At 60.6% G+C, this 56,649-nt stretch carries 52 protein-coding genes; 33 read left to right on the top strand and 19 right to left on the bottom strand.

What is annotated here, in order from left to right; all coding sequences use genetic code 11:
* Positions 1–236: transposase (locus ACTD9P_RS13110; protein ID WP_438868014.1), on the top strand; the 236-nt coding region annotated here is incomplete at its 5' end.
* A gap of 67 nt (positions 237–303) precedes the next feature.
* On the opposite strand, the gene ccoM is transcribed toward ACTD9P_RS13110, so the two are convergent.
* From ccoM to ACTD9P_RS13095, 3 genes are all read right to left on the bottom strand, one after another.
* Positions 304–420 carry a cytochrome c oxidase subunit CcoM gene (gene ccoM, locus ACTD9P_RS13105; protein WP_017137226.1) on the bottom strand — a complete coding sequence of 39 codons (117 nt, stop codon included), beginning with the start codon at positions 418–420 and terminating at the stop codon, positions 304–306.
* 143 nt (positions 421–563) lie between these two features.
* Positions 564–725, bottom strand: a complete 162-nt coding sequence (locus tag ACTD9P_RS13100) for a hypothetical protein (RefSeq protein WP_099485822.1) — start codon at positions 723–725, stop codon at positions 564–566.
* A gap of 101 nt (positions 726–826) precedes the next feature.
* Entirely contained in the window at positions 827–1,300 is a 474-nt protein-coding gene (locus tag ACTD9P_RS13095; protein WP_438868013.1) for a lipocalin-like domain-containing protein, read from the bottom strand.
* 166 nt (positions 1,301–1,466) lie between these two features.
* Here ACTD9P_RS13095 and ACTD9P_RS13090 point away from each other — a divergent pair, with 166 nt between their 5' ends.
* The 3 genes from ACTD9P_RS13090 (at position 1,467) to ACTD9P_RS13080 (ending at position 4,078) form a co-directional block, all read left to right on the top strand.
* Positions 1,467–2,339 carry a LysR substrate-binding domain-containing protein gene (locus ACTD9P_RS13090; protein ID WP_438868012.1) on the top strand — a complete coding sequence of 291 codons (873 nt, stop codon included), beginning with the start codon at positions 1,467–1,469 and terminating at the stop codon, positions 2,337–2,339.
* Between the two features lie 90 nt (positions 2,340–2,429).
* Complete coding sequence (locus ACTD9P_RS13085; protein ID WP_438868011.1) at positions 2,430–2,900, top strand: RidA family protein; 471 nt, start codon at positions 2,430–2,432, stop codon at positions 2,898–2,900.
* Positions 2,897–4,078, top strand: a complete 1,182-nt coding sequence (locus tag ACTD9P_RS13080; RefSeq protein ID WP_438868010.1) for an aminotransferase class V-fold PLP-dependent enzyme — start codon at positions 2,897–2,899, stop codon at positions 4,076–4,078. Before ACTD9P_RS13085 ends, ACTD9P_RS13080 begins: the two co-directional genes overlap by 4 nt.
* Here ACTD9P_RS13080 and ACTD9P_RS13075 read toward each other — a convergent pair.
* The gene (locus ACTD9P_RS13075; RefSeq protein WP_200433463.1) at positions 4,075–4,416 is read right to left on the bottom strand and encodes an aspartate-semialdehyde dehydrogenase; all 342 of its coding nucleotides are present in this window, start codon (positions 4,414–4,416) and stop codon (positions 4,075–4,077) included. The two genes, ACTD9P_RS13080 and ACTD9P_RS13075, sit on opposite strands and share 4 nt — an antisense overlap.
* A gap of 217 nt (positions 4,417–4,633) precedes the next feature.
* Here ACTD9P_RS13075 and rapA point away from each other — a divergent pair, with 217 nt between their 5' ends.
* The gene (rapA, locus tag ACTD9P_RS13070) at positions 4,634–7,480 is read left to right on the top strand and encodes an RNA polymerase-associated protein RapA (RefSeq protein WP_438868009.1); all 2,847 of its coding nucleotides are present in this window, start codon (positions 4,634–4,636) and stop codon (positions 7,478–7,480) included.
* A 140-nt stretch (positions 7,481–7,620) separates the two neighbouring features.
* On the opposite strand, the gene ACTD9P_RS13065 is transcribed toward rapA, so the two are convergent.
* On the bottom strand, positions 7,621–8,967 hold the full coding sequence (locus tag ACTD9P_RS13065) for a spinster family MFS transporter (RefSeq protein WP_438868008.1): 1,347 nt from the start codon (positions 8,965–8,967) through the stop codon (positions 7,621–7,623).
* 251 nt (positions 8,968–9,218) lie between these two features.
* Between ACTD9P_RS13065 and ACTD9P_RS13060 the strand changes: the two genes are divergently transcribed.
* The 3 genes from ACTD9P_RS13060 to ACTD9P_RS13050 all read left to right on the top strand — a co-directional run bounded on the left by ACTD9P_RS13060 (position 9,219) and on the right by ACTD9P_RS13050 (position 14,368).
* Complete coding sequence (locus ACTD9P_RS13060) at positions 9,219–9,584, top strand: YkgJ family cysteine cluster protein (RefSeq protein ID WP_138816404.1); 366 nt, start codon at positions 9,219–9,221, stop codon at positions 9,582–9,584.
* A 138-nt stretch (positions 9,585–9,722) separates the two neighbouring features.
* Positions 9,723–11,987 carry a putative bifunctional diguanylate cyclase/phosphodiesterase gene (locus ACTD9P_RS13055; protein WP_438868007.1) on the top strand — a complete coding sequence of 755 codons (2,265 nt, stop codon included), beginning with the start codon at positions 9,723–9,725 and terminating at the stop codon, positions 11,985–11,987.
* Between the two features lie 203 nt (positions 11,988–12,190).
* Positions 12,191–14,368 (top strand): hypothetical protein, encoded by a 2,178-nt coding sequence (locus tag ACTD9P_RS13050; RefSeq protein WP_438868006.1) that lies wholly within the window; start codon positions 12,191–12,193, stop codon positions 14,366–14,368.
* A 309-nt stretch (positions 14,369–14,677) separates the two neighbouring features.
* Here ACTD9P_RS13050 and ACTD9P_RS13045 read toward each other — a convergent pair whose 3' ends face one another.
* Positions 14,678–14,980 carry a DUF2288 domain-containing protein gene (locus ACTD9P_RS13045; protein WP_438868005.1) on the bottom strand — a complete coding sequence of 101 codons (303 nt, stop codon included), beginning with the start codon at positions 14,978–14,980 and terminating at the stop codon, positions 14,678–14,680.
* A gap of 341 nt (positions 14,981–15,321) precedes the next feature.
* On the opposite strand from ACTD9P_RS13045, the gene ACTD9P_RS13040 reads away from it, so the two are divergent.
* From ACTD9P_RS13040 to ACTD9P_RS13000, 9 genes are all read left to right on the top strand, one after another.
* Complete coding sequence (locus tag ACTD9P_RS13040) at positions 15,322–16,449, top strand: branched-chain amino acid ABC transporter substrate-binding protein (protein ID WP_017137213.1); 1,128 nt, start codon at positions 15,322–15,324, stop codon at positions 16,447–16,449.
* A 227-nt stretch (positions 16,450–16,676) separates the two neighbouring features.
* Entirely contained in the window at positions 16,677–17,600 is a 924-nt protein-coding gene (gene livH / locus ACTD9P_RS13035; protein ID WP_017479358.1) for a high-affinity branched-chain amino acid ABC transporter permease LivH, read from the top strand.
* Positions 17,597–18,850: a high-affinity branched-chain amino acid ABC transporter permease LivM gene (locus ACTD9P_RS13030; RefSeq protein WP_017137211.1), complete on the top strand. Its 1,254-nt coding sequence runs from the start codon at positions 17,597–17,599 to the stop codon at positions 18,848–18,850. Before livH ends, ACTD9P_RS13030 begins: the two co-directional genes overlap by 4 nt.
* Entirely contained in the window at positions 18,847–19,614 is a 768-nt protein-coding gene (gene livG / locus ACTD9P_RS13025) for a high-affinity branched-chain amino acid ABC transporter ATP-binding protein LivG (protein WP_438868004.1), read from the top strand. Before ACTD9P_RS13030 ends, livG begins: the two co-directional genes overlap by 4 nt.
* A 1-nt stretch (position 19,615) precedes the next feature.
* The gene (locus ACTD9P_RS13020; RefSeq protein WP_017137209.1) at positions 19,616–20,317 is read left to right on the top strand and encodes an ABC transporter ATP-binding protein; all 702 of its coding nucleotides are present in this window, start codon (positions 19,616–19,618) and stop codon (positions 20,315–20,317) included.
* A gap of 163 nt (positions 20,318–20,480) precedes the next feature.
* Positions 20,481–20,789, top strand: a complete 309-nt coding sequence (gene bufA1, locus ACTD9P_RS13015; protein ID WP_438868003.1) for a BufA1 family periplasmic bufferin-type metallophore — start codon at positions 20,481–20,483, stop codon at positions 20,787–20,789.
* Between the two features lie 23 nt (positions 20,790–20,812).
* On the top strand, positions 20,813–21,700 hold the full coding sequence (gene bufB, locus ACTD9P_RS13010) for an MNIO family bufferin maturase (protein ID WP_438868002.1): 888 nt from the start codon (positions 20,813–20,815) through the stop codon (positions 21,698–21,700).
* Positions 21,697–22,473 carry an HvfC/BufC family peptide modification chaperone gene (locus ACTD9P_RS13005; RefSeq protein WP_438868001.1) on the top strand — a complete coding sequence of 259 codons (777 nt, stop codon included), beginning with the start codon at positions 21,697–21,699 and terminating at the stop codon, positions 22,471–22,473. Before bufB ends, ACTD9P_RS13005 begins: the two co-directional genes overlap by 4 nt.
* A complete protein-coding gene (locus tag ACTD9P_RS13000; RefSeq protein ID WP_438868000.1) occupies positions 22,470–22,955 on the top strand; it encodes a DoxX family protein in 486 nt (161 codons plus the stop codon). Before ACTD9P_RS13005 ends, ACTD9P_RS13000 begins: the two co-directional genes overlap by 4 nt.
* On the opposite strand, the gene ACTD9P_RS12995 is transcribed toward ACTD9P_RS13000, so the two are convergent.
* Positions 22,946–23,860 (bottom strand): LysR family transcriptional regulator, encoded by a 915-nt coding sequence (locus ACTD9P_RS12995; protein ID WP_056857487.1) that lies wholly within the window; start codon positions 23,858–23,860, stop codon positions 22,946–22,948. The genes ACTD9P_RS13000 and ACTD9P_RS12995 overlap by 10 nt on opposite strands.
* Before the next feature lie 105 nt (positions 23,861–23,965).
* Between ACTD9P_RS12995 and ACTD9P_RS12990 the strand changes: the two genes are divergently transcribed.
* The 3 genes from ACTD9P_RS12990 (at position 23,966) to ACTD9P_RS12980 (ending at position 27,054) form a co-directional block, all read left to right on the top strand.
* Entirely contained in the window at positions 23,966–24,565 is a 600-nt protein-coding gene (locus tag ACTD9P_RS12990; protein ID WP_438867999.1) for a short chain dehydrogenase, read from the top strand.
* 97 nt (positions 24,566–24,662) lie between these two features.
* Positions 24,663–25,334 (top strand): COG3650 family protein, encoded by a 672-nt coding sequence (locus tag ACTD9P_RS12985; RefSeq protein WP_438867998.1) that lies wholly within the window; start codon positions 24,663–24,665, stop codon positions 25,332–25,334.
* Between the two features lie 106 nt (positions 25,335–25,440).
* Complete coding sequence (locus ACTD9P_RS12980; protein ID WP_438867997.1) at positions 25,441–27,054, top strand: NAD(P)/FAD-dependent oxidoreductase; 1,614 nt, start codon at positions 25,441–25,443, stop codon at positions 27,052–27,054.
* 173 nt (positions 27,055–27,227) lie between these two features.
* On the opposite strand, the gene ACTD9P_RS12975 is transcribed toward ACTD9P_RS12980, so the two are convergent.
* A complete protein-coding gene (locus ACTD9P_RS12975; protein WP_438867996.1) occupies positions 27,228–28,322 on the bottom strand; it encodes a PLP-dependent cysteine synthase family protein in 1,095 nt (364 codons plus the stop codon).
* A gap of 216 nt (positions 28,323–28,538) precedes the next feature.
* On the opposite strand from ACTD9P_RS12975, the gene nhaA reads away from it, so the two are divergent.
* Together nhaA and ACTD9P_RS12965 are read left to right on the top strand one after the other, a co-directional pair.
* A complete protein-coding gene (gene nhaA, locus ACTD9P_RS12970) occupies positions 28,539–29,714 on the top strand; it encodes a Na+/H+ antiporter NhaA (RefSeq protein ID WP_438867995.1) in 1,176 nt (391 codons plus the stop codon).
* Between the two features lie 195 nt (positions 29,715–29,909).
* Positions 29,910–31,532: a methyl-accepting chemotaxis protein gene (locus ACTD9P_RS12965; protein WP_438867994.1), complete on the top strand. Its 1,623-nt coding sequence runs from the start codon at positions 29,910–29,912 to the stop codon at positions 31,530–31,532.
* A gap of 715 nt (positions 31,533–32,247) precedes the next feature.
* On the opposite strand, the gene ACTD9P_RS12960 is transcribed toward ACTD9P_RS12965, so the two are convergent.
* The 6 genes from ACTD9P_RS12960 to dinG form a co-directional block, all read right to left on the bottom strand.
* Positions 32,248–32,712, bottom strand: a complete 465-nt coding sequence (locus ACTD9P_RS12960; RefSeq protein WP_010176704.1) for an outer membrane lipoprotein — start codon at positions 32,710–32,712, stop codon at positions 32,248–32,250.
* 262 nt (positions 32,713–32,974) lie between these two features.
* A complete protein-coding gene (pdxH, locus tag ACTD9P_RS12955) occupies positions 32,975–33,622 on the bottom strand; it encodes a pyridoxamine 5'-phosphate oxidase (protein WP_094950011.1) in 648 nt (215 codons plus the stop codon).
* 27 nt (positions 33,623–33,649) lie between these two features.
* A complete protein-coding gene (locus ACTD9P_RS12950) occupies positions 33,650–34,810 on the bottom strand; it encodes an OmpA family protein (RefSeq protein ID WP_438867993.1) in 1,161 nt (386 codons plus the stop codon).
* A gap of 143 nt (positions 34,811–34,953) precedes the next feature.
* Positions 34,954–36,099, bottom strand: coding sequence for a serine hydrolase domain-containing protein (locus tag ACTD9P_RS12945; RefSeq protein WP_438867992.1), 1,146 nt, complete (start codon positions 36,097–36,099; stop codon positions 34,954–34,956).
* A gap of 82 nt (positions 36,100–36,181) precedes the next feature.
* The gene (locus ACTD9P_RS12940) at positions 36,182–38,479 is read right to left on the bottom strand and encodes a beta-galactosidase (protein WP_438867991.1); all 2,298 of its coding nucleotides are present in this window, start codon (positions 38,477–38,479) and stop codon (positions 36,182–36,184) included.
* Positions 38,480–38,594: 115 nt separating this feature from the next.
* On the bottom strand, positions 38,595–40,739 hold the full coding sequence (gene dinG / locus ACTD9P_RS12935; RefSeq protein ID WP_138816424.1) for an ATP-dependent DNA helicase DinG: 2,145 nt from the start codon (positions 40,737–40,739) through the stop codon (positions 38,595–38,597).
* A gap of 99 nt (positions 40,740–40,838) precedes the next feature.
* Between dinG and ACTD9P_RS12930 the strand changes: the two genes are divergently transcribed.
* Positions 40,839–41,303 carry a CopD family protein gene (locus tag ACTD9P_RS12930; RefSeq protein ID WP_017137191.1) on the top strand — a complete coding sequence of 155 codons (465 nt, stop codon included), beginning with the start codon at positions 40,839–40,841 and terminating at the stop codon, positions 41,301–41,303.
* A 172-nt stretch (positions 41,304–41,475) separates the two neighbouring features.
* Here ACTD9P_RS12930 and ACTD9P_RS12925 read toward each other — a convergent pair whose 3' ends face one another.
* From ACTD9P_RS12925 to ACTD9P_RS12915, 3 genes are all read right to left on the bottom strand, one after another.
* Positions 41,476–42,234, bottom strand: coding sequence for a collagen-like protein (locus ACTD9P_RS12925; protein WP_438867990.1), 759 nt, complete (start codon positions 42,232–42,234; stop codon positions 41,476–41,478).
* Positions 42,227–42,520, bottom strand: a complete 294-nt coding sequence (locus tag ACTD9P_RS12920; protein WP_438867989.1) for a DUF1145 domain-containing protein — start codon at positions 42,518–42,520, stop codon at positions 42,227–42,229. The genes ACTD9P_RS12925 and ACTD9P_RS12920 overlap by 8 nt, the downstream gene beginning before the upstream one ends.
* 132 nt (positions 42,521–42,652) lie before the next feature.
* A complete protein-coding gene (locus tag ACTD9P_RS12915) occupies positions 42,653–43,348 on the bottom strand; it encodes a PA1041 family peptidoglycan-binding anchor lipoprotein (RefSeq protein ID WP_200434585.1) in 696 nt (231 codons plus the stop codon).
* A gap of 190 nt (positions 43,349–43,538) precedes the next feature.
* Here ACTD9P_RS12915 and ACTD9P_RS12910 point away from each other — a divergent pair, with 190 nt between their 5' ends.
* From ACTD9P_RS12910 to ACTD9P_RS12895, 4 genes are read left to right on the top strand one after another with little or no spacing between them, the layout of a single operon-like run.
* Positions 43,539–44,036 (top strand): DUF6231 family protein, encoded by a 498-nt coding sequence (locus ACTD9P_RS12910; protein WP_285682912.1) that lies wholly within the window; start codon positions 43,539–43,541, stop codon positions 44,034–44,036.
* Positions 44,037–44,040: 4 nt separating this feature from the next.
* Entirely contained in the window at positions 44,041–44,511 is a 471-nt protein-coding gene (locus ACTD9P_RS12905; protein WP_438867988.1) for a YchJ family protein, read from the top strand.
* A 20-nt stretch (positions 44,512–44,531) separates the two neighbouring features.
* Positions 44,532–45,014: an LEA/WHy family protein gene (locus ACTD9P_RS12900; RefSeq protein ID WP_438867987.1), complete on the top strand. Its 483-nt coding sequence runs from the start codon at positions 44,532–44,534 to the stop codon at positions 45,012–45,014.
* Entirely contained in the window at positions 45,011–45,223 is a 213-nt protein-coding gene (locus ACTD9P_RS12895; protein WP_082463548.1) for an SEC-C metal-binding domain-containing protein, read from the top strand. Before ACTD9P_RS12900 ends, ACTD9P_RS12895 begins: the two co-directional genes overlap by 4 nt.
* Positions 45,224–45,347: 124 nt before the next feature.
* On the opposite strand, the gene ACTD9P_RS12890 is transcribed toward ACTD9P_RS12895, so the two are convergent.
* Both ACTD9P_RS12890 and ACTD9P_RS12885 read right to left on the bottom strand, forming a co-directional pair.
* Positions 45,348–46,733 (bottom strand): ATP-binding protein, encoded by a 1,386-nt coding sequence (locus ACTD9P_RS12890; protein ID WP_438867986.1) that lies wholly within the window; start codon positions 46,731–46,733, stop codon positions 45,348–45,350.
* Positions 46,730–47,440 carry a response regulator gene (locus ACTD9P_RS12885; RefSeq protein WP_056857506.1) on the bottom strand — a complete coding sequence of 237 codons (711 nt, stop codon included), beginning with the start codon at positions 47,438–47,440 and terminating at the stop codon, positions 46,730–46,732. The genes ACTD9P_RS12890 and ACTD9P_RS12885 overlap by 4 nt, the downstream gene beginning before the upstream one ends.
* A 197-nt stretch (positions 47,441–47,637) precedes the next feature.
* Between ACTD9P_RS12885 and ACTD9P_RS12880 the strand changes: the two genes are divergently transcribed.
* From ACTD9P_RS12880 to ACTD9P_RS12855, 6 genes are all read left to right on the top strand, one after another.
* Complete coding sequence (locus tag ACTD9P_RS12880) at positions 47,638–50,022, top strand: TonB-dependent receptor (RefSeq protein WP_438867985.1); 2,385 nt, start codon at positions 47,638–47,640, stop codon at positions 50,020–50,022.
* Positions 50,023–50,047: 25 nt separating this feature from the next.
* Positions 50,048–51,163, top strand: a complete 1,116-nt coding sequence (locus ACTD9P_RS12875) for an ABC transporter substrate-binding protein (RefSeq protein WP_438867984.1) — start codon at positions 50,048–50,050, stop codon at positions 51,161–51,163.
* 170 nt (positions 51,164–51,333) lie between these two features.
* On the top strand, positions 51,334–52,392 hold the full coding sequence (locus tag ACTD9P_RS12870) for a FecCD family ABC transporter permease (protein WP_017137179.1): 1,059 nt from the start codon (positions 51,334–51,336) through the stop codon (positions 52,390–52,392).
* Positions 52,389–53,174 carry an ABC transporter ATP-binding protein gene (locus ACTD9P_RS12865; protein WP_438867983.1) on the top strand — a complete coding sequence of 262 codons (786 nt, stop codon included), beginning with the start codon at positions 52,389–52,391 and terminating at the stop codon, positions 53,172–53,174. Before ACTD9P_RS12870 ends, ACTD9P_RS12865 begins: the two co-directional genes overlap by 4 nt.
* 93 nt (positions 53,175–53,267) lie before the next feature.
* Positions 53,268–53,912: a glutathione S-transferase N-terminal domain-containing protein gene (locus ACTD9P_RS12860; protein WP_438867982.1), complete on the top strand. Its 645-nt coding sequence runs from the start codon at positions 53,268–53,270 to the stop codon at positions 53,910–53,912.
* A 194-nt stretch (positions 53,913–54,106) separates the two neighbouring features.
* A complete protein-coding gene (locus ACTD9P_RS12855) occupies positions 54,107–56,548 on the top strand; it encodes a penicillin acylase family protein (RefSeq protein WP_438867981.1) in 2,442 nt (813 codons plus the stop codon).
* Positions 56,549–56,649: the final 101 nt, after the last annotated feature.

Genomic DNA, 56,649 nt, shown 5'->3' with positions numbered 1-56,649 from the left:
GGCAACAATGGCTGCGCCTTGCGCATGAAAGCGAAATACCGCCTCTGATCCTGTTTGCCAAACGACTGAAGGGTTACTGGCGAGGCATCGTCAGCCGTGTTCGCTGGCCCATGCATACGGGCCAACTGGAAGGGATAAACAATCGAATAAAGGTCATTAAGCGGATGGCGTACGGTTACCGGGATAGCGAGTTCTTTTTCATGAAGATCAAGAGCGTCTTTCCCGGTAATCCGTGAAGAACCAAAAAAAAGGGCGACCGAAGTCGCCCAAAATGCCTTGCGTGCTCATGTAACCCAGAAGAACTTACGGTTCTTTACGCTTATTAGCGTCCTTCCAGATAAAAATCCCAAACCCTACAAAAAACAGCACCATGAGGCTGACAGTCAGCACCCCGGCAAATACCACATTATCGAAAAACATGACCGGCCTCCTGCTCATGCCCTGTTGCGATGGGGCTAAGTTAATCGAGAAGGCGGATTGGAAAATTGACGGGGATCAATGTCGCCCGCAACGGGGCGTAAAGAAGGGCAATAACTGACCTGCATCAACAGATGCAGGTTGTTTCAACGCTTTTTCGGTTTGTTCTTCGACTTCTTCCTGGTTTTGCCTAAAGGCATCGCCTGTTCAAACGCCTGGCGCACTTCGTTCAGGCGCTTGTCATTCAGGTCATGCACACGCTTGGCGCGTTCGGCATTCAGGTCAATCAGCTTGTCGTCATCACTCATGGCTGGGCATACGTCGTGGCGGGAATAGGCTAATAATGCGGCCTGTCCCGTCCGACGGCAAACGCGGAGATAGAAAACCTCCGCCTCACTCACCCATTTGTTTACTTATCACGCTCAAACGTGATGATCGAGCGCGTGGTTCCCGGCCAGTTCGGCATTTTCCGCCAGGGCGTGAGCACTTCGAGCGTATCGCCATTGATATGAAAGTCGCGGCACTGCACAGTGCCAACCCACTCCGGGTTCCAGGCCGCATCCACCTGCGTGCACCATTGGTTGCCCTCGACCTGCTCGATACCGGTATAGGCAACCAGCGTACTCAGCAACGCTGATTTTTCCGCATCCGTGGAACCCGCCTGCCTTCCCTCACCGGTCAACACGAACGCCACGCGATGATCGGCGGTGAATATAACCCGCCCGGAAGGGCGGCTGCCCATCGCGGGGATCTTCTTACGCGTGTCCTGGGACTCGACCTGATAGCCGACCAGTTTCCAGGCCCCAACCAGCGGTGACTCACTCGCGCCTGCGGCAGTACAGAGCCCCATTGCAACGGCCAACCCGATCACACTTGCTTTCATGTACGTTCCCATCGCTCTACCCGTCTCTAAAAGCAGAGCTTTTCGTACAATTGCCCAGGTTGATGTAGGCCATATCCCAATCGGCGTCAGTAGAATCAGCGGGCGACAAAAGGCCGGCCATCACTCAAAATCGACACTTCACATTCAACCCCGGAGACGCACTCAGGTGGCACTGCACACAGACCTTCCACCCCTGCTGGCCCTGCGCGCCTTCGAGGCCGTGGCGCGTAACTTGAGTTTTATCAAGGCGGCAAAGGAGTTGTCAGTGACCCAGAGCGCTGTGAGCCATCAGGTCCATAAACTCGAAGAACACCTTGGCAAACCGCTGTTTATCCGACGCACCCGCGCGATTGATCTGACCGCCGACGGCCAACACTACTACGACGAAATCCGCCCGGCGCTCGACATGATCGCCGCCGCCACCCGCGCGCAAAAAGTCGCCCCCACGACCACGGTACTGCGCGTGGGCCTGTTGGCCTCGTTTGCCACGCTGTGGCTGGCCCCACGCCTGGCCGGGTTTCTCAATCGTTATCCGCAAATCCAGGTGGAACTGCTGCCGGCGATTCAATTGGCAGACGTCGCCGCCGCCGAGGTCGACCTGGCCATCCGCTATGGCAAGGGCGATTGGCCCGATGTGCAGGCCACGCGCTTGATGGCGGAAGTCATTTCACCGGTGTGCAGCCCGGCCTTCAAGGCCAGCCAACTGCACAACGCGCCCTTGTTGATGGCCACCTCGCACCGCCCTTTCGAGTGGACGGATTGGTCGGCGCACTATCAGGTCAACCTCGACCACCACCCCCGCGTGCTGCTGCACGATTACAACATCGTGGTCGAGGCCGCCGTGGCCGGCCAGGGCATCGCCATGGGCCGCCATCGCCTGATAGAACGCAAGCTCAAGGACGGCAGCCTGGTGGAAGCCTTTGACTGGCCGCCCTATCACAGTGAAATCGGTTACTGGCTGATCGCCGCCCAAGGCCCGGCCAGCGAAGCCGTCGAATGTTTCACCGCCTGGCTAAAGGAAGCTTGCTGCGACACTTGAGTTATTTCGATACGTCGCGTGAGATCTATCCGTTTGTCGCCCCTCACTGCGTCCAACATGCTCACCCCTCTTCACCCAAGAGGATTCAACATGAGCGACTCCATCCGCCAACGCGTACAAGCCCTTGGCCTGACGCTGCCAACTCCCAGCCAACCCGCAGCCAATTACATCAACCACGTCATCAGCCAGAACCAGCTGTTTATCTCTGGGCAAATTCCCATGGTCGACGGTAAACCTGCCTACATCGGCCGACTGGGCGAATCCCTCAGCGATGAAGAAGGTGCCCAGGCGGCGGAGCTGGCGGCGTTGGGCTTGCTCGGCCAGTTAAGTGCTGCCGTCGGTGATGACCTGTCGCGTGTAGTGCGCATTCTCCGTTTGGGTGTGTTCATCGCCAGCAGCGGCGATTTCACGCGCCAGAGCGTGGTTGCCAACGGCGCCTCCAATCTGCTGGTCAATGCCCTGGGCGACAAAGGCCGGCACGTGCGCACCGCCGTCGGCGTTTCGAGCCTGCCCGCCGGCGTCGCCGTGGAGGTGGACGCCATTTTCGAGCTGCAGCCGTGAGCCCGCTGCAAGTCCAGCACCTGCGTGAAGAAACGCCCGGCTGCCAATCGGGCATCGTGCATTTCAACCACGCCGGTGCCTCGCTGCCGTGCCAAGCCACCCTCGACGCGATCATTGACCAGTTGCAGCGCGAAGCCCGCGATGGCCCCATGGAGGCCGGCGAGCATGGCGCGATCCTGGTGGAAAAAGCCCGGCGCGCAGCCGCGCAATTGCTCAATGCGCCCGTCTCCTCGATTGCCTTTGCCAGCAGCGGCTCAACCGCCTGGAGCCTGGCGTTCCAGGCCTTGGGGCCTTGGGCACCCGGCGATCGCATCCTGGTCGGCCGCCATGAATGGGGCGGCAACCTGGCGAGTATGCAGTTGGCGGTGCAAGCGGGTGCACGCGTGGAGGTCATTCCCTGCGATGCCACCGGCGCAGTGTGCCCATTGGCGCTGGAGGCGATGATTGATGCCAACGTCAAGCTGATCGACCTGACCTGGCTGCCGGCCAACGGCGGCCTGATCAACCCTGCCCAGGCCATCGGCGAAGTGGCCAGGCGCCATGCAATCCCCTACTTCATCGACGCCGGCCAAGCCGTCGGCCAGTTGCCGGTGGACGTGCAGGCGTTGCACTGCGATGTGCTCAAGTCAGCCGGGCGCAAACACCTGCGCGGGCCGCGTGGCACGGCGCTGCTGTATGTACGACCGGACTTTCTGCAACGCCTGAACCCGGCCCAGCGCGATGTTTTCTCGGCGCCCTGGACTGCTGAAGGGTTCGACCTGCGTAACGATGCCCGCCGCTTTGAAACCAGCGAAGTGTCCTACGCCTTATTGGCGGGCCTGGGCAATGCGTTGCAGGAAATCAACCGACTGGGCGTGGAGCAGACATGGGAAAGGGTCCAGCAGCTCAGTGGACGAATCCGCGACGCGCTGCGTCAGATTCCGGGCATCTCACTGCACGATTTGGGCACGGCCCCCTCAGGACTGATCGCCTTTAACCTCGCCGGCTGGGAGGCGTTTGAACTCAAGCGCAGGCTGGGATTGAAGCGCATCAACATCGGCGCCAATGGCGTGGCCTACACGCCGCTGGACATGCAGGCGCGGGGCCTTACAAGCATCGCGCGGGTGTCTGTCAGCCCGCTCAACTCCGAACACGACATCGAGTTGCTGATCGCCGCGCTGCGCGAATTGCGCGATTAAACCTCGACGTCCACCCACAAACCCTGGCGCGGCGCGTCTTCGATCAGCGGCGCCACCGGTACCGTGTTGTCGGCGTTGAGTTCATCCCCGGGGATCGCCAGGTGCGCCTCGGGGTCTTCATCCGCTTCGCGCCGGCGTTTGTGCTGCTCTTGCTGACGGCGTTGTTCTTCGCGCAGTAAAAAAGTCGACTGCTCGGCATCGCCCTTTTTCAGGTCGATGGTGCTTTCGTTGGAACCGGCCTGCACGGGCACCACGGGCGGGATATCCGGCTTCTGGCGCACCGGATCAAGCTGTGACGTAACCGGCACAACACTCAGGGGCAGTATGGGTGGCAGCATGGTTTTTAGTCTCCTATTCAGCAGACTGTCGGCTGCGGGAGGGGCGACTTGAGTGCCAAGCCCCCAACTTGTGAACCAATCGTCATCTATCCGACGAACATATCGCCCTTTTTCTTGCCGCTTGTAGCTTAAAGCTTGAAGCTGCACCTATTCCTTTTGGTCTGGAAGCCGTGTTCCGTTAGAATAGTCGGCTTTTTCACGGCGGGAGTCAGGCAGCATGGCGCAGCAGTATCAACCGGGGCAACGCTGGATTAGTGACAGCGAAGCAGAGCTGGGGTTAGGCACCGTTCTGGCACAGGACGGGCGCTTGTTGACCGTGCTCTATCCGGCCACTGGCGACACTCGTCAGTATGCGCTACGGAATGCGCCCCTCACTCGTGTGAGGTTTTCGCCGGGTGACAGCATCACCCATTTCGAAGGCTGGAAAATGACCGTACAGGAAGTCGACGACGTCGATGGCCTGCTGGTCTACCACGGCCTCAATGGGCAGAACGAGCAGGTCACCCTGCCGGAAACCCAACTGTCGAACTTCATCCAGTTCCGTCTGGCCAGCGACCGTCTGTTCGCCGGGCAGATCGACCCGCTGGCCTGGTTCTCGCTGCGCTATCACACGCTGGAACACACCAGCCGTCAGTTGCAATCCTCGCTATGGGGCCTGGGCGGCGTGCGTGCGCAACCTATTGCTCACCAACTGCACATCGCCCGTGAAGTCGCTGACCGTATCGCGCCACGGGTATTGCTGGCCGACGAAGTGGGCCTGGGCAAGACCATCGAAGCGGGCCTGGTGATCCATCGCCAACTGCTGTCGGGTCGCGCCAACCGCGTGCTGATCCTGGTGCCGGAAAACCTCCAGCACCAGTGGCTGGTGGAAATGCGCCGCCGTTTCAACCTGCAGGTTGCGCTGTTCGACGAAGAACGTTTTATCGAAAGCGATGCCACCAACCCATTCGAAGATACCCAGCTGGCGTTGGTAGCCCTGGAATGGCTGGTGGACGACGAGAAGGCCCAGGACGCGCTGTTCGCCGCCGGCTGGGACCTGCTGGTAGTCGACGAAGCCCACCACCTGGTGTGGCATGAAGAAAAAGCCAGCCCGGAATACGCGCTGGTCGAGCAACTGGCCGAAGTGATCCCTGGCGTGTTGCTGCTCACTGCCACCCCGGAACAACTGGGCCAGGACAGCCACTTCGCGCGTCTGCGCCTGTTGGACCCGAACCGCTTCCACGACCTGCACGCCTTCCGCGCCGAAAGCGAGAACTATCGCCCGGTGGCCGAAGCGGTGCAGGAGCTGCTGGACAAGGGCCGCCTGTCGCCAAAAGCGCACAAAACCATTCAGGGCTTCCTCGGCAACGAAGGCGAAGCGCTGCTTGCCGCCGTCAACGATGGCGACACCGAAGCCAGCGCACGCCTGGTGCGTGAGCTGCTCGACCGCCACGGCACCGGCCGCGTCCTGTTCCGTAACACCCGCGCCGCCGTGCAGGGTTTTCCGGAGCGCAAGCTGCACGCTTACCCGCTGCCGAACCCGGACGAATACCTCGAACTGCCGCTGGGCGAACACGCCGAGCTGTACCCGGAAGTCAGCTTCCAGTCGCAGCCGGATGTTGAAGAAGAAAACCGCTGGTGGCGTTTCGACCCGCGCGTCGAGTGGCTGATCGACCAACTGAAAATGCTCAAGCGCACCAAAGTGTTGGTGATCTGCGCCCACGCCGAAACCGCCATGGACCTGGAAGACGCCCTGCGCGTGCGCTCCGGCATCCCGGCCACGGTGTTCCACGAGGGCATGAATATCCTCGAGCGTGACCGCGCTGCTGCCTACTTCGCAGACGAAGAGTTCGGCGCCCAAGTGCTGATCTGCTCGGAAATTGGCAGTGAAGGCCGCAACTTCCAGTTCTCCCACCACTTGGTGCTGTTCGACCTGCCGTCCCACCCCGACCTGCTGGAACAGCGGATCGGACGTCTGGACCGGATCGGCCAGAAGCATGTGATCGAACTGCACGTGCCGTACCTGGAAACCAGCCCGCAAGAGCGCCTGTTCCAGTGGTACCACGAAGCGCTGAACGCGTTCCTCAACACCTGCCCGACCGGCAACGCCTTGCAGCATCAGTTCGGCCCGCGCCTGCTGCCGCTGCTGGAAAACGCCGACGACGGCGAGTGGCAAGCCCTGATCGACGAGGCGCGTGCCGAGCGCGAGCGTCTGGAACAGGAACTGCACACCGGTCGCGACCGTTTGCTGGAGCTCAACTCCGGCGGCGCAGGTGAAGGCGATGCGCTGGTGGAAGACATTCTTGAGCAAGACGACCAGTTCGCCCTGCCGATCTACATGGAAACCCTGTTCGACGCCTTCGGCATCGACAGCGAAGACCATTCGGAAAACGCCCTGATCCTCAAGCCCAGCGAAAAAATGCTCGACGCCAGCTTCCCCCTGGGCGACGACGAAGGTGTGACTATCACTTACGACCGTAACCAGGCGCTGTCGCGCGAAGACATGCAGTTCATCACCTGGGAACACCCGATGGTGCAAGGCGGCATGGACCTGGTGCTGTCCGGCTCGATGGGCAACACCGCCGTGGCGCTGATCAAGAACAAGGCGCTCAAGCCGGGCACCGTGTTGCTGGAACTGCTCTACGTCAGCGAAGTGGTTGCCCCGCGCTCGCTGCAACTGGGCCGTTACCTGCCGCCGGCGGCGCTGCGCTGCCTGCTGGATGCCAATGGCAATGACCTGTCCGGTCGTGTGTCGTTTGAAACCCTCAACGACCAACTGGAAAGCGTGCCACGCGCCAGTGCCAACAAGTTCGTGCAGGCCCAGCGCGATCAACTCACGCCGCGCATCAACGCCGGCGAAGAGAAGATCACCCCGCGTCACGTCGAACGCGTGACCGAGGCCAAACGTCGCCTGGCGGCGGACACCGACGAAGAACTGGCGCGCCTGACCGCGTTGCAAGCGGTCAACCCGACCGTGCGCGACAGCGAGCTGGTGGCCCTGCGCCAACAGCGCGAGCAAGGTCTGGCCATGCTCGACAAGGCGGCGCTGCGGTTGGAAGCGATTCGGGTGTTGGTGGCGGGTTGATCAACATGCGGGCCTTTGATCGTTCCCACGCTCTGCGTGGGAACGCCGCCCTGGACGCTCTGCGTCCGCTCCTGGAAGCATGACGCAGAGCGTCACAGGATGCATTCCCACGCGGAGCATGGTAACGATCAAGCTAACGATCAAGCTACAGCGGCAGCAGCCGGCACCTCCACCGCCCCCAACCCATCCTTCATCTTCTTGGCATCGCGCACAAAACTGCGCGAGGCCTGGAACAGAAACAGCATGGTCAGGAACAGCGCCACCGGAATCAGGTACATGGCGTCGTGCAACCCCACCGCTTTATACGCCTCGGTCATCTGCGCAGCCCCATCGGCGTACATCGCCGAATGGGCAAAATGATCGGACAGGCCGCCCACCACCACTGGCCCCATGCCACCGCCGAGCAAGTACAAGCCGGCAAAAAACAGCGCCATCGCCGTGGCGCGCAGGCGTGGCTCAACCACGTCCTGAATCGCCGTGTACACGCAGGTGTAGAAGTTATAGGCGAACAACCAGCCCACACTGAACAGCGCTACAAACACGCCAATCTCAATGCGCCCGGCATGCAAGGCCCAGGCAGTGGTGATGGTCGAGATAATCAAGCTGCACGCGGCAAACAGCAGCCGGCCGTTGGCGACCCGCTGATGAATCTTGTCGGCAATCCAGCCGCCCAGGGTCAGGCCCACCAGCCCGGTGATGCCGACGATCACGCCGGTGGCCACCGCCGCGTCCTGCAACGGCATCAGGAAGTAGCGCTGCAACATCGGCACCAGGAATGAATTGCACGCATAAGTGGCGAAGTTAAAGCACAACCCGGCCAGCACCAGCCACAGGAAGGTCGGCACCGCCAGAACGCGACGAATCGGGCGATCGACGCGCTCCTGGGAGACCTGCACGGTTTCCGCTGCGCCGCGCTTGGGTTCCTTGATATAAAACATGAAGATCGCGAGGATCAGCCCCGGCACGGCGGCGATAAAGAACGGTGCGCGCCAGCTGTCAAACGCCTTGACCATCGCGCCAATGGTGAAAAACGCCAGCAGCAGGCCCAACGGCAGGCCCAGCATGAAGATGCCCATGGCTCGCGCGCGTCGGTGGGCGGGAAACAGGTCGCCGATCAGCGAATTGGCGGCCGGCGCATAGCTGGCTTCACCGATGCCGATGCCCATGCGCACCAGCAAAAAGGTCCAGAAGCTGCCGACCATGCCGTTGACCGCCGTCAGCCCGCTCCAGGCGAACAGGCCCCAGCCCATGAGTTTGCTGCGTGAACCGGTGTCGGCCAGGCGCCCGAGCGGCAGGCCGGCGATGGCGTAGACAATGGTAAAGGCGGTGCCGATGATGCCGAGCTGAAAGTCGCTCAAATGCCATTCCATGCGGATTGGCTCGATGATGATGGCGGGAATGGTGCGATCGAAGAAGTTGAACAGGTTGGCGAGGAACAGCAGGAACAGAATGCGCCAGGCATTCGCCGCTTGGGTCGAGTTCTGCATGGGTCCGTCTCTTTTATTGTTATGAGAGCTGCGATGCCCGATGCATCCTGCCCGGTACTTGCAACATAATCAGGCCAGGCACGCTTGTCTGTAATGATTCGTAAAGCTGATAGGGCATGATTTCACCCGCAACCACGGGACTTTCCCTACGAAAATATAAGTTCTCGCCCCCCTTCCCAACCGCCATGGCACGGATAGAATGGCGAGCCTTCCGTAACACCCACATCCTACTTTTCTTATCGATGACGCCCATGTCCGAAGCCAGTCCGTGTCTGAGTTGCGGTGCCTGCTGTTCACACTTTCGTGTGTCTTTCTTCTGGGGCGAGTGCGCCTCATCGGGCGGCACGGTGCCCGATGACCTGGTGGTGCAGATCAACCCCACCCGCGTGGCGATGATCGGCACCGACCAGAAACCCGCCAGGTGTTGCAGCCTTGAGGGTGAGGTCGGCAAAGGCACCCGTTGCACCATCTATGAGCAACGCTCAAGCCCCTGCCGTGAGTTCGACGCGTCGTGGAGCCAGGGCGAGCAGAACGTCGACTGCGACAAGGCGCGCGCGGCCTTCGGCCTGCCGCCGTTAGAGGCACCTTTCGAATTGGACCTGCCGATCAGCGCTTAGCATCAAACGCTATGGCGGGCATGCCAAAATGGTTGAGAGCAAAGTGCCATTATCCCTGGCAAATCCCGCGAGGCTTCTATACTCGACTTCATAGGTCATCGCCGTAGGCTGTGACGTGACTCTATGATGGGGCTTGCTATGGAATGGCTGGGTCTGCATTTTTTTACCGACCTGCCAGAGAACGGGCATTTATTACTCAATTGCAGTCATAACCCGTTCCTGGTGCTACTGGCGTATCTGGTTGCTTGCGCAGCCGGCTTCGGCACGCTGGACATGGCTGAACGCGTCGGCCATGTCGAAGACCCTACCGCCCGCCGTCATTGGCGCTGGCTGGGAGCGGGTTGCCTGGCAGGTGGCATCTGGTCGACGCACTTCATCAGCATGCTGGCCTTCCAGGCGCCTATCGCCATTCATTATGAATTGCTCATGACGTTCGCCTCGCTGGTGATCGCCTTGATCGCTTCGCTGTTCGCCATGCAAACCCTCAGTCATACCCATCTGCGGTTCCATCAATACCTGCTGGCATCGGTGTGGATGGGTATCGGTATCGCGTTGATGCATTACGTCGGCATGTCGGCCATGCGCTCCCAGGCCAATGTGTACTTCGGGACCGACCTGTTCCTGGCCTCCGTGGCCATTGCCATCGGCGCCAGCCTGGCCGCGCTGTTGCTGTCGAGCTACCTGCGCACCGGCTCCGGCGTGTTCCATCAGTTGCTCAAATACGCCGCCAGCCTGGTGCTGGGCGCCGGCATCCTGAGCATGCACTTCACCGGCATGGCCGCCATGCAAATGCTGGTACCGACCGGCGCTGACCTGTCGTTGCCGCTGGACAACAACCCGATTCAACTGGGCCTGTCGGTGGCCGTGATCACCCTGCTGGTGATCGGCAGCAGCGTCAGCGCTGCCCTCGCCGACAAAAAACTGCAGCACAAGGAGCGCGACCTGCGCCGGGTCAATGCCCTGCTTAGCGAGCTGGACCAAGCCCGCGCCTCGCTGCAGCAAGTGGCGCACTTCGACGCGCTGACCAGCCTGCTCAACCGCCGTGGGTTCAACCAGATCTTTGCAGAAAAAGTCGCGGAAAAAACCGCCAGTCAGGGCATGATGGCGGTGATCTTCCTTGATATCGACCACTTCAAGCGCATCAATGACAGCCTCGGCCACGATGCCGGCGACCAACTGCTCACCGTGCTGGCCGGGCATATCAAGGGGTCGGTACGCAGCCATGAAGATGTGGTCGCGCGGTTTGGCGGCGATGAGTTCTGCATCCTGATCAATATTCACCATCGCGACGAAGCGCGGCATCTGGCGCAGCGCATCATGCAAAAAATGAAAGAACCGATCGAACTGGCCGGGCGGCGCATGGTGATGACCACCAGCATTGGCATCAGCCTGTTCCCCGATGACGGGCTGACGTGCGAAGAGTTGCTTAAAACCGCTGACCTGGCGCTGTACCAGTCCAAGGATGCCGGGCGCAACAGCCTGAACTTCTTCAGCTCCAACCTTAAAACCCGCGCCTTCCTTGAGCTGCAACTGGAAGAGGAGTTGCGCGCCGCGCTGCGCGGCCGCAATGAATTGGTGCTGTTCTACCAGCCGATCTTCGACATGAAACTGGGCAAGGTCACCCGCCTGGAAGCGCTGGTGCGCTGGCAGCATCCGCAACACGGGCTGCTGGCTCCCGACCGGTTTATCGGCATCGCTGAAAACAACGGGTTGATTGCCGAACTCGACCACTGGGTATTGCGTCAGGCCTGCCACGATTTGAGCCTGCTGTCTGACCGAGGTTACACCGAGCTGACCATGGCCGTGAACTGCTCGGCCTTGAACCTGGCCCGTGACGAACTGGCCGATGAGATCGAGGCCGCCCTGCGTTTTGCCGGGATCACCGCCAGCCGCCTGGAACTGGAAGTCACCGAAAACGCGCTGATGGGCAATATCAGCAGCACCCTGGCGCTGTTGCGCCAGATCCGTGCCTTGGGCGTTTCGCTGGCCATTGATGATTTCGGCACCGGGTATTCATCGCTGGCCTACCTCAAGCGCCTGCCACTGAACACCCTGAAGATCGACCGGTCGTTTATCCAGGACATCCCCAAGTCCACCGCCGATGTCGAGATTGTCCAGGCGATCATCGGCATGGCCCACACCCTGCACTTGCAGGTGGTCACCGAAGGCGTGGAAACCCAGGCGCAATTCGAACTGCTGCTCAGGCACGGCTGCGACTATATCCAGGGTTACCTGCTCAGCCCGGCTGTGCCCTTGAGCGATGTGGTGGGTGTTATCCAGGGCATCCAGATGCGTAACCCGCTTTACCCGTTCAGTGTCGAGGGCAATAAAGAGGCCCTCGCGCCGAAAGACCCCGGCGCAGGCCGTATCGGGCCGCCGTCCATTGTCAGGCCAATTCGCTGACGCCGAAATTTTGGCATTTAGCCATCATCCGCCTAAAGAACGCCGACGAACGGCCGATTCATCAGAGTCCGGCGCCGATTCCCCTTGGAAACCAAAGGTTAAACCCGCGCGCCCCGGACTCAGACGCACTGTAAAGTCGCGAACTCTCATTCAGTGATGGCGCCTGGATTTTTTGGGCCGTCCGTCCAGGTACATGGCGCCCAATGACTTCCAAAAATAATGCTGTCTCCGAGATCTGCGACGCACTGCCGACCGCTCCTGCCGAGAAACCCTCAAGCACCAAGTCATTGAGCAGCGCCCGACCGCTGTCTACCCAGCAATACCTGTACTTCACCGAAACCAATACCGACCGCATCCTCGATAACCTCGACGGCCTGCGCGACATGGTGTTCCCGCGCCCGCCCCAGCCCGACGGCGACATGGGTGCGCGCAGTGAGCAGGAATTTCCCTCGGTGTGCCTGATCGGCCTGGGCCGCTGCGGTTCGAACATCGCGCTGGACGTGGCGGAGCTGGTGTACAACGCGCGCAAGTTCTACCTCAATGAATTCAGCACCGAAGATAAATCGACAGACAAGGGCTACAGCCCCGCCCAATGGATCCGTAACAACCTGCGCCTGGGCGGCGGCAAGGCCACCAAGCCGGTGTTCCTGGTGGAACCGTTGGTGATGCTGGGCGACCTGGACAAGGACATTGCCGGGCGCATCCGCTTCTCGCGCAAGGGCGAAAAAAGCGGCTTCCTGCGCGACTACAGCAAGATGAAGATCATGGACCTCTCGGAGGTCCACGCCGGTGGCGCCGGTAACGCGCCGATCCTTGGCCAGTACCTGGCCAAGATCATCCTCAACAAAGACACCCAGCTTTTTTCCAGCCCCGACTGGAAGATGATTCACTCGTACCTGATCGATTCCTGCGGCATCAAAGCCAACCAGTCGCGCCTGTATTTTTCGATCTTCAGCGCCGGCGGTGGTACGGGGTCGGGCATGGCCTCGGAGTTCGGCCTGGCCCAGCAACACTCGTACATGAACAAGACCTTCGACACCAAGCCCGCTGACGAGCACGACAGCAAAAGCGGCCATGCCTTTGTGTTCGAGCCGATCTTCACCAGCGGCATTTGCGTGCTGCCGAATATCTCCGACCACCGCAGCGAAATGTCCGAGGCGCTGCACATCAACGCCGGGCGGTTGCTGTGCAAATACCTGTCGGAAGAATGGGATTTTTCATACAACTTCGACAACGAAGACAGCAGCGAAGCCAGTGTAAAAGGCCGCATCCGCCCATGGAACGCGATGATGCTGATCTCCAACGACATCATGCGTTATGCCGAAGAGAGCGATGACGGCAATATCCAGAACATCGACGTCAATGCCATGGAAAAACACGCCAACCAGTACATCTCCCAGCAGATCTTCAACATCCTCACCGCCCAGGCGGTGACCACCGATTATGACCAGAACTACTTCCGGCGCGCCGGCATCGATATCGGCGAAACCATCCGCCTGGATGCCAACGACCTGTTTATGAGCCTGGCCGGTCCGGTGGCAATTGCCTACGCCGAATCGGTGGTGCCCGAAACCCCGGCGCCTTCGGGCGACAAGTTCAAGGTGTTCGATAAAGAGCCGCAGCGCCTGAATATCGACGACCTGTTCTTCCGCTCCATCGACCTGCCGCACTTCAATAAGGTCACCCAGGCCATCGAAGGCATCAGCCTGTTGCCGATCGAATCCAAGCGTTACAAGGCGTCCCTGGAGCAATACAAGAACTCCGGCTATGACGCGGCGGCGCTGCATGACCTGCACTTCTTCAAGAACTGCTCGTCGGTGGTGTCGATTGTGTCGTTGCCCAAGGATTACAAGCTGTCCTACATGGACCTCAACCGGCTCAAGACACACCTCAACAGCCTGTTTCCCAATACCACGCTCAAGCGTTATGCGCTGGTCATCGGCGCCTCGGCCAACTTGTCGCTGACCACGTTGATCGCCAAGAGCCCGTGCCTGTCAGATGATTTTTTGACCCTGATCGTGGCGTTTATCAAACGCTGTTTTGCGCGTAACCCGTACCGGTTCGACGAGACACTCGACAACTCGATCCTGGATTTCATCATCCATGAGGACTTCGATGAAGACCGCATCGACGAGCTGCTCAATGAGTTTGAAAACCCGGCGAAGATCCTCGATACCAACTGGTACGCGATCAAGCCGATGTATGAGAAGAAGTACCGCGAATTGATCAACGACAAGGACAAGTTTGTGTCGATCAACGATATTCGCCTGTCACGGGATTGCGTGAAGAAGGCGATCAAGTACTTGCGCGAGATTTACCGCCATCGGATCGGCAAGACCAAGGTTATTTCGTTGAATAATCATACTGGCAAGACCGCCTAGACCGAGTCACTGCCTTCGCGAGCAAGCCCGCTCCCACATTCGACTGAGTTCCTGCTGACAGGGTGCGGTCGAATGTGGGAGCGGGCTTGCTCGTGAAAGCAATCTGTCAGTCACCGACTATCTACAGCTTTGCCACACCTAGAAACAATTCCCCAGGCGTTTGGCTTCGCGCAAAACTGTTCCCGTGACGCTTACGTCACCGTCACCTGTGACCTTTCTCTACGGCAAGATGCCATCACGGCGCCAGCGGTTACTCCGCTACACACTTGCCCGGCGAAAAAACACGCACCTTTATAGTGCAAGTCTCTCTTACGCCGCCCTTTCCTGGATCAGAATCCACGGCGAAACCACCACCGCCCACAGGCCTGGATCGCGCTTAACCAGGTCCAACGCCCGCGTCGCAGACACTTCGCCAAGGCTCCCTGCGGCCAGCCACCCAGCGACTTTGTCGCGGTTATCCTCGGCCATTCCTTCGGCCGCTTCGATCAAATCCAGGCCAGAGTCGACCCACAATAGGGCACCCTTGGCAAAGAACGGTTCAAGCTCCTTCCAGGAAATTTCGGCGGTTTCACCGAGCAGCTTGGCATAGAGGGTGCTAGGTTCTTGCGTCATGGGAATTCACCTGAATAAAAAATCGGCGCAATCATAGCGTCAGGCGTCAGGCAGAAAAACCCAGTTGCAATTGAGGCACCGAACGAAAGTGTCAGGAAAGCCAAGGATTGCCTGAAACTCTGGCATCAGCCCGCCGCAATTCTGTCTTTTTCTTTCATTAAAGCGACATACCCAAGGTTTGCCCCCAGCAGCCAGCTTTTCAAGCGATGAACCGGCGCTCTACACTGTACCGGTACAGTTGCCAGGGCAATGCCGGGGGGATATCCGCGATATCTGATCCGGTTCTGCAGCTCACAAGGCCGCTAGAACTATAAAAAATACAACAGTAAGAGTGGAGCACTATGAATAAGGCTACTAAGCAGATTTCCAAACTGTTTGCCGCTATGGTCCTGGCTGGGGTTGCCGGCCATTCGTTCGCAGCCGACACCATCAAGATCGGTATCGCCGGCCCTAAAACAGGTCCAGTGACGCAATACGGCGACATGCAATTCATGGGTGCCAAGCAGGCAATCGCTGACATCAACGCCAAGGGCGGTGTCGACGGCAAAATGCTTGAAGCGAAAGAATACGACGATGCGTGCGATCCAAAACAAGCCGTTGCCGTAGCCAACAAAGTGGTCAACGACGGCGTCAAGTTCGTAGTCGGTCACCTCTGCTCCAGCTCCACTCAGCCAGCGTCCGATATCTATGAAGACGAAGGCGTGATCATGATCACCCCGGCTGCCACCAGCCCGGAAATCACTTCCCGTGGCTACAAGCTGGTGTTCCGCACCATCGGCCTGGACAGTGCTCAAGGCCCAGCGGCCGGCAACTACATCGCCGACCACGTGAAGCCAAAAGTCGTTGCTGTTATCCACGACAAACAGCAGTACGGTGAAGGCATCGCCACCGCCGTTAAACAGACCCTCGAGAAGAAAGGCGTGAAAGTCGCCCTGTTCGAAGGCATCAACGCTGGCGACAAAGACTTCGGCTCGCTGATCCAGAAGCTCAAGCAAGCCAACGTCGACTTCGTCTACTACGGCGGCTACCACCCAGAGCTGGGCCTGATCCTGCGCCAGGCCAAGGAAAAAGGCGTGAACGCCAAGTTCATGGGCCCAGAAGGTGTCGGTAACGACTCCATCTCGCAAATCGCCCAGGGCGCCTCCGAAGGCCTGCTGGTTACCCTGCCAAAATCCTTCGACACCGACCCGGCCAACAAGGCCATCGTTGAAGAGTTCACCAAGAACAAGCAGGACCCAACCGGTCCGTTCGTGTTCCCGGCGTACTCGGCCGTTGAAGTGATCGCCGGCGGTATCGCTGCCGCGAAAAGCGAAGACACCGCCAAAGTGGCTGCTGCCATCCACGCCGGCACCTTCAAGACCCCAACCGGCGATCTGAGCTTCGACGCCAAGGGCGACCTGAAGGACTTCAAATTCGTGGTCTACGAATGGCACTTCGGTAAACCAAAAACCGAAGTTTCCCCTCAGTAAGCCAGGCGTTACTGGTCCAACAAGCCCACTGTGAGAGCAGTGGGCTTTGTTTTACGAGGTTTATGGGCCTGTCACCCGCGATCCGGGCGCTGGCTCACCTGAAAATCTTAAAACCGTCACCAGCGGTTCGCTGGCAAACGCTTCGTGCAACCTGATCACAGAGCAGGGCACCGAGCCGGAAATGACTCCACCAGTGAAATGCGTATCGGGTTTTTAGGAGCGCTGTAATGCCTGAGATCTATCATTTTTTCCAAACGCTGGTTAACGGCATGACCGTTGGCAGCACCTATGCCTTGATAGCCATTGGCTACACAATGGTTTACGGCATCATTGGAATGATCAACTTCGCCCATGGCGAGGTGTACATGATTGGTTCCTACGTGGCCTTCATCGCCCTTGCCGGGCTGGCCATGCTGGGTATCCACTCCCTGCCGCTGTTGATGACCGCTGCGTTCCTTGCATCGATCGTCGTGACCAGTGCCTATGGCTACAGTATCGAGCGCGTCGCCTACCGCCCCTTGCGTGGCAGCAACCGTTTGATCCCGCTGATTTCCGCCATCGGCATGTCGATTTTCCTGCAGAACACCGTATTGCTGTCCCAGGACTCCAAGGACAAGTCCATTCCCAACCTGATCCCGGGGAGCTTCTCCTTCGGCCCAGGTGGCGCACAAGAAGTGCTGATTTCGTACATGCAGGTGCTGGTTTTCGTCGTCACCCTGGTGGCGATGCTCGGCCTGACCCTGTTCATTTCCCGCTCCCGTCTGGGGCGCGCCTGCCGGGCCTGCGCCGAAGACATCAAGATGGCCAACCTGTTGGGCATCAACACCAACAACATCATCGCCCTGACCTTCGTGATCGGTGCTGCACTGGCGGCCGTTGCGGCGGTGCTGCTGAGCATGCAGTACGGCGTGATCAACCCCAACGCCGGTTTCCTGGTAGGGCTCAAGGCCTTTACCGCGGCGGTTTTGGGCGGCATCGGCAGTATTCCGGGCGCGATGCTCGGCGGGCTGGTGCTGGGTGTGGCTGAAGCCTTTGGTGCCGACGTGTTCGGCGACCAGTACAAGGACGTCGTGGCGTTCGGCCTGTTGGTTCTGGTGCTGTTGTTCCGTCCGACCGGCATTTTGGGCCGTCCGGAGGTTGAGAAAGTATGAGCAGATATCTTAAATCGGCGTTTTTCAGCGCCTTGCTGGTCTGGGCCGTGGCCTTTCCGGTACTTGGCCTCAAGCTGAGCATCGTCGGCATCAACCTGGAAGTGCATGGCACCGGTCCCGTGACCCTGACCATCATCGCCCTGTGCTCGGTGCTGATGTTCCTGCGCGTGCTGTTCACCCAGCAGGTCGGTGCGTTGCTCAAAGGCAACCGTGGCCCGTTAGTGTCGCCCAAGGTCAGCCAATTCCTGACGCTGCCGCGCACTCAGCGCTACATCATCATTGGTCTGATCGTTGCCGCGTTGATCTGGCCGTTCTTCGGCTCGCGCGGCGCCGTCGACATCGCCACCCTGATCCTGATCTACGTGTTGCTGGGCCTGGGCCTGAACATCGTGGTGGGCCTGGCCGGTCTGCTCGACCTCGGCTATGTGGGCTTCTATGCCGTGGGTGCCTACACCTACGCGCTGCTCTCGCATTACCTGGGCTGGGGCTTCTGGATCTGCCTGCCACTGGCCGGCATGGCGGCGGCCACATTTGGCTTCCTGCTGGGCTTCCCGGTATTGCGCCTGCGCGGTGACTATCTGGCGATCGTGACTCTGGGCTTCGGTGAAATAATCCGGCTGTTCCTGCGTAACCTCACCGATATCACCGGTGGCCCCAACGGCATCAGCAGCATCCCCAAGCCGACGTTCTTCGGGCTGTCGTTCGACCGCACCGCAGCCGAAGGCATGCAGACCTTCCACGAATACTTCGGGATCGACTACAACCCGGTGAGTAAAGTGGTGTTCCTGTACCTGGTGGCGTTGTTGCTGGCATTGGCGGCACTGTTCGTGATCAACCGCCTGCTGCGCATGCCGATCGGTCGTGCGTGGGAAGCATTGCGCGAAGATGAAATCGCCTGCCGTGCGTTGGGCATGAACCCAACCGTCATCAAACTCTCGGCATTCACCCTCGGGGCAACCTTCGCGGGTTTTGCAGGCAGCTTCTTCGCGGCGCGCCAAGGCTTGGTGACCCCGGAGTCGTTCACCTTTATCGAGTCGGCGATCATTCTCGCCATCGTGGTACTGGGTGGCATGGGCTCGCAGTTGGGCGTGATCCTCGCGGCGATCGTGATGATCCTGCTGCCGGAAATGATGCGTGAGTTCAGCGAATACCGCATGTTGATGTTCGGCGCCATGATGGTGCTGATGATGATCTGGCGTCCTCAAGGTCTGCTGCCGATGCAACGCCCACACATGGAGCTGCGCAAATGAGCCGCGAGATCCTGAAAGTCGACAATTTGAGCATGCGCTTCGGCGGTTTGCTCGCGGTCAACGGCGTAGCCCTGACCGTCAAAGAGAAACAGGTTGTGGCACTGATCGGCCCGAACGGCGCCGGCAAGACCACGGTGTTCAACTGCCTCACCGGCTTCTACAAGCCGAGCGGTGGCAGCATCCTGCTGGATGGCCAACCCATCCAGGGCCTGGCCGGTCACGAGATCGCCCGCAAGGGCGTGGTGCGTACCTTCCAGAACGTGCGCTTGTTCAAGGACATGACGGCGGTCGAAAACCTGTTGATCGCTCAGCACCGTCACTTGAACACCAACTTCTTTGCTGGCCTGTTCAAGACCCCGGCGTTCCGCAAGAGCGAGCGCGAGGCTATGGAATACGCGGCGTACTGGCTGGACAAGGTCAACCTCACCGAGTTTGCCAACCGCCCCGCCGGCACCCTGGCTTACGGCCAGCAACGCCGCCTGGAAATCGCTCGTTGCATGATGACCCGCCCGCGGATCCTGATGCTCGACGAACCGGCCGCCGGCCTGAACCCCAAGGAAACCGAAGACCTCAAGGCGCTGATCAGCGTGCTGCGTGAGGAAAACAACGCCACGGTGCTGTTGATTGAACACGACATGAAACTGGTCATGAGCATTTCCGACCATATCGTAGTGATCAACCAGGGCACACCGCTGGCCAACGGTACGCCGGAGCAGATCCGCGACAACCCGGAAGTGATCAAAGCCTATTTGGGGGAAGCGTAAAATGCTGCAATTCGAAAACGTTTCCACTTTCTACGGCAAGATCCAGGCGCTGCACAGCGTCAACGTGGAAGTGCGCCAAGGTGAAATCGTCACGCTGATCGGCGCCAACGGTGCCGGCAAATCGACGTTGCTGATGACCCTGTGCGGGTCGCCGCAAGCCCACAGCGGCAGCATCCGCTACATGGGTGAAGAACTGGTAGGCCAGGCCTCCTCCGAGATCATGCGCAAGAGCATCGCCGTGGTGCCCGAAGGCCGCCGTGTGTTCTCGCGCCTGACCGTGGAAGAGAACCTGGCCATGGGCGGGTTCTTTACCGACAAGGGCGACTACCAAGAGCAAATGGACAAGGTGCTGCACCTGTTCCCGAGGCTCAAGGAACGCTTCAGCCAGCGCGGCGGCACCATGTCCGGCGGCGAGCAGCAAATGCTCGCCATCGGCCGGGCGCTGATGAGCAAGCCCAAGCTGTTGCTGCTCGACGAGCCTTCGCTGGGCCTGGCACCGATCATCATCCAGCAGATCTTCGATATCATCGAACAACTGCGCAAGGACGGTGTGACAGTGTTCCTGGTTGAGCAGAACGCCAACCAGGCGCTGAAAATCGCCGACCGCGCCTACGTGCTGGAAAACGGCCGGGTGGTGATGCAGGGCACTGGGGAGCAGTTGCTCACAGATCCGAAAGTGCGTGAGGCCTACTTGGGCGGCTGATAAAAGCCATTAAATGCTGGGTTTGAGGGGAGCTGGGAAACCGGCTCCCCTTTTTTATTGAAAGTTTTTTCGATGGGCTTGTAACGAAATTCGCTCTGCTGCCTCTAGTGGAGTAAGCAGGCAAACATGCTTGCCACCTCAACCTCACTGCTGGAGTTACACCATGACTACTAAATCCCGTTCGCTGTCCGCCGCTACCCTCGCTCTGGCCCTGGGTTCGGCCCTGAGCTTTTCCGCCCTGACCAACATGGCCCACGCTGACGAAGCAAAAATGGACAAGTGCTTTGGTGTCGCCGAAGCCGGCAAGAACGATTGCGCTGCAGGCGCCGGTACTACCTGCGCCGCTACCTCGAAAGTCAAAGACCAGGCCAACGCGTGGAAACTGGTCCCAGCCGGCACTTGCGGCAAGACCCCAAGCGCCACCTCGCCGACCGGTTTTGGCCAGGAAGCGGCCTTCACCGCCAAGTCCTGAAACCCTGCAAAACCTGAGTACTGATGATGACGCTTTTACCCCAGCACACGGTCTCACCGGCTCAGGTGCCCGGCCTCCCTCATCGGGCCGGGCTGGGGCTGAAGAACGAGCACTTTATTGAAGTGCTCGAGACCTCGCCCGATATCGGTTTTTTTGAAGTGCACGCCGAAAACTACATGGTCGCCGGCGGCCCGTTTCATCACTACCTGGGTTTGATACGCGAACAGTACCCACTGTCATTGCATGGCGTGGGTCTGTCCATCGGCGGCGAAGGCCCGCTTAATCGTGAGCACCTGGCACGGTTGGCCACGCTGATCGAACTCTATCAACCCCACTCTTTTTCCGAACACCTGGCCTGGTCCAGCCACGGCCCGGTGTTCCTCAATGACTTGCTGCCGCTGGCCTACGACGCCGCGACCCTGCTCCGGGTGTGCGAGCATATCGATCAGGTACAAAGCACCCTCAAGCGGCCGATGCTGCTGGAGAACCCCTCGACGTACCTGCAATTTCAACGCTCGACCCTGGACGAGACGGGCTTCATCAGCGAGATCATCCGGCGCACCGGTTGCGGGCTGTTACTGGACGTCAACAACGTCTATGTGTCGTGCATCAATCATCAGCGCGACCCACTGGCCTACCTCCATGCACTGCCGTTGAAGGCCGTCGGTGAGATTCATCTGGCCGGGTTTGCCGAAGACACCGATAGCCTGGGCGACCGCCTGCTGATCGATGACCATGGCGCGCCCATCGATAACGCGGTGTGGCAGCTCTATGAACACGTGCTCAAGCACACCGGCCCGGTGGCCACGCTGATCGAACGGGACAACCAGGTGCCCGCCTTCAGCGTGTTGCACGCCGAAGCCCAACACGCCGACTGGCATCTGTCACAGGCGAAGGTATTGAAGCTATGAGCGATCAAGCTGCATTTGCCGGCGCCTTGCTCGACGCCGAACAGGCTTGCCCCGACGGGTTGTTCAGCAGCAACGGCGCCGACCCGGCCAGCCGTTTTGCGGTGTATCGAAACAATGTCCACAGCTCGCTGATCAACGCGCTCGCCGCCGCTTACCCAGTGACGCTGCAATTGGTGGGCGAGGAGTTTTTCCGCGCGATGGCCGGCCTGTACGTGCAAGCCAGCCCGCCCGACAGCCCGCTGATCAGCGAGTACGGCAGCACCTTTGCCGCGTTCATCCAGGCGTTCGAACCGGCCGCGAGCGTGCCTTACCTGGCGGACGTCGCACGCCTGGAACGCTTGCGGGTACGTGCTTATCACGCCGCAGACACCCAGCCACTGAATCAGCAGGCCATCCTTGAACAACTGCAAGGCCCCGTCGACCTGGGGCAACTACGCCTGCACCTGCATCCGTCCCTGGCCACCATGCATTCGCCCTACGCCGTGGTTGCGGTATGGGCCGCGCACCAGACCGAGGGTGCCATCGCCACTTTGAACCCCTGGTACGCCCAAAGTGCACTGGTGTTGCGCCAGGGCCTGGCGGTCAAGGTCTTCGCCATCGACAGCGGTTCGGTAGCGTTTATCAACAGCCTTAACCAGGGATCAGGCCTGGAAATGGCGGTAGAGCACGCGCTTGAAGCATCGGCCGAATTCGACCTCAACCACTGCCTGACACTGCTGATCAGCCACGACGCCATCACTCAATTGCACACAGAACAAAAGGAAACGCCATGAACGCTAACCCTACTTGCCTGGTAAAACGGGCCATCGCACTGTTCGAAAAAATCCCCTACAGCCTGATCGCCTTTCTCGCACGGTTTTCCATTGCGGCGGTGTTCTGGAAGTCCGGCCAGACCAAGGTCGAAGGTTTTGCCATTGATATCATCAACGGCACCTTCCAATTGGGCGAACCCAAGCTGGCGGCTTCGACCCTGCCGTTGTTTCGCAGCGAGTACCACGTGCCGTTGTTGTCGCCGGAAGTGGCCGCGCACATGGCGGCATTTGCCGAGCACTTTTTCCCGGCGCTGATCCTGGTGGGTTTTGCCACGCGCTTTTCAGCCCTGGCGCTGATCGGCATGACCTTGACCATTCAACTGTTCGTCTACCCGGAAGCCTACCCAACCCACGGCACCTGGATCGCGTTGCTGCTGCTGTTGGTGGCCAAAGGCCCAGGCTGCCTGTCGATCGATCACCTGATCGCGCGCCGCTACCGCTGAAGGCGATCCAGGGCTTCGCCGCTGCGTCTGAACCAGTCCACCAGGTAGTCGGCCAATACTTGGGTTCGGCGCGGCAGGCCACCTTGATAAGGATGCACCAGGTACATCGGCATGCTGCGCGTTTGATAATCACGCAGCAGCCAGCGCAAGCGCCCGTCGGCCAGTTCCGCCGGTAACACGTAGGACGGCAGACGGGCGATGCCGGCGCCCACCAAGGCGGCTTTTTTCAACAGGTTGTAGTGGTTGGAAGCGAAGGTACCGCTGACCCGTACCCGCAGCAGTTCATGTTGCTGGTGATACAGCCATTCTTCGCGCCCGCTGTAGTGGCTGTTGAGCAGGCAGGTGTGCGCAGCCAGATCCGCAGGCGTCAGCGGTTCGCCATGCTGCTCCAGGTAGGCCGGGCTGGCGCAGGTCATCTCATGCCAGGCCAGCAGAGGCTTGGCCACCAGCCGCTCGTTGTCCATCGCCCCCATGCGCACGCCCAAATCGAAGCCATCGCGCGCCAGGTCGCGGTAACTGTTGTTCAGTTCCAGTTCGATCTGCACCTGCGGGTATTGCTGGGTGAACTCCAGCAGCAAGCCATCAAAGAAAGTTTCTCCCAGCGACACCGGCACGGTCATACGCACCGGCCCAGCCAAATCGTCCTTGAGCCGCGCCAACGCCTGACGGGCGCGCTCCACCTGGGCCACCAGCGCCTGAGCCTGGGGCAACAACGCCGCGCCCGCGGCGGTCAGGCTGAGTTTGCGCGTGGTGCGGTGCAATAACACCACCGAAAACTGCGCTTCCAATTGGCTGATGCGCTTGGACAATTGGCCCTTGCTGCAGCCCAACTGCTCCGCCGCCAAGGTAAAACTGCCCGCCTCGATCAACACGGCAAAAGCCGCCAGGTCATCCATTTCGCTCATGGATTGTTTCCATTTGAAAACCAAAGGTTGCCTATTACCACGTTTATCCACTTAAAAAGCCACCCTAGACTGAAACCTCACTTAATCCCCTGGAGGAACAGCACGATGAAAATCCTATTGATTGGTGCCAGCGGCACGGTCGGCTCAGCGGTCAAGGCGGAACTGGCGCAGCGTCACGAGGTGATCAGCATCGGCCGTAACGGCGGCGACTTCCAGGTGGATATCAGCGACAGCGCGTCGATCCGCAAACTCTTCGAGCAGACCGGCAAGTTCGACGCACTGGTCTGCGCGGCAGGCAGTGTGAATTTCGTGGCATTGGGTGACATGAGCGAAGCCGACTTTGAACTGGGCCTGCGTGACAAGCTGATGGGCCAGGTCAACCTGCTGCTGATCGGCCGCGAATACGCCAACGACGGTGCTTCATTCACCTTTACCAGCGGCATTCTCAACCGCGATCCGATCCGCACAGGTGCGTCGGCCGCGCTGGTCAATGGCGCATTGGACGCCTTCGTCAAGGCGGCGGCGATTGAACTGCCACGCGGCTTGCGCATCAACTCGGTGAGCCCGACCGTCCTGCTCGAAGCCATGGGCAGCTACGCCCCGTACTTCCGCGGCTACAAACCGGCTCCAGGCGCAGATGTGGCGCTGGCCTACGCGAAAAGTGTCGAGGGCTTGCAGACAGGTCAGATTTTCATTGTTGGCTGAAATCTGACGTCTGTCAGAATCGCCTGAACCCGGCGAACGGGCTTGTGGTGCGGTGCGAGCCTGCGTAACGTGGCGGCACTTGTTTGGAGACCCGATAATGCGCGCCGCCCGTACCCTTGCTCTGTTTGCCCTGCTGCCCCTGTTCACCGCTTGCCAGATGTTCGAGAGCGAACCGGCCAAACCGTCTACCGTCGGAATGACCCGCATGCAGGGTGAACTGACGGCAGTGGGCGGCAAACTGTTGTTCCAGCCGTGCGGCGACAAACGCAACTACGTGGTCAACGACACCGGCGGCACCAGCGTGCTGCAGGAAGCCGCGTCGCTGGCCGGCCAGCAAGGGGTGCTGTTTGCCGATTTGCGTGGCAAGTTTTCCGGGGTTGCCAGCGGCACCCAGGGTTCGGTCGACCTGCAACAACTGTATCGCGTAGAGCGCTCGACCTCGGCCTGCAACGACCCGGACTTCAAACGCATGATTCTGCGGGCCAACGGCCATAAACCGGCCTGGGCGATGAACGTCACCGGCAAAGGCATGGTACTGGAGCGCGAAGGCCAGCCGCCACTGGCGGTGCCGTTTGTCGAAGAGCAACTGGGTGACGGCCGTTTCAACCTGATGACCGAAGCCAATAACCAGCACATCGAACTATGGGTAGCCCCACAACGCTGCATCGATGCCGTCAGCGGCAGCTTGCAGCACATGACCGCCGAATTGCGGGTCAATGGTCAGGTGCAGCGTGGTTGTGCGTCATTCGGCGGCTCGCGGGACGACTGATTCGGCCTTGGGCTGTTTTAACATGACGGGAATCAGCCTTTGGGGCTTATAATCGCCGGTTTGCAAAACAGCCGGCATCGAAGCCCGCCGCCTACCGGATACCGTCATGTTACGAATCACCGAACTCAAGCTGCCCATCGACCATCCCGAAGAAGACCTGCGGCCTGCCATCGTGCAGCGCCTGGGCATCGCCAGTGATGACCTGCTCGATTTCACCCTGTTCAAACGCAGCTACGACGCGCGCAAGAAATCGTCGGAGCTGTGCTTCATCTACACCATCGATCTGAACGTAAAGGGTGAAGCCGCCCTGCTGCTCAAGTTCGCCGATGACCGCAACATCAACCCGGCACCGGACGTCAGCTACAAAGTGGTAGGCCAGGCGCCGCAGGGCCTGGTTGAACGGCCGATCGTGGTGGGTTTTGGCCCCTGCGGCATTTTCGCCGGGCTGCTGCTTGCGCAGATGGGCTTCAAGCCGATCATCCTCGAACGCGGCAAGGAAGTGCGCCAGCGCACCAAAGACACCTGGGGCCTGTGGCGCAAAAACGTGCTCAACCCCGAGTCCAACGTGCAGTTTGGTGAAGGCGGTGCCGGGACCTTTTCCGACGGCAAACTCTACAGCCAGATCAAGGACCCGAAGTTCCACGGCCGCAAAGTGCTGCACGAGTTCGTCAAGGCCGGCGCGCCGGAAGAAATCCTCTACGTCAGCAAACCGCACATCGGCACCTTCCGCCTCACCGGTGTGGTGGAAAACATGCGCGAGCAGATCATCGCCCTCGGCGGTGAGGTACGTTTTGAACAGCGCGTCACGGATGTGCTGATCGAAGATGGCCAGTTGCACGGCGTAGTCGTCGACGGCGGCGAGCAGATCCTCTCCAGGCACGTGATCCTGGCCCTGGGCCACAGTGCCCGCGATACCTTCCGCATGCTGCACGGCCGCGGCGTGTACATGGAGGCCAAGCCGTTCTCGGTGGGTTTCCGTATCGAACACCCGCAGTCACTGATCGACGCAGCGCGCCTGGGCAAATACGCCGGGCACCCGAAACTGGGCGCCGCCGACTACAAACTGGTGCACCACGCCAAGAACGGCCGTTCGGTCTACAGCTTCTGCATGTGCCCGGGCGGCACCGTGGTGGCGGCGACTTCCGAGCCAAACCGCGTGGTCACCAATGGCATGAGCCAATATTCGCGGAACGAGCGCAACGCCAACTCCGGCATCGTGGTCGGCATCACGCCTGAGGTGGATTACCCGGGTGGCCCGCTGGCCGGTATCGAACTGCAGGAGCGCCTCGAGTCCCACGCCTACATCCTCGGCGGCAGCAACTATGAGGCGCCGGCGCAACTGGTCGGCGACTTCATCGCCGGCAAGCCATCCACGGCCATTGGCAGCGTGGAACCGTCGTACAAACCGGGGGTGGCCCTGGGCGATTTGGCACTGGCCTTGCCGGACTTCGCCATCGAGGCGATTCGTGAAGCGCTGCCGGCGTTCGAGAAGCAGATCAAAGGTTACTCACTGCACGATGCGGTACTGACCGGTATCGAGACACGTACTTCGTCGCCGCTGCGCATCACCCGTAACGAATCGATGCAAAGCCTGAACGTAAAAGGCCTGTTCCCGGCCGGTGAAGGCGCCGGTTACGCCGGTGGCATCCTGTCGGCGGGCGTTGACGGGATTCGGATTGCCGAGGCGCTGGCGCGAGATATGCTGGGTATTGAGGCTTAAGCACTTCTTACAGCCAACCCGGATCAAATGTAAGAGCTGGCTTGTTGTGGCGAGCAAGCTTGCTTGCGCTGGGGTGCGAAGCGCCCCTCAAAAGCCGGAGACCGCTGCGCAGTCAACGGGAACAAGCTCCCTCACCACAACAAGCCAGCTCCCACATGGGTTTATTGGGTGTGTCAGATATTGGCGCGCTGGACGCTGGCAGGCAACGGCTCACCCTTCTCTACACTGGCCGCAACCGCTGCAATCAAGCCACTAAGCTCATACCCCTGCTGCGCCAACCACGCCTGATCGTAGTATGTGTTCGCATACCGCTCGCCCCCATCACACAAGATCGCCACGATCGACCCCGACTCCCCCGCCGCTTTCATCTGCAGCGCCGCGACCAAAGCACCGATCAGGTTAGTCCCGCTGGAACCACCCACCCGCCGCCCCAACCGCTCGGCCAGGTAGTGCATGGCCGCCAATGACAGCGCATCCGGCACCTTGACCATCGCATCAATCACTTTGGGCAAAAACGACGCCTCGACCCGTGGCCGGCCGATTCCTTCGATGCGTGAACCGCACTCCAGACGCAAACTGGCATCGCCCGTCTGATAGTAGTCAAAAAACACCGAACGCTCGGCATCGGCACACAGCACGCGGGTGCAATGCTGGCGATAACGCACATAGCGGCCCAGGGTCGCCGTGGTACCACCGGTGCCGGGGCTGGAAATCAACCAGCTCGGCTCCGGGTAGTGCTCAAAACGCATCTGCTGGAAAATCGACTCAGCGATGTTGTTGTTTGCCCGCCAGTCCGTCGCACGTTCGGCGTAGGTGAACTGGTCCATGAAATGACCGCCACTTTCCTTCGCCAAGCGTTCGGACTCGGCGTAGATCTGCGTCGGATCCTTTACCAGATGGCTCTTGCCACCATAGAAGGCAATCTGGTCGATCTTCGCCTGGGACGTGGTGGCCGGCATCACCGCGATAAACGGCACGCCGAGCAAGCGCGCAAAATACGCCTCCGACACTGCAGTAGAGCCACTGGACGCTTCGATCACCGGCGCACCCGGCTTGAGCCAGCCATTACACAGTGCATACAAAAACAGCGAACGCGCCAGCCGATGTTTGAGGCTGCCGGTGGGGTGGCTGGACTCATCCTTGAAGTACAACTCGATACCCGGCAGCCCCGGCAATGGCAGAGGGATGAGGTGCGTGTCGGCGCTGCGCTGGAAGTCCGCTTCGATGATGCGGACGGCTTCGCGAGCCCAGGTACGGTGGTCGTTCATGAGGTGAGTCTCTGAAGGTTTCAGCCCCGATTTTAGGGGGTTTCCTACACTGCACACAGATACAGTGACGACTCAATTAGACACACAATTGCTAGGCTTTGGCGCAACGCCGATCTCGCCCGTTGCTTATAACAAATAAGAATATAACTTTTGTTTTAACAACTAACGGTACGGGTTAGGGTACCCACCTATTGAACCTGGATTGGAGAGCATCCCTTGCCTCTGCGTAGCACTTTCACCCGTTTCTTCCAGCTGGAAGCCGCCAGCGGTCTGTTATTGATCGCCGCTGCCGCCTTGGCGCTGATCATCAATAACTCACCGTTGGCGCACCTCTATGGCGCCTTCCTCGATACGCCGGTAGTGGCGCAGGTTGGCGCGCTGCAAATCGCCAAGCCAGCGCTGCTGTGGATCAATGATGGCCTGATGGCGCTGTTCTTTCTGTTGATCGGCCTTGAGGTCAAACGCGAGTTGCTCGACGGTCACCTGTCCAAGCCATCGCAAGTAGTACTGCCGGGCGCGGCCGCGATTGGCGGCATGGTAGTGCCGGCCCTGATCTACTGGGCACTTAACAAGGACAACCCGGCCGCACTCGCGGGCTGGGCAATCCCGATGGCCACCGACATCGCCTTCGCACTCGGCGTTCTGGCCCTGCTCGGCAAACGTGTGCCGGTGTCACTCAAGCTGTTCCTGATGACCCTGGCCATCATTGATGACCTGGGCGCTATCATCGTCATTGCGGTGTTCTACTCCGCCGAATTATCGAATGCAGCATTGGCGGGCGCGGGCGCGTGCCTGGTTGCCTTGATCGCGATGAACCGCCTGGGCGTGGTCAAACTCGGCCCGTATATGATCATCGGCTTGATCCTGTGGGTCTGCGTGCTCAAGAGTGGCGTGCACGCCACCCTGGCCGGGGTAACCCTGGCGTTCTGCATTCCGCTGCGCACCAAAAATGCCGAACCCTCGCCGCTGCTGACCCTGGAGCACGCCCTGCATCCATGGGTGGCCTACGCTATCCTGCCGTTGTTCGCCTTCGCCAACGCTGGCGTGTCGCTGACCGGGGTCACCCTGGACAGCTTCACCCACCACGTGCCCATGGGCATCGCCGCCGGCCTGCTGATCGGCAAGACCATCGGCGTGTTCGGCCTTACCTGGCTGGCCATCAAGACCGGTATCGCCACCCTGCCCAGCGGCGCCAATTGGGGCCAGGTGCTGGGTGTGGCGATCCTGTGCGGCATCGGCTTCACCATGAGCCTGTTTGTCGGCTCCCTGGCGTTTGTGCCCGGCGCCAGTGAATTCGCAGGTGAGGACCGGATGGGCATCCTGACCGGGTCGATCCTGGCAGCCTGTATTGGCTATGCGGTCACAGCGCTGGCGAGTCGAAAGAAAGCCTGAGCGCTCTGAAAGCCCCACAAAAAACCCCAACCGGTTACCCGGTTGGGGTTTTTCTTTGGGCGAAGATGACACTTTCGCGCAACGCCTAAAGACTTTGCCCAGGCCGCCGAATAAGGATTGTGGCGATCCGCCTGCCCCGCCAGGGGCATCCGCCCGACACAGCTCTTCAATGCGTCCCAGCCCGAGCGAAAACCCATGTTCCTGAGAAATATAAGAATTGCGGCCAGAGCCTTCATCGGCTTCGCTGCCATTGCGTCGCTGAGTGTGTTTCTCGGCCTGTTCGCGCTCAAGCAGATCGGCGAAGTGCAGTCCCAGGCTGCCGACATCCAAAACAACTGGATGCAGCGCGTGAGGATCCTGGCCCTGGCGAATGCTTCGCTGGATCGTTTTCGCTTGGGGGAAATGGCGCACATCCTGTCGGCAAGCGACGTCGACATGCAGACCTACGAAGACAAATCCGCCGGTCGCCTGAACAACGTCAAGGAGCAACTGGCTCAATATGCAGCGCTGCTGCGCACGCCGGAGGAAAAATCGCGTCTGGACGTGTTCAACCAAAGCCTGGAAGGGTACGCCAAGAACCACACCGAGATGCTCAAACGCTCGCGTTCAGGCGACAAGGCGGGCGCCCGTGACTTTCTCAACAGCATTCGAGAAAGCTATGAGCAGATGACCAAGAACTTCGATCAGTTGATCGATCTCGCCAACAAAGGCGCCGAAAGTGCCGGCCAGACTTCCGTGGCCGCGTACCAGCATGCCGTGGGCGGTATCGCCATCGTCATCGTACTGGTGAGTGGCGGCACGGTGCTGGTGGCCTGGCTGCTGACCCGCAGCATTACCGGCCCCATCATTGAAGCGGTACGGGTGGCTGAAACCATCGCCAAGGGTGATCTCACCCAGCCCATCAAGCCGACCGGCAACGACGAAGCCACGCGCCTGTTGCGGGCACAAGAGACCATGCGCAACAACCTGGTGCAGACTCTGCGGCAAATAACCGGCTCGTCGAGCCAACTGGCAGCCGCGGCCGAGGAGCTGAACGCGGTCACCGCCGAAGGCAGCCGCGACCTGCAACAGCAACATGGCGAGATCGAGCAGGCCGCCACGGCCGTCACCGAGATGACCACTGCCATTGAAGAGGTCGCCCGCAATGCCGCCACCACCTCCGACCTGTCCCAGGAGTCGCGCAGCATCGCCTTGAAAGGCCAGCAACGCATGCTCGAGGCGCTCACCTCGATCCAGGCCCTGACCCGTGGCGTGCAAGTCAGCTCCGACCAGGTAGGCGGCTTGGCCGAGCAGGCCAAAGGCATCGGCAAGGTACTCGACGTTATCCGCACCATTGCCGAGCAGACCAATTTGCTGGCATTGAACGCAGCCATCGAAGCGGCTCGCGCCGGTGATGCCGGCCGTGGTTTTGCCGTGGTCGCCGACGAAGTACGCGCCCTCGCCCATCGCACCGCGCAATCGACCCAAGAAATCGAACAGATGATTGGCAGCATCCAGACCAACACCGCCAGCACCGTAAACACCATGCTCGACAGCAGCACCATGACCCGGCAAACCATAGGCATGGCCGAACTGGCGCAGCAAGCGCTGGCGGATATTCTTGCCGCCAATGACGAGATCAACAACCGCAACCTGGTGATTACCACGGCGGCGGCCGAGCAAGCTGACGTCGCCCGGGCGGTGGATCGCAACTTGCTGAACATTCAACAGCTGTCGATTCAATCCGCTGAGGGCTCGACTCAGACCACCGCCGCTTCGCAATCGCTTGCCAGCCTGGCGCATGAGTTGAACACGATGGTGAAGCACTTTCAGGTGTGAAGTGATTGCGTGAGAACCAAAAGGCCGCCTCGGTTTAAGCCGAGGCGGCCCCACTTCTCAGACCTTACAGGTCATCGAAGCTGTCCCGTAGAAATACCCATACGTGATAAACACGCACAGCATTCACTACGAGGTTCCACGTACGTCGTGCAAACTTAGACATACTCGGCCCTCCATTAAGTTGGGCCTTACCTCCAGCCCACTTACCGGAACACGTGGGCCTTTGGATACAGGTCATTGTTTCCTGTGAGGCGGCCGGGTTAATGGTCCAGCCGCGCTAATCCGGCACGGGTTGCAAGCCCGTGGCAGCCGGTCCAAATTCGCCCGCCTACCCAACCTGCTCACAACACAACGAACGCAGAACGAGGGCGATACTAACGCAGCGGTCGGGGCGAAGGTGTTTCCAGCGGAGCCTGAACGCTCGGCTAAATGACCTATATTCTGTTGCCACATTTTGCAAAATGAACGGTCACATAAATTCCAAAACTTTTGATCATCGTTTATCGCCTTGCCTTGATTCATCCTTGAAGCCACATTAGTATCTCGGTCAGGTCATTGTTTCCTGTGAGAATGCAATTCCGGCCGCAAACCGGGTTGCGCTAAAAAACCGCCCTGCAAAGGCGGTTTTTTATTGTCTGCGATTTTTCAGGTATCCGCAGACAAAAAAACCCCAACCAGTCACTCGGTTGGGGTTTTGCGTTTCTACAACCAGCGCTTAGCGCGTTACACGGCTGGTGCCGTTAACCGTCATGATGCGCACGCGGTCGCCGATGCGGAAGACTTCGTTAGGGTCAACGGCCTGCACGTAGGCGCGCATGCTGCCGTCGTCTTCGCGAACGGTAACTTCAACACCCTGGGTACGGGTCAAGCCTTCTTCTGCAGCGGAACCCAGCAGGCCACCCGCAACAGCGCCGATTACGCCAGTGACGATACTGCCACGGCCACCGCCGATCGCGCTGCCGCCAACGCCGCCGACCACTGCACCGGCAACACCGCCGATTGGGGTCTTTGTGCCTTCGATTTTTACCGGACGCAGGGATTCAATGGTGCCCATGCGCACGGTCTGTACGCGACGCGCCTCGTCACGGGAGTACGAGTCGCCGGTCAGACTCGAGGCGCAGCCACCCAGCAGCAACGACAGGGTGGTAAAGCAGGCAACTAGTAAAACGGACTTACGCATAGCATCAACTCCAAAGGACAGGTATTCATTAGACGCCGCTGCTTGGCGCCTGTCACGGCAAGCACGCCAGAAAATTGCTTTCATTCAGCCTTAGTACAGACTGCCAGCACCAGAAAACTCGACGAACGGTAGCTCTGACTCTGGTCCCAAAATCAACTGGAAGCGCTCTTCATTGTAGACACGCACGCAAAAACGCCGAAGCCTCTGTGTAGAGACTTCGGCGTGATGATCAACATTCAGCTGGAATGACGAAAGGTGAAGCTCAGGGCGCCAGGCGTTCGCGCGTCCACTCGCCTGCTTGCAGGCGATAGTTCAGGCGGTCATGCAGGCGACTGGCGCGGCCTTGCCAGAACTCGATGCGCTCGGGCAGCAAACGATAGCCACCCCAGTGCTCCGGGCAGTCGGGTTGGGTATCGCTGAAGCGCTGTTCGGTGGCCTTGAGCAAATCCTGCAACTCTTCACGGTCCCGGATAACCTGGCTTTGCGGCGAAGCCCAGGCCCCAAGCCGGCTACCCAGGGGCCGGACCTGATAATAGGCATCCGACTCTTCAGGCGTGACCTTGACCACCCGCCCTTCGATGCGCACCTGGCGCTCCAGGGTCGGCCAGAAAAAGGTCATGGCCGCGAAAGGCCGTGCCGCGAGTTGTTCACCCTTGGCACTCTGATAGTTGGTAAAAAAGGTAAAACCCTGTGCATCCAAGCCCTTGAGCAACAGGATGCGACAGTGCGGGCGACCGTCCTGGTCGACCGTGGCCAAGGTCATGGCATTGGCCTCCACCGGTGGCTGCTCGGTTTTCACCGCGTCGCCGAACCACTGGTGGAACAACGCAAACGGCTCGCCTGGGGCCTGGGCCTCACTCAAACCGTCCCGTGTGTAGTCACGGCGCATATCGGCCAGTGCCTGGGTCATGCGGTTTTATCCTTGTGTTTCAACGGATCAGTTTTTCGCCTGGTCGTTTGCCGCGGGCGCGTCGGCCTTCGGTGCAGCTTTCTTCGCGGCCGGCTTGGCAGCAGCTTTTTTCGCAGCGGGCTTGGCGGCGGCTTTCTTGGCCGGAGCCTTTTTCGCCGGGGTGGCTTTTTTCGCTGCCGGGGCCGGTACTGGGGCCGGCGCAGTTTGCACCGCGACCATGTCAGCGACCGGAGGTTTGCCCGAGTTGTACTTGCTCAGCAGCGCCAGCATAGTTGTACGCTGAGTGAACATGATTTCCATGCGACGGTTCAGCGCACGCCCCTGATTGCTGTCATTGGCGGCACGTGGCATAAGGTCGCCCATGCCACGCATCATCAGACGGTCCTGCTTCAAGCCGCTGAGGCTGAAAATCGAAGCGATGGACTGCGCACGCTCGCGGGTCAACGCCTGGCTCACCGGCTCGGCACCATTGGTGTCGACATGACCGAGTACCAGCACGGCAGTCTTCGGATCGCCTTCAACCGCCTTGGCAACACGTGTGAACGGGCCCAGGGTGACTGGCAGCAGCATCGACGGGCGTTTCGGGTTGTAGGAACCGTCTACAGGCGCGATAACCACCAGCACGTTCTCGCGACGTTCCAGTTGCAGGTTGCTGTCCTTGATGGCGGCGCGCAGACGCGGCTCATAGTCGTCCAGCCAGGCCTGGGTGATTTTCGGGTCAGGCATCTGCACGTTGGTCACATCGACCTTGGCCAGTGGTTTTGGCTTGCTTTCGAACGGCCACCACCATTTGGTTTCGGTGTCGGTCTTGGCTACGGCGGGCGCGGCGTCCGGGGTGGCAGCTGGAGTTGCGGCCTTGAGGTCGGCTTTCAGGTCGGCCTTGGCATCCGCCGCCTTTTCGTCGGCGCTCTTGGAGGAGAACGGCCACCAGCTGGAACCTGTGTCGGCCTTGGCTACCGGGGCAGGTGCTGGAGCAGCAGCTGCGGCCGCAACCGGTGCGGCAGGCTTGGCGCCAGCGGCAGGTGTGGCATCCGGCTTGGCGTCGGTTTGGGTCACTGCGTCCTTGGTAGCAGCCTTGTCAGCTCCAAATGACCACCAATGCCCACCTTCGGCATCATTTTGTGGAGTTTGTGCGCAACCAGTAATAGTGAGGCACAGCGCCAGTGCCAAGGACTTGTTCGATAACATGGGATATCCACAAAATGAGAAAAAACCGGAGGGTCTTGATGACCCGTTAAACAGACGCTTACAGAACATTGAAGTTACAAAATTTCGTTCAGCGCCTTCTTATAGTTGCCTTTGTAACAAAAAAATGTGAAACAGCAAGCTCTTTACAGACAGTCGGCCAATATTCCGACCAACTTCTGTGCACGCGGGTCCATAAGTACGTAAGGCCCCAGTGTATTAGTCACGAAACCAAATGCTACATCATGCTCCGGGTCGGCAAACCCCACCGAACCCCCGGCGCCAGGATGCCCAAACGCACGCGGGCCAAGGCCAAAGGTGGCGTTGGGCAGTTGCGGTTGATCCAGCATGCACCCCAAACCAAAACGGGTTTGGGTCAATAAGGTTTTGTCTGGCCCGATACTGTGTTCGCGGGTCAATTGTTCGAGCATGTCGCTCTCGAGCAAACTACCGTCCAACAAACCGCTATAAAAACCCGCCAGGCTGCGCGCATTACCGTGACCATTTGCCGCTGGCTGCTGCATCCGCCGCCATTCAGGCTTATTAGTGCTGGTCAGAATAGACGGTGGATTGGCAAATGCACGCGTGGTCATGGCATTAGGTTCGCGCATCATTACTTGAAGTAACCGTTGCGCGGCTTCATCGCCCATATTGCCTTTGCTGCGCGCTATATGCGCAACCCGATAAAACTCTTCGTCCGCCAAACCGACATGGAAGTCCAGGCCCAAGGGCCGCGCAACCCGCGCCACAATCGACTCACCCGGCTCACGCCCGTCGGCACGGCGCAGCAACTCGCCGACCAGCCAGCCGTAAGTGATGGCCTCATAGCCGTGCCCTTCGCCCGGCGTCCACCACGGGGCTTCGGCCGCCAGGGTGTCGACCATCAGTGGCCAGTCATACAGGGCTTCGGTCGGCAGCATCTGGCGAATCGCCGGCAGCCCGGCCTGGTGGCAGAGCAACTGACGCAGCGTGATGGTTTCTTTACCCGCCGCTGCAAACTCGGGCCAGTAGTCGGCAACCGGCGCATCCAGTTTCAGCTTGCCTTCGGCAACCAGCTGCAGGGCCGTGACGGCGGTGAAGGTCTTGGTGCAGGAGAACAGATTGACGATGGTGTCGCTGTGCCAGGCCTCGGCACCGTCCTTGTCGGCGGTACCGGCCCACAGGTCGACAACGGTTTCACCGCCGACTTGAATACACAGCCCGGCACCACGCTCCTGCGGGTCATCGAACAACGCGGCAAAGGCTTCACGTACCGCTTCGAACTGGAGCTCGTAATGACCCTGAATCTGCACCTAAGCCGCCTTGGAAAACACCGTAAGAAGTGGCCGACATTGTTCCAGTCATTGCAGGTTTTGTGAACCCGTCAATGATGAATCAATGGCCATTTCCAGCGTGTCCACCCGCATGCCCGGCGCCCTGCCCTGCGCCTTTGCCTTCTTGCCCGGACTTGCCGCCTTCGTTCTCGCGAACCTTGCTCGCCGCCTTGGCTTTTTCGGCCTCCTTGCCCAGTTGGTCGACCGCCGCCAAGTTGCTTTTACGCACGCTGTCGACAAAGCCCTGGAACGGCACGTCGGTGATACCCACCAGCCCGAAGTGGCCGTTCTCGCCATCCAACAGGCGCCCAGTGACCGGCTGGTCCACGTACTGAAACCAATGCACGCCGACAATCGATGGCTCAGCCATAGCCTGCTTGAGGAAGTTGCTGTACGCCGCGCCACGGTCTTCTTCACGGGCCAACTGCGTCACGCCGCCCCAGAACGGACCTCGGTCGGCCGAGCCGAAGTTGAATTCGGTGATCAGCACCGGCTTGTCCAACGCGCGCAAGGCAGCAAAGTCGTAACCATCCTGCGGCTTCAAGGTGTACATGTTGAAGCTAAGCACGTCGCAATACTGGGCGCAGGACGCCACGGCCTCCGGCGTGCTGACGGCGTACCGACCACCCAGCAGCAACTGGTTGGGCGCGTGCCATTTCAACGAATCGGAGAGGGTCTTGAAGTAGGCGTCAGCGAAGGTCTTCTGGAAATATTTGAAGTCGGCCTCGATTTCCGGGTGTTCAGGGCTCGGCATCGGTGGCTCAAAGCCTGGGTCTTCCATCAGCTCCCAACCCGCCAGGTGGATGCCCCAGGCTTTCGACAGGCCTTCTTCGTTACGGTACTTGTCGCGCAGTTGTTTGAGGAATGCGCGTTTGGCCGGTACGTCGGTGGTCATGCGCAGCGTGCCGTAGGCCAGGGCGTAACGGGATTTTGGATCATCGCCGGGGCCGGCCCAGGCCAATTCGTTGTCGGCAAAGTAGCCGATCAGCCACGGGTCATTGCGGTGATCGCGGGCGGCGATGGCCACGGCGCGTTCGGTGGCCATGGCAAAGCGCGGGTCGAACGGGTCGGGCATGCCGCCCCACCAGTCGGTGCCGGTGCTGATGCTGGCGTAGTCACCGACAATCGACAGCGGCAGGGTGTAGGGCACGCGGTCGGCGCGGCCCAGGTCCTCATCGCTCCAATTGCCGACGGTGTTGAAGCCCCAGGCTTGCAGGCGGTCGAGGGTGTGGCTGACCCAGCGCTTCTGGTCGAAACCTTCGCCGCCGTAGGTCCGCTGCAGGTTGGCACCGTAGAAATCGTACCAACGCCCTACATTAAAACCTCGGCCCTGATCGGCACCGTTGCCGCCACGGTTATCGCCACTGCCGTAATACTTATCGAACGGTTCACCGGCCTTGGGCAACGCGGAGAACATCCACTCACGGCCGGCCACGTAGGTCTGGTTGTTGTCCGGCGCCACCGTGTTAACGCCCAGCGAATAAAACGGATGGCCTTGCGGCGTCACCAGGTACCAGCGGCCATCGCGCTTCTCTGTGCGGAAAAAGCCACTGGCGTCGAACGCCGGGCCTTTGTTCCAGCCACCGTATGGGTCCAGGGCGGATTTGTCGCGCTCGGCCAGCCAGCCCTTGAGCTGTTGCTGTTCCTTGGTTGCTGCGGCTTTGAGTTGTTCGTCCGTACTGACCTTTTCCGGCCAGCGCGCACGGGTGGACTGGCCATAGGCGTCCACCAGTTCGCTATAGGCTGCCTTCAGTACCGGCTCGCTGTCCTGCACGCCGAAACGCTCAAGCAGAATGCTTTGGGCGGCGTTGGGCTTGAGCATCGACAGCGTCACCGACGTGACCTGGCTGCGGTCGATCTCGCCAGCACTGGCGGCCAGCAATACACGTTGGCCGTCAACGGTGATCGGCATGGGTGGGCCGGCCTTCATGCCCTGGCTCAGCGGCGAGTTGGCTTGCAGCGGAATCAGCAGGGTCTGGGCCGGGCCGGCCGGCAGGTCGATGCGGCTGACCAGGGTCTTGCCGTCGCTGCTCTGTACTTTGACATACAAGGTCAACGCCCAATCCATGGCGCTCTGGATACGCAGGCTCATGGCACCGGATTGCGACCAATCCCACACGCCGGTTTGCGGGCTGAGTACCAGGCTCGGCTCGGCCGCCGGGTTGAAGGTGATACGGCGCAATACCTCGCCTTCGGGGGTTTGTTCGGCGTTGTATTGCGGCAGGCTGGCGTCCTGGGTCGCCACCTTGACCACATCGGCAGGCCGGACGAAGTTGAACAGCGTTTGTTGCCCGGCAGGCGCGGCCATCAAGGGCGCAGCGAACAACAAGGCAAAAAGAGCGGGCAGCGTGCGAATCATACGAACAAGGTTCTCCCAATCGGCCGGTGACTGGCCTGATGACATAAAGCGTTGGCAGTGAGATAGACCACGAAGTGGGCGACTTCGCCCACAGCGGCTTTAATAAATTAGTGGCTTAAGAAATTTCGCGCCTGAAGGGCGGCAAGGCATTAAGGATAGCTTTGCCATAGCGCTGCGTGACCAAACGGCGGTCGAGCAAGGTGATGGTGCCGCGGTCTTCCTCGGTACGCAGCAAGCGACCGCAGGCCTGGACCAGCTTCAAGGATGCATCCGGCACCGAGATTTCCATGAACGGGTTACCGCCCCGCGCCTCGATCCACTCAGCCAAGGCCGCCTCGACCGGATCATCCGGCACCGAGAACGGGATCTTGGCAATCACCACGTGCTCGCAATAGGCGCCGGGCAAGTCCACGCCTTCGGCAAAACTGGCCAGGCCGAACAGCACGCTGGAATCGCCGCCGTCGACCCGCGCCTTGTGCTTGTTGAGGGTTTCCTGCTTGGAGAGGTTGCCCTGGATAAACACCTGCTTGCGCCAGTCGCGGTCAAGGCCGTCGAACACGTCCTGCATCTGTTTGCGCGACGAAAACAGCACCAGCGTGCCGCGTGAACCTTCGACCAATTCGGGCAGGTCGCGGATGATCGCAGCGGTGTGTGCTGGCGCATCCCGTGGGTCGGCCTTGAGGTCCGGCACCCGTAATACGCCTGCGTCGGCGTGGTGGAACGGGCTCGGCACCACGGCCGTGACCGCTTTTTTCGGCAGCCCGGCGCGCATGCGGAAGCGGTCGAAGGTACCCAGGGCCGTCAGCGTGGCCGAGGTCACCAGGCAGCCATAAGCCACGTTCCACAGGTTGCGGCGCAGCATTTCGGCAGCCAGGATCGGGCTTGCATTGACCTCGATATCAAACAGCGCACCGCTTTCCGACAGGGTGAGCCAACGCGCCATCGGCGGGTTGTCTTCCGGGTCTTCGACGGTGAAGGCGGTCCACAGCTCCCAGTTGCCCTGGGAGCGCGACAACAGGCTGCCGAACAGTGGGTACCATTCCTCGGCCTGGTTGCTGGCGATGCCGATATTGACCTCGCCGTCCATGCCTTCCTTGAGCAAGTCGGTGAGACGCGTAAACAGGTCGGTCAGGCGTGAAAAGCCCTTCTTCAACTCGATGCCCATTTCGCGCATATGCTCGGGGATCAGCCCGCCGACAAAACGGTGGCGCGGCCGCTCACGGCCCTCCACGTCTTCACCGGGTTTGAAGTCGGCAACTTGCTCGCAGGCGCTGAACATGAATTGCTGCTGGGTCTTGATCTCCCGCGCCAGCTCCGGCACCTGTTCGATCAGCTTGCCCAGGTCGCCGGGCAGCGGATGCTGGGCCAGCAACTTGGTGAGGTTCTTGGCGGTGGTTTCCAGCCAGTCGGCCGTGGAGCGCAGGCGCGTGTAATGGGCGAAGTGGCCGATGGCCTTGTCCGGCAGGTGGTGGCCTTCGTCAAATACGTAGAGTGTGTCGCGCGGGTCGGGCAATACCGCGCCGCCGCCCAGGGCCAGGTCGGCCAGTACCATGTCGTGGTTGGTGACGATCACGTCGACCTTGCCCATGCCTTCGCGGGCCTTGTAGAAGGCGCACTGGCCGAAGTTGGGGCAATGACGGTTGGTGCACTGGCTGTGGTCGGTGGTCAGGCGCGCCCAGTCCGAGTCTTCCAGGGCGGTGGGCCAGCTGTCGCGGTCGCCGTCCCATTTATTGCCGGCGAGTTTCTCGATCATGCTGGTAAACAGCTTCTGGCTGACTTCATCCACCTCGATCTTGAAGCCTTCTTCTTCGAACAATGAGGCAGTGGCGGTTTGCGCATGGCCTTCCTGCAGCAACACGTCGAGCTTGGACAGGCACATGTAGCGCCCACGCCCCTTGGCCAGGGCGAAGGTAAAGTTCAGGCCGCTGTTGCGCATCAGGTCGGGCAGGTCTTTGTAGACGATCTGCTCCTGCAGGGCGACGGTGGCGGTGGCGATCACCAGGCGCTTGCCGGCGGCCTTGGCGGTGGGGATCGCGGCCAGGCTGTAGGCCACGGTCTTGCCGGTGCCGGTGCCGGCTTCGACGGCCACAATCGCAGGGTCGCCACTGCGCCGCCCTTCGTCGTCGGTGTCGATATCCCCGAGGACCTTGGCCACTTCGGCGATCATCAGGCGTTGGCCGTAGCGCGGTTTCAAGCTCTTGGCTTCGAGAAAACGCGAATAGGCGCCCTGGATCGTGGTTTTGAGTTCAGTGCTGATCATGGATAGTCGGGCGCAAAAAACGCTGGATAAATTTTCAGTGGTTCGGATCGGCCGCTATCATACCCCGCTAATTAATCCCGCGCAGAACGGAGTACTACAATGACCGCGTTTAGCCTCGCTTACACCCTGCATGTATTGGCCGCCCTGGTATGGGTCGGCGGTATGTTTTTCGCCTGGATGATCCTGCGCCCCGCCGCCATGGCGGCACTTGAGGGCCCCGCCCGGCTCAAGCTGTGGGCAAATGTGTTTCAACGTTTTTTTGTGTGGGTCTGGGTCGCAGTGCTGATTTTGCCGATCAGCGGCATCGGCCTGTTGCAGCTGCGCTTCAGTGGTTTTGAGACTGCGCCGCGTTATGTGCAGGTGATGATGGGTTTGTACCTGGTGATGACGGCGCTGTTTATCCGCATCCAGGCGTTGAAGTTCCCGGAACTGCGCACAGCGGTGGCGGCTGAGGATTGGCCGGCGGGCGCGGCTGCGCTGGGGCAGATCCGCAAATTGGTGGGGATTAATTTGATTGTGGGGTTGGTGGTGGTGGCGATTGCTTCGGCGCGGCCGATGTTCTGAGCCCCGCGCCTGTGACGAGCGGGCTTACTGTGGCGAGCGGGCTTGCCCCGCGTTGGGCTGCGCAGCAGCCCCAATAAAGTCACTGCGGTCCTTCAGACAAATCGTGGCGTCTGGTTTTGGGGCTGCTGCGCAGCCCAGCGCAGGGCAAGCCTGCTCGCCACAAAAGCAAGGATTAGAGCCGCTGAATAGTTACAGTACCTGCAGGCCCAGCCGGCCCCGGCTGGCCTTCCAGCCCTGGCCGGCCTTTATCGCCGCCATCGGCGCGGTACACCAGGCAACCTTTGGACTGCCCGCCCTTGCCCGGTTTGCCCGCCGTACCGGCCAAGCCACCTGGCCCGCCATCGACCCACACTTTGATCTGCTCTGCCGGGAAGCTCTGTGGCAGCTCAACCCGTACGGTCGCACCCGACGCGCCTGGCAGGCCATCACCGCCATTATCGCCATTCGCGCCACGCCCGGCGGAACCCCAGGTGCAACCCGGGTCCACGCCGTTGGCGCCATCGAGGCCGGCATAACCTTGGGCACCGGCGCCGCCACGGGCGTCCACCGACAGCTCATCGGCGCTCAGCGCGTTAATGCGCAGCACCAGGTCACGCCCGGCCTTGGCTGGTTTTTCGTGGGTGCCTGGGGCACCGCGTGAAGTGATCTGGCTGCCATGCTCCAGTTGCGCATTACGCACCTGCAATTGCAGCGCGGTATTGCCGGGGGCGATGGTGATGCGCGCCTCGCGGCCCAGGTGCAACTCATCCACGGTCACTTGGCTGATGGTCGCCGGCACCAGCAACGTGCCGTAGTCCGCCACATCCAGGCGCTCCAGTTGCAACACGCTGGTGCTGCTGGGCAGGCGCATCAGCGAGTTGGTCTCAACACTGACGCTCTGCGCCAGGGCAACGGGGCTGACCAACAGGGCCAACAGAAAAACCTTATGCATGATTGGCCTCCTCGTTCGTTTCATTAACCGCTGCAGGCGCCGACAGGCCCCGCACATGGAACATCCCCACCAGCAGAATCTGCAAGCGGTCACGCCAAGGGTGGGCACGGTGTTTCACGCTGCTGTTGAACAACAGCAATTCGAGCAGGTGGGTAAGCAACAACAGACTGCCGGCCAGGCTGACCAACAGGTGAAACGGATTGGTCAGCGGCCGGAACAGGTTGACCAGCACCACCACCCAGAACAATAACGTCAGAAACTTCCCCAGCCCCCAAAACACCTTCATCCCGCATGCCCCTGCCTATTATTCTTTGGGCGCACAGTACCGACTTCTGCAGGCGATTTGCCAGTGAAGGATGAAAAAACTTGCAAAGGGTCTCCGGCAATGCCCCTGCGGTGCCCGCAGGGGCAAGGGCTGTCAGCGGTTGATCTGAATTTCCACGCGACGGTTCAACGCACGCCCTTCAGCGGTTTTGTTGTCGGCCACTGGGTGGCTTTCGCCGGCACCGGTCACCGAGACAAAGTTGCTGCGAGGCACACCGGAGCTGACCAGGTAATCCGTCACCGAGTGGGCGCGTTTTTCCGAGAGTTTCTGGTTGTAGGCATCTTTACCGACGCTGTCGGTATGCCCACTGACCCGCAGTTGCGCGCTTGGGGCTTCTTGTTTAAGGCGAGTGGCGATGGTGTCGAGCTTGGTTTTGTCCGCAGCCGTCAGCTTGGCGGAGTCAAACTGGAAGTGCACATCACGAATCACGATGGTTTCTTCCTTGACCACCACCACTTCCTCAACCACGGCGGCCGGCGGCGCCGGTGGGCAACCATTGGCATCCACCTGCACGCCTTTGGGGGTGCCCGGGCACTTGTCGCGGCTGTCCGGCACACCGTCACCATCTTCGTCGCCGTCGCCATGCACCCAGCAATAGGCGCCGGCCATGCCGCCGATCAACAGCGCACCCGCGCCAGCGTAGGCCGAGCTTTCAGTGGCGCCAATCGCAGCGCCTGTCACACCACCGACTGCTGCACAGGTGGGCCAATCGGTTTTTTGCAACCCTGCGCAACCTGTCAATACTCCGGTTAGCAGAACCAAGGGTAGAGCTGTCCGCATGATGCTCATGTGATTTCTCCTGAGGGTATCGGCGGGGGCCGACAGGTGGAGTAAAGACCGCTCTTTTCATCTGCGCCAGTACACCACACCCCCGGTTTCATTGAGGATCGTCACACTTGCAGGACTTTTCGCCGCCGCCCGCTCTAGGCCCGCACGCTCAGCCGCGCTAGTCTCTAGGGTTCTGATGTGAGGATCTGTGATGACCGCTGGTATTTCTTCCCGTACTCCCCAGCAAGCCCTGGCCGCTTTGCTCGATTTACACCAGCCCAAACGCCTGTTGTTGTTGGGCGCCAGCCAGTTTCCAGCGCTGGAGGCGTTTCAGGCCGAGCACCCCGACACCGTCGTGGCCATCGCTGCGCCCGGGCCGTTGCCGGCTGAACTGGCGGCGCAGCGTTTTGACCTGGCGTTGGTGGTCGACTGCCTGGAGCACCTGTCAAAACCGCAAGGCCTGACCTTGCTCGGCGGCATTCGCAACCTTAATAGCAGCCGCATTGCGGTGCTGGTGGACCTGGGCGCCTGCGGCTGGAAGGACACCGACTTCTTCTCCCTGGCCCTGCAAGCCGGCGAGCGTTTCCAGCGCGACGAGCAGGTACTGACACTCTTTACCTATGATCTGCTTGACTACAAACAGGTGCCCGACTGGCTCAACGCCCGTTTCTGGGCCAACCCGGAAAACTTCGGAAAGTATTGGTGGTAACCCGATGAGTACATCCATTTGCCCCTGCGGCAGCGGCAACCTGTTGGATGCCTGCTGCGGCCACTATCACGCCGGCCACCCCGCGCCGTGCGCCACCGCGCTGATGCGCTCGCGCTACAGCGCCTATGTGCTGGGCCTGGTGGACTACCTGGTGGCCACAACCTTGCCCGCGCAGCAAGCCGGCCTGGACCGCATTGCGATCAGCGCCTGGAGCGCACAGAGCACCTGGCTGGGCCTGGAGGTGGAAGGTTCGGAAGTGTTCGGCGGCCAGCCGGAACATGCATTCGTGACCTTTACCGCACGCTGGCATGACAGCACCGGCGAACACAGCCACCGTGAGCAGTCGTCTTTCGTACAGAATGACGGGCGCTGGTACTTCATCGATCCGACGGTTGAGTTCAAGGCCGGGCGCAATGATGTATGTTTGTGCGGCAGTGGCCAAAAATTCAAGAAGTGCTGTTCCAGCTACCTCTAACCACCCACAGGGAAAACGCCATGCTTCGGATGTACAGCTTGATGCTGGCGTTGACCCTGAGTCTCAGCGGCTGCGCGTCGTGGTTTGCAGACGATGCACCTACGCCCCACGTCGCCCTGGTGAAAGTCGAGGTGGTGCGGGCCAAGCTGCTGGAGCAGAAATTCAAACTGTGGTTTCGCGTGGACAACCGCGACGACGCCGACCTCACGGTGCGCGGTCTGATCTACAAGGTCAGCCTGGGCGGTTTTGTGCTCACCGAAGGCGAGTCCAACGAGTGGCTGACCATACCGCCACGCAGCCATGGGTTTTTTCGGGTGAAGGTGCGCACCAACCTCTGGCCGCAGATCCGCGATGTGGTGCAAATGCTCAAAAACCCGACCAAACCCGTGCCGTATCGCCTGGAAGGTGAGCTGAAAACCGGATTATTCATCGGTAATGACGTGCAGGTCGCCCACAATGGCGAGATAATCCCCGGCGATTTTATTCCGGAGCGACATCGATGACTCAGCAACCCCATGTCCATGGTCCTGACTGCAACCACGATCACGATCACCATGATCACGGCCATGATCACGACCACGGCCATGTCCACGGCCCGAACTGCGGCCACGCTCATCAGGAGCCGGTGCGCAACGCGTTGAAGGACGTGGGTCGCAACGATCCGTGCCCGTGCGGCAGTGAGAAGAAATTCAAGAAGTGCCACGGGGCGTAAACGCACCGTAGATCGAAATGTGGGAGCGGGCTTGCTCGCGAATGCGCAGTGTCAGTCAATACTTTCGTCACTGATACACCGCCTTCGCGAGCAAGCCCGCTCCCACATGGGATCGCATTGCAGCTCAGGATTTGCGTTGGAACTGCAGCACCACCTCCAACCCGCCGCCCTCGCGATTACTCAAACTCAACCGCCCCGCATGCGCCCGCGCAATCGTGTGTGCAATGCTCAGCCCAAGCCCGTAACCACCCGTGTCGGCGTTGCGTGAGCCTTCGATGCGGTAAAACGGTTCCATCACCTGCTCCAACTGCTCCTGGGGAATCCCCGGGCCACGGTCGCTGATGACGATTTTCAAGCTGTCCGCCTGATCCTCAACCCGCACCACCACTTCTCGGCCATAACGCACCGCGTTTTCCAGCAGGTTCTGCACGCAACGCTTGAGGCTGCGCGCATAGCCCGGCAGCGGTTGCCGGGCGCGACCGACGATGTTCAGGCTTTCGCCCACGTCTTCAAGGTCGGCCTGCAGGCTTTGCAGCAAGGCATTGATGTCGATGTTCTGCCGCGTCTCGTTTATTTCGCCGCTGCTGACAAAATCCAGGGTGCTGGACACCATGTGTTCCATTTCTTCCAGGTCGCTGCGAAAACGCTCCTTGGTGCGTGTGTCTTCGAGCATCTCGGTGCGCAGGCGCAGGCGTGTGATCGGCGAGCGCAGGTCGTGGGAAATCGCCGCCAGAAAACGCGTGCGCTCGGCAATGTTGGCGATCAGACGTTGCTGCATCGCATTAAACGCCTGGGCCGCGCGGCGCACTTCGGCGGGGCCGTCCAAGGATAACGGCGGGCGCTGGATATCCCGGCCCAGGGCTTCGGCGGCCTTGGCCAAGGCATTGAGCGGGCGGATGGCCAGGCGCACCGCCACCAGCGCGATGATCACCAGCACCAGCACGCGCAGCAAATAAATGCGCATCACGTAGTCGAACAGCAAATCCAGCGGCGACGTACTGGTCCAGCCCTGCTCCTCACTGGCGTCCACCTGCAACCAGCGCCCATCGGGCAAGCGCAGGTCGATCAGGAACTGCCCGACTACCGGCTTGGAACTGAGCAAGGTCGAAAGCCCGGCGCTTTCCCCTTCGCCATCAACCAGGGATAGGCGCAGCAACATCAGGGTCTGGGAATAACCGGTTTTCTGCGACAGCACCTGCTTGATCAGCCGCTCGGTGGGCCGGTCACTGTCGGTCAACGTGCTCGGCGTGCTGCTGGCCTGATCGCTTAAGGTCAGCTGAAAGTGCGGCGTATTGAGCAGTTTGATCAACTGGTCGGCCTGTTGCGGGTCGCTGTGTACCAGACGCACCACGTCTGCCAGGCGCGTAGCGATCAGCCGTGCAGGAATCTCCAGCACCTGGCCATGCCGACGGTCGTACCAGATGCTGCTGGTCAGCGCCTGGGCCGCGAGCATGCCGCTGACCAGAATCAGCACCAGCCGCCCGAACAGCGAACGCGGCAGCAGTCTCACGACTCCAGCACCACATCATCGGCGGTGAGCATGTAACCCTCATTGCGCACGGTTTTGATCAGCCCCGCCGGCAGCTGCGAGCGCAGGCGGCTGACGCACACGTCGATGGAGCGGTCGAACGGCGTGCTGTCCTTGTCGAACACATGGTTGAGCAAAAAGTCGCGACTCAACGGCCGGTTCGGGTGTTGCAACAGCAAGCGCAGCACGCGGTAATCCGAGTTGCCCAGGCTTACCACCACGCCCTCGGGCGTGAGCAATTGCCGCGCTCGTGTGTCGAGTTGCCAGCCGGCAAAACGAATACTCGGCGCCTCGTCCAGCCGCGCGCGGTCCGGAAAGCTCTGCACCCGGCGCAGCACCACCTTGATCCGCACCAGCAACTCACGCGGGTCGAACGGTTTGGGCAGGTAATCGTCGGCGCCGATTTCCAGGCCGACGATGCGGTCGATCAACGAGCCTTTGGCGGTGAGCATCACCACCGGCGTGTTGGAGCTGACGCGCAGTTCGCGGCACAGGCTCAAGCCGTCTTCGCCGGGCAGCATCAGGTCGAGCACGATCAGGTCGATCACATTCAGCGCCAGGCGGCGGCGCATTTCCTTGCCGTCGGCGGCGGTGGACACCTGAAAACCGGCGTCGCTCAAGTAGTCGCAGAGCAACTGACGGATTTGCGGGTCATCATCAACGATCAGCAGGTGGTCAAGCTTGGCCATGGGCAGTCAATCCGAAAACTCAAAACGCAGGAGATAGCCGAAAGTTCATCCAGCGATACACGCAAATGTAATGGAATGTTGTGGGAAACCATAATCACGCATCAGCGATACAAAGCCAGGGCATGGCAGGCGGAATCGCTCTTTAGACTACCGAACCTAAATGAGAGTAATTGTAATTTAGACTCGGATCATCACCTATGTCATTGCCCACGCCCCAACGTCACACGCTGCACACCACCCTGGCACCGATGTTCGGTTTCCTCGCCGCCGGCAGTGTTGCGCCGACCGCCTGGGCCGATGCGCCGGCCGCCACGGCCAATGATTCGGTGGTAAGCCTGCCGCAAATCAAGGTCGACGGCCAGGAAGCCACCTCCACGTTCAAAGTCGACCGCGTGACCTCGGCCAAAATCAGCCAGCCACTGCTCGACGCCCCGCAAAGCGTGACCATCGTGCCGCAGCAGGTACTTAAGGAGCAGAACGCGCAGACCTTGCAGGAAGTGTTGCGCAACGTGCCCGGCATCACCTTCATGTCCGGCGAAGGCAACCTGGGCTGGGGCGATCTGTTTTCGATCCGCGGTTTCTCCTCCGAGCAGAGCCTGACCGTCGACGGCGTGCGCGATGCGGGCATGTCCACACGTACCGACACCTTCAACCTGCAACAGGCCGAAGTGTTCAAGGGCACCGGCTCGATCGAGTCGGGCGTTTCCGCCGTGGGCGGCAGCGTCAACCTGGTGAGTAAAGAAGCGCACTTGGGCGACGCCAACAAGGTGTCCGCCGGGATCGGCACCGACAGCTACCGTCGCCTCACCGCCGACCTCAATAAACAGCTGAACGACACCACCGCCGTGCGCATCAACCTGATGAAGCACTACAACCAAGTGGCCGACCGCGACGACGTGGACTACGACCGCTGGGGCATCGCCACCTCGTTCGGCTTCGGCCTGGGCACCGACACGCGCTTCTTCGTCGACACCTTTTACCAGAAAGACACCAACACCCCGGACGGCGGCGTGCCGATCCAGCGCGGCACCGACGGCCACCGCATGCCCGGCGTCAAACGCTCCAACTGGTACGGCGACTCCAGCCTTTATACGCAGGAGAACGAAACCACCTCGCTGACCGCTCGCTTCGAGCATGACTTTGACTGGAACGACGCCCACCTGCGCAACCAGACCCGTTGGGAACGCAGCGACAACTTTGCCGTACTGTCCCCGGCACGCTTCTTCGCCGCCGATGCAAGCGGTAAAAAAACCTGCACTGGCGCCCGCTGTGCAACCTTGGGCTACACCGGCGTAGGGCCAATCAGCCAAGTGCCCGGCAGCACGGTGAATGCCTACACCGACTACGTGAACAACAGCAACACCGGCTACGGCATCCTGCGGGGCAGCGACTTTGGCTTGTCCAAGCGCTACACCATCCTGGATAACCAGACCGATTTCAGCTTCACGTTCAACACCGGCAGCCTGCAGCACGCCGTGGTCAGTGGCCTGGAGTTCTATCACGAGACGTATGGCGGCCTGAAACGCAACGCCGAAGTGCCGGCCGGCGACATGTTCTTCAACATGAACGACCCCAGCCACAGCTTCACCAGCACCTACGTGACCAAAGGCGAAGGCGACCCGCGCTCAGTGATCGATAACGCCGGCATCTACGCGGGCGACACCGTCACCCTCAACGAGCAATGGCAAGTGCTCGGCTCGCTGCGCTACGACAACTGGCGCGCGCAAACCAGCCAGCGCGGCCAGGCCGACATCAGCAGCACCGACGGTGCGGTGAGTGGTCGCGTCGGCGCGGTGTACAAGCCATTGCCGAACGGCAGCATCTACGTGTCTTACAGCGAGGCGGCACAACCGTCGGCGCTGGGCGCGTCCACCAACAACCAGATCTACGGCGCGTCCACCACCAGCAACTACAGCCCGGCCAAATCGAAAACCTACGAGATCGGCACCAAGTGGGACATTGCCCACGACATGCTCAATGTCACGGCGGCGATCTTCCGCACCGAACTGGACAACGCCTGGGAATACCAGGACGGCGAATCCGCCCCGGTGCGCGCCCTGCCCGCCAAGCGTGTGGACGGCATCGAACTCGGCCTGCAAGGCAACATCACCCCGCGCTGGACTGCCTACACCGGCTTCTCGGCGCTCAAAAGCACGCAGACCAAAGGCATCAACAAGGGCGCCGAAGCCAAGAACGTTCCCGACCTGACCGCCAACCTGTGGACCACCTACGCCGTCACCGACGCCCTGAGCCTCAGCTACGGCGAGCAATACGTGGGCCGTCGCCGCTACAGCGACAACAAGTATGTCGGCGGTTTGAACAACAACAGCAGTTACGCCAACGGCCCATCCGGTGTGTATGCGATCTACACCCGCGACCACGAAAAAGCCCCGGGTTACTGGCTGAGCAACCTGGCGGCGCAATACAAGGTGAACAAGGACACCACGGTCAACCTCAACCTCAACAACGTGTTTAACACGTTCTATTACAGCCAGGTCGGCGCGTCCCTTGACGGCTTCCAGCTCTACGGCATCCCGGGCGCCGGTCGCACGCTTACCGCCAGTGTCGATTATGAATTCTGATTGTCCCTCACACGGAGTCCTTTGCATGTTCAAACCTCGTAACGTGATCAAGCTTGGCGTGCTGTGCGCCGCGCTGGTCCTCGGCCACGCCGAAACTGCCGCCGCCCATGAAGTCACCGACGTGTTGGGCCGCAAGGTCGACGTCAAAGACCACGTCAAACGGGTGGTACTCGGCGAAGGCCGCTTGATTTCGGCGTTTGCCTTGCTCGACAAGGACGCGCCGTTCCAACGCATCGTCGGCTGGCAGAATGATTTGAAGCTGCTGGACCAGCACACTTACAACGCCTATGTGGCGAAGTTTCCGAAGGTCAAAGACATCCCGTTGATCGGGCAAGCGTCGGAGCAAAGTGTCAGCGCTGAGGAAATTCTCTCGCTGAAACCAGACCTGGCGGTGTTCAGCATTTCCGGCCACGGCCCGACCGAACACAGCGCGGTGGCAGACGTGCTGGCCAAAGCCGGCATCCCGGTGTTGTTCGTCGACTTTCGCATCAACCCGGTGCAAGGCACTCACACCAGCATGAACGCGCTGGGCCAGGCCTTGGGCCGTGAAGCCCAGGCCAAGGCGTTCCTGGGTTTCTATGACCAGCACATCAAGGCCATCACCGACGCCGTTGCCACCTTGCCGGCCGGCCCGCGCCCGAGTGTGTTCCTAGAACTGCTGGCCGGTGCCTGGCAGGCGCCGGGGCACACCACCGGCAAAAGCGGCATGGGTGAAGTGATCAAGCTGGTCGGCGGGCGCAATATCGCCGCCGATGTGGTGCCGGGTGCGCTGGGGGATATCAGTGTTGAATACGCGCTCAAGGCCGACCCGGATGTGTACGTGGCCACCGGCAATCACAAACCGGGGTTGATTCTCGGCGCTGGCGTGAGCACCGATGAAGCCCGCGAGGCGTTTGATCGTGTGCTGGCGCGGCCGGAGTTCGCCAACCTGCGTGCCATCCGCGAGGGCAATGCCCACGGCCTGTGGCATGACTTCTACAACTCGCCGTACAACCTGCTGGCGATTGAAGTATTGGCCAAATGGGTACACCCGGAACTGTTCGCCAAACTTGATCCGCAGGCCACCATGGAACAGATCAACCAGCAGTTCCTGGGGATGCCGTTGCAGGGTGCTTACTGGATTGACGCCAAAACCAAGTAACCCCAATCGCCCTGCAGGAATGCAGTCAGTGTGGGAGCTGGCTTGCCTGCGATAGCGGTGTGTCAGTCAATAAAAGGGTGACTGATATTCCGCAATCGCAGCGATGCGGCGACCCGACAAGCCAGCTCCCACATTTGGATGTTCATTGTTTTTAAGACCTTGTGAGCCCCATGACCACTCAAACCCTCGACCTTGCCAGCGCCACTCACGGCTATCGCCGCTTGCTGGCCCGGCGTGCCTGGCTGTTGGCGCTGCTCGGCATCGCGCTGGTCTGCGCCATTCTGGTGGACCTGGCCAGCGGCCCGTCGGGCATGGGCCTGTTGGCGTTGCTCGACGGCATCCTGCATCCGTCGCATCTGAGCGCCACTGACCAGGTGATCATCTGGAACGTGCGCCTGCCCTACGCGTTGATGGCGGTGCTGGTGGGTTGCGCGCTGTCGCTGGCCGGGGCCGAGATGCAGGCGATCCTCAATAACCCGCTGGCCAGCCCGTTTACGTTGGGCGTGTCCTCGGCGGCGGCCTTGGGCGCGTCGTTGGTCATCGTGTTTCCGGTGACCACGCTGTGGGTGTCGGCCAACACCGCGATTTCCATCTCGGCGTTTATCTTTGCCGCCGCCTCGGTATTCTTGCTGCAAGCCATGTCACGCCTGCGCGGTGCGGGCGTGGAAAGCCTGGTGCTGTTCGGCATCGCGCTGGTGTTCAGTTGCAACGCCGTGGTGGCCTTGCTGCAACTGGTGGCCACCGAAGATGTGTTGCAACAGCTGGTGTTCTGGACCTTGGGCAGCGTGACCCGCGCCAACTGGGACAAGCTCGGCATCCTCGCCTTTGTAGTCGCCGTGGTGCTGCCGTTTTCCTTCGCCGCCGCGCCGCGCCTGACCCTGCTGCGCATGGGCGAAGACCGCGCACAAAGCTTTGGCGTGGACGTGAAACGCCTGCGTTTTTTTTCGTTGCTGCGTATCAGCCTGCTGTCGGCCACTGCCGTGGCGTTTGTAGGCACCATCGGCTTTATCGGCTTGGTGGGGCCGCATATCGCGCGGATTCTGGTGGGTGAAGACCAGCGTTTCCTGCTGCCCGCCAGTGCGTTGACCGGCGCGTTGCTGCTGGCGCTGTCGTCGATTGCCAGCAAGCTGATCATGCCCGGCGTGATTGTGCCGGTGGGCATCGTCACCGCCTTGGTAGGCGTGCCGATTTTTGTGGTGTTGGTGTTCAAGCGCGGGAGGCAGTTATGAGTGCGGGGTTATCGGTACACAACGCCACTGTCCGCTACGGGCGTCGGCAGATCGTGCATGATCTGAGCTTGCCGACCCTGCCCCACGGCAGCCTCACTGCCTTGATCGGCCCTAATGGCGCGGGCAAATCCACGCTGCTGCGGGCCATCGCCGGGCTGGAAAAGATGCAAGGTGTGGTAAGGCTGGGTGACCTTGACCTGTCAGCCATGTCGGTGGCCGAGCGTGCGCGACGCGTGACTTACATGCCGCAGAACCTGCCGCCGGGCCTGAGCCTCAGCGTGATGGAAAGCGTGATCGCCGCGCTGCGTGTGGCCAATGTGGACGGCATTCCACTGTCCGGCGAAGCCTGCCTGCGCGAAGCCTTCGAAGCGTTGCAGCGTATCGGCATCGCGCATTTGGCTGATCAACTGCTGAGCATGTTGTCCGGCGGCCAGCGCCAATTGGTCAGCCTTGCGCAGCTGATTGCGCGGCGCCCGCAAGTGATGCTGCTCGACGAACCCACCAGCGCGCTCGACCTCAATTACCAATTAAAAGTCATGGACTGCGTGCGCGCGCTGGTGCGCGAGCACCACTTGATCGCCGTGGTGGTGCTGCACGACATCAACCTGGCTGCACGTTTCGCCGACCATATTGCCGTGCTGCGCCAGGGCCGGCTATATGCCAGCGGCGTGGCAGATGAAGTGCTCGACCCGGCGTTGTTTGCGCAGGTCTATGGCGTACAGGTGCGCATTGAGCGTTGCTCGCAGCAGTCATTGCAGGTGTTGGTCGATGGTGCGGTGTGATGTGCTTCTAAGGTTAGACGTAAATGTTTGATTGAATTATTGCCCCTTGATCATCACCTATAGAGACAGGCATTCGCTCATTTGGAGAGCTTCATGATCGACCTGTACTACTGGACCACCCCCAACGGTCACAAAGTATCGCTGTTCCTGGAAGAAGCCGGCCTGCCCTACAAGGTGCACCCGATCAACATCGGCCAGGGCGACCAGTTCAAGCCGGACTTCTTGAAGATCGCTCCCAACAACCGCATCCCGGCCATCGTCGATCACAGCCCGGCCGACGGCGGCGCGCCGATTTCGCTGTTCGAATCCGGCGCGATCTTGCTGTACCTCGCGGAAAAAACCGGCCAATTCATTCCAAAAGACCTGCGCGGGCGCCAGGAAGCGCTGCAATGGCTGTTCTGGCAAATGGGCGGGCTGGGGCCGATGGCGGGCCAGAATCATCATTTCAGCCAGTTCGCACCGGAGAAAATCCCCTACGCCATTAAACGTTATGTGGACGAAACCGCGCGCCTGTACGGCGTGTTGGACCGGCGCCTGGCGGATCGCGCATTCGTAGCGGGCGAGGACTACAGCATCGCCGACATGGCCATCTACCCGTGGATTGTTTCCCACAAGTGGCAGAGCCAGCGTCTGGAGGATTTCCCCCATGTACAGCGCTGGTTCAACAGCATCAAGGAACGGCCTGCGACGGTTCGGGCGTATGAACTGGTGCAGAAAGTGAACCCGCCAAAATCCTGATCGGCCGAGGATCGTTCCCACGCTCCGCGTGGGAATGCCGCCCCGGACGCTCCGCGTCCCCCCAAAAAAGCGTGACGCAGAGCGTCACAAAATGCATTCCCACGCAGAGCGTGGGAACGATCCTGCTTGCGTCGTTTCGCCGCGCTCACTAACGTAGCGCCTTTAATGACGCTACCCCCCGCAGGAGCTTTGCCATGGCCTCGCCAGCCCTCTCACACTTTATCCCCCGGTTCGGCGTTGCCGCGGCAGTGGCCAGTGCTTTAAGCCTGGCCGGTTGCCAGCTCCAGAGCACCCAGGACACCCTGCCGCCGGTGGCCGGCGTGCAACCGATCAAAGGCCTGGCACAGAATGTGTCGGTGCGCCGCAATGCCCAAGGCATGCCGCTGATCGAAAGCAACACCTTCCATGACGCGCTGTTCAGCCTCGGTTATGTACACGCCAGCGACCGCATCACGCAGATGGTCACTTTGCGCCTGCTGGCTCAAGGCCGCCTGGCGGAAATGTCCGGTCCGCAAGTGCTGGATGTCGACCGTTTCATGCGTGCGGTCAACCTGAAAAAAAGCGCCGGCGAGCTGTACAACGCTTCGTCGCCGCGCCTCAAGCGCTTCTTTGAGGTGTATGCCCGTGGCGTCAACGCCTACCTGTTCCGCTACCGCGACAAGCTGCCGCCGGACCTGGCCCAGACCGGCTACAAGCCCGAGTACTGGAAGCCGGAAGATTCGGCGCTGCTGTTCTGCCTGCTGAATTTCAGCGAGTCGAGCAACTTGCAGGAAGAACTCTCGTCGCTGGTGCTGGCGCAGAAGGTCGGTGCCGACAAGCTCGCCTGGCTCACGCCGAGTGCGCCGGATGAGCCGATCCCGATGGACGAAGCCGACAAGCTCAAGGGCGTGAACCTTGGCCAGATCACCGGCCTTGCCGGGCTTGAAAGCATCGGCCAGCAGTTGAACAGCCTCAACGCACTGGCCGTCACCACCTCCAACAACTGGGCGATCGGCCCGCAACGCAGCCGCAGTGGCAAAAGCCTGCTGGCCAGCGACCTGGCAGCCCAGCCACAAGCGCCGTCGCCGTGGAACTACGTGCAAATCCGTGCGCCGAAATACCAGGCGGTCGGCGTCTCGATTGCCGGTTTGCCGACCCTGCTGTCCGGTTTCAACGGCAAAGTGGCGTGGAGCATGAGCGCGGTCAAAGGCGACACCCAGGACCTGTTCCTGGAGAAGGTCAAACGCCAAGGCAGCGCGTTGTACTACGAGAACAACGGCAAATGGCTACCGGCCGCCGTGCGTAACGAAACCTACTTCGCCAAGGGCCAGCGGCCGATTCGCGAAGTGGTGTACGAAACCCGTCACGGCGCCCTGCTCAACAGCAGCCAGGCACTCACCACCGGGTTCGGCCTGGCCCTGCAAACCGCCGACCTCAAGGACGACAAGAGCCTGGACGCGTTCTTCGACTTGTCCCGCGCCCAAAGCGCCGGCAAGGCCTCGGACGCGACCCGGGAGATCCGCGCCATCGCCCTCAACATGATCTTTGCCGACGCGAGCAGCATTGGCTGGCAAGTCACCGGTCGCTTCCCCAACCGCCGCGAAGGCGAAGGCCTGCTGCCCTCGCCGGGCTGGGACGCGCGCTTTGACTGGGACGGCTACGCCGACGCGATGCTGCACCCTTACGATCAAGACCCGACCCACGGCTGGATCGGCACGGCCAACCAGCGCACCGCGCCACGCGGTTATGGCATGCAGTTGTCCAACTCCTGGGACGCCCCGGAGCGCAGCGAGCGCCTGGCGCAACTGGCCAACGCCGGCAAGCATGACAGCCGCAGCATGATCGCCATGCAGTACGACCAGACCACCACGTTTGCCGCCAAGCTCAAGACCATGTTCCTGGCGCCGGGCATGGCCCAGCCGCTGAAACAGGCAATCGATGCGCTGCCGGCAGCCGAAGCTGTGAAGGCACGCGAAGCGCTCAGTCGCTTGATGGCGTTTGATGGCCGCCTGGCACCGACCTCCGGCGATGCGGCGATCTATGAGCTGTTCCTGCAGGAAAGCACCAAACAGATCTTCCTCGACGAACTCGGTCCGGAAAACAGCGCCAGCTGGAAAGCCTTTGTCAGCAACGCCAACCTGTCCTATTCCGCCAACGCCGACCACTTACTGGGCCGCGAAGACAGCCCGTTCTGGGACGACGTGCGCACCGCGCAAAAAGAAGACAAACCGGCGATCCTCGCCCGCAGCCTTGCCGCCGCCATCACCGCTGGCGACAGCCAATTGGGTGGCGATCACAAGGCCTGGCAGTGGGGCAAACTGCACACCACCACCTGGAAAAACACCAATGGCCAGGTGATCCGCGGCCCATTTGCCAGTGGCGGCGACCACAATACCCTGAACCCGGCGCCGTACAGCTGGGGGCAGGATTTTGTCACCACCCAAGTGCCGGCGCTGCGCATGATCGTCGACTTCAGCCAAGTCGAACCGATGATGGGTCAGGGTGGCATCGGCCAATCCGGCAACCCGGCCAGCCCGAACTATGCGAACGGCATCGATGCGGCGCTCAAGGCGCAATACCTGAGCTTCCCGATGCAGCCGCAGAACTTTGACAAGGTGTATGGGAAAACCCGCTTGACCCTTACTCCCGGCAAGTAACCCGGTTCTCGCTGAAGGAACCGGAATAAAATGTGGGAGCGGGCTTGCTCGCGAATGCGTTGTATCAGCCACAGAATAGTTGGCTGAACTACCGCATTCGC

Origin of the sequence: Pseudomonas onubensis, from assembly GCF_965653655.1 — a bacterium.
In the GTDB taxonomy this organism is placed as follows: Bacteria; Pseudomonadota; Gammaproteobacteria; order Pseudomonadales; family Pseudomonadaceae; genus Aquipseudomonas.
The sequence above is the reverse complement of the archived record's forward strand: the minus strand, read 5'-3'. Positions and strand labels throughout refer to the sequence as shown.

What these genes read in the sequence shown, in the direction of transcription:
- ACTD9P_RS12885 (WP_056857506.1), bottom strand. Translation starts at nt 47,440, where the DNA reads ATGGCCAAGCTTGACCACCTGCTGATCGTTGATGATGACCCGCAAATC.
- ACTD9P_RS12865 (WP_438867983.1), top strand. Translation starts at nt 52,389, where the DNA reads ATGAGTGCGGGGTTATCGGTACACAACGCCACTGTCCGCTACGGGCGT.
- dinG (WP_138816424.1), bottom strand. Translation starts at nt 40,739, where the DNA reads ATGATCAGCACTGAACTCAAAACCACGATCCAGGGCGCCTATTCGCGT.
- ACTD9P_RS13045 (WP_438868005.1), bottom strand. Translation starts at nt 14,980, where the DNA reads ATGACGCAAGAACCTAGCACCCTCTATGCCAAGCTGCTCGGTGAAACC.
- ACTD9P_RS12975 (WP_438867996.1), bottom strand. Translation starts at nt 28,322, where the DNA reads ATGAACGACCACCGTACCTGGGCTCGCGAAGCCGTCCGCATCATCGAA.
- ACTD9P_RS13050 (WP_438868006.1), top strand. Translation starts at nt 12,191, where the DNA reads ATGACTTCCAAAAATAATGCTGTCTCCGAGATCTGCGACGCACTGCCG.
- ACTD9P_RS13000 (WP_438868000.1), top strand. Translation starts at nt 22,470, where the DNA reads ATGAACGCTAACCCTACTTGCCTGGTAAAACGGGCCATCGCACTGTTC.
- ACTD9P_RS12990 (WP_438867999.1), top strand. Translation starts at nt 23,966, where the DNA reads ATGAAAATCCTATTGATTGGTGCCAGCGGCACGGTCGGCTCAGCGGTC.
- ACTD9P_RS12855 (WP_438867981.1), top strand. Translation starts at nt 54,107, where the DNA reads ATGGCCTCGCCAGCCCTCTCACACTTTATCCCCCGGTTCGGCGTTGCC.
- ACTD9P_RS12875 (WP_438867984.1), top strand. Translation starts at nt 50,048, where the DNA reads ATGTTCAAACCTCGTAACGTGATCAAGCTTGGCGTGCTGTGCGCCGCG.
- ACTD9P_RS13060 (WP_138816404.1), top strand. Translation starts at nt 9,219, where the DNA reads ATGTCCGAAGCCAGTCCGTGTCTGAGTTGCGGTGCCTGCTGTTCACAC.
- ACTD9P_RS13005 (WP_438868001.1), top strand. Translation starts at nt 21,697, where the DNA reads ATGAGCGATCAAGCTGCATTTGCCGGCGCCTTGCTCGACGCCGAACAG.
- ccoM (WP_017137226.1), bottom strand. Translation starts at nt 420, where the DNA reads ATGTTTTTCGATAATGTGGTATTTGCCGGGGTGCTGACTGTCAGCCTC.
- ACTD9P_RS12980 (WP_438867997.1), top strand. Translation starts at nt 25,441, where the DNA reads ATGTTACGAATCACCGAACTCAAGCTGCCCATCGACCATCCCGAAGAA.
- bufB (WP_438868002.1), top strand. Translation starts at nt 20,813, where the DNA reads ATGATGACGCTTTTACCCCAGCACACGGTCTCACCGGCTCAGGTGCCC.
- ACTD9P_RS12915 (WP_200434585.1), bottom strand. Translation starts at nt 43,348, where the DNA reads ATGAGCATCATGCGGACAGCTCTACCCTTGGTTCTGCTAACCGGAGTA.
- ACTD9P_RS12910 (WP_285682912.1), top strand. Translation starts at nt 43,539, where the DNA reads ATGACCGCTGGTATTTCTTCCCGTACTCCCCAGCAAGCCCTGGCCGCT.
- ACTD9P_RS12870 (WP_017137179.1), top strand. Translation starts at nt 51,334, where the DNA reads ATGACCACTCAAACCCTCGACCTTGCCAGCGCCACTCACGGCTATCGC.
- ACTD9P_RS12860 (WP_438867982.1), top strand. Translation starts at nt 53,268, where the DNA reads ATGATCGACCTGTACTACTGGACCACCCCCAACGGTCACAAAGTATCG.
- ACTD9P_RS12905 (WP_438867988.1), top strand. Translation starts at nt 44,041, where the DNA reads ATGAGTACATCCATTTGCCCCTGCGGCAGCGGCAACCTGTTGGATGCC.
- ACTD9P_RS12995 (WP_056857487.1), bottom strand. Translation starts at nt 23,860, where the DNA reads ATGAGCGAAATGGATGACCTGGCGGCTTTTGCCGTGTTGATCGAGGCG.
- ACTD9P_RS13030 (WP_017137211.1), top strand. Translation starts at nt 17,597, where the DNA reads ATGAGCAGATATCTTAAATCGGCGTTTTTCAGCGCCTTGCTGGTCTGG.
- ACTD9P_RS12895 (WP_082463548.1), top strand. Translation starts at nt 45,011, where the DNA reads ATGACTCAGCAACCCCATGTCCATGGTCCTGACTGCAACCACGATCAC.
- rapA (WP_438868009.1), top strand. Translation starts at nt 4,634, where the DNA reads ATGGCGCAGCAGTATCAACCGGGGCAACGCTGGATTAGTGACAGCGAA.
- ACTD9P_RS13095 (WP_438868013.1), bottom strand. Translation starts at nt 1,300, where the DNA reads ATGAAAGCAAGTGTGATCGGGTTGGCCGTTGCAATGGGGCTCTGTACT.
- bufA1 (WP_438868003.1), top strand. Translation starts at nt 20,481, where the DNA reads ATGACTACTAAATCCCGTTCGCTGTCCGCCGCTACCCTCGCTCTGGCC.
- ACTD9P_RS12940 (WP_438867991.1), bottom strand. Translation starts at nt 38,479, where the DNA reads ATGATTCGCACGCTGCCCGCTCTTTTTGCCTTGTTGTTCGCTGCGCCC.
- ACTD9P_RS12925 (WP_438867990.1), bottom strand. Translation starts at nt 42,234, where the DNA reads ATGCATAAGGTTTTTCTGTTGGCCCTGTTGGTCAGCCCCGTTGCCCTG.
- ACTD9P_RS12965 (WP_438867994.1), top strand. Translation starts at nt 29,910, where the DNA reads ATGTTCCTGAGAAATATAAGAATTGCGGCCAGAGCCTTCATCGGCTTC.
- ACTD9P_RS13040 (WP_017137213.1), top strand. Translation starts at nt 15,322, where the DNA reads ATGAATAAGGCTACTAAGCAGATTTCCAAACTGTTTGCCGCTATGGTC.
- ACTD9P_RS12900 (WP_438867987.1), top strand. Translation starts at nt 44,532, where the DNA reads ATGCTTCGGATGTACAGCTTGATGCTGGCGTTGACCCTGAGTCTCAGC.
- ACTD9P_RS13085 (WP_438868011.1), top strand. Translation starts at nt 2,430, where the DNA reads ATGAGCGACTCCATCCGCCAACGCGTACAAGCCCTTGGCCTGACGCTG.
- ACTD9P_RS13075 (WP_200433463.1), bottom strand. Translation starts at nt 4,416, where the DNA reads ATGCTGCCACCCATACTGCCCCTGAGTGTTGTGCCGGTTACGTCACAG.
- livG (WP_438868004.1), top strand. Translation starts at nt 18,847, where the DNA reads ATGAGCCGCGAGATCCTGAAAGTCGACAATTTGAGCATGCGCTTCGGC.
- ACTD9P_RS12880 (WP_438867985.1), top strand. Translation starts at nt 47,638, where the DNA reads ATGTCATTGCCCACGCCCCAACGTCACACGCTGCACACCACCCTGGCA.
- ACTD9P_RS12985 (WP_438867998.1), top strand. Translation starts at nt 24,663, where the DNA reads ATGCGCGCCGCCCGTACCCTTGCTCTGTTTGCCCTGCTGCCCCTGTTC.
- ACTD9P_RS13055 (WP_438868007.1), top strand. Translation starts at nt 9,723, where the DNA reads ATGGAATGGCTGGGTCTGCATTTTTTTACCGACCTGCCAGAGAACGGG.
- pdxH (WP_094950011.1), bottom strand. Translation starts at nt 33,622, where the DNA reads ATGACCCAGGCACTGGCCGATATGCGCCGTGACTACACACGGGACGGT.
- livH (WP_017479358.1), top strand. Translation starts at nt 16,677, where the DNA reads ATGCCTGAGATCTATCATTTTTTCCAAACGCTGGTTAACGGCATGACC.
- ACTD9P_RS12920 (WP_438867989.1), bottom strand. Translation starts at nt 42,520, where the DNA reads ATGAAGGTGTTTTGGGGGCTGGGGAAGTTTCTGACGTTATTGTTCTGG.
- ACTD9P_RS13020 (WP_017137209.1), top strand. Translation starts at nt 19,616, where the DNA reads ATGCTGCAATTCGAAAACGTTTCCACTTTCTACGGCAAGATCCAGGCG.
- ACTD9P_RS12930 (WP_017137191.1), top strand. Translation starts at nt 40,839, where the DNA reads ATGACCGCGTTTAGCCTCGCTTACACCCTGCATGTATTGGCCGCCCTG.
- ACTD9P_RS12960 (WP_010176704.1), bottom strand. Translation starts at nt 32,712, where the DNA reads ATGCGTAAGTCCGTTTTACTAGTTGCCTGCTTTACCACCCTGTCGTTG.
- ACTD9P_RS13065 (WP_438868008.1), bottom strand. Translation starts at nt 8,967, where the DNA reads ATGCAGAACTCGACCCAAGCGGCGAATGCCTGGCGCATTCTGTTCCTG.
- ACTD9P_RS13100 (WP_099485822.1), bottom strand. Translation starts at nt 725, where the DNA reads ATGAGTGATGACGACAAGCTGATTGACCTGAATGCCGAACGCGCCAAG.
- ACTD9P_RS12950 (WP_438867993.1), bottom strand. Translation starts at nt 34,810, where the DNA reads ATGTTATCGAACAAGTCCTTGGCACTGGCGCTGTGCCTCACTATTACT.